Here is a 57,671-nt window from a genome sequence, read left to right as displayed (position 1 = left end):
TGCGCCTGCAACAGTAATTCGGCCAGCAACGCGTCTAGCGGTTCATCTTGCGGGCCACGAACGTCGAGGGATAGCCTGACCTGCCCAGGGATCACATTAACTGCCCCCGGAAAGCTTTCTATCTGACCGACCGTGGCGACCACATGCGGATCGTATTCCATGGTGAGCCGCTCAACCGTGAGCATCCATTCAGCAGCGGCAGCCAGCGCATCCCGGCGCTGCCCCATCGGCACGGTCCCTGCATGGCCAGCATGTCCGGTAAAGGTACCGTTGAGGCGGCGGGCACCGTTAATCGCCGTGACCACTCCCAGCGCCAGATCGGCGGCTTCAAGACAAGGCCCCTGCTCAATATGCAGTTCGAGATAGGCGCAGATCGAGCCTTGTGCACGCTCGGCAGAACTCACCGCCGCAGGATCAAGCCCCGCGTCACGCATAGCCTCAGCCACGCTGATGCCCTCAGCATCGGTACATGTCAGCCAATCCTCTGCCCACTGCCCAGTGATCCCTTTGCTGCCGAGTAAGGTAATGCCAAAACGCGTGCCCTCCTCGTCGGCAAAACCGATCACCTCGATCGCCTGCGGCAGACGCCGATTGTGGCTATGCAACAAGGCGACAACCTCGAGCGCGGTCAAGACCCCCAGCATGCCATCGTAGCGCCCCGCGTTGCGCACCGTATCAAGATGAGAGCCAAGCAGCAGTGCCGGTGCGGCCGGTTGCTGCCCTTCGTAACGTCCGCAGATATTGCCCACGCCGTCTTGCCAGACCTCCATCCCAAGCTCGTGCATCCAATTCCCTACCAGTTGGTTGGCACGTAAATGTTCTGGGGAGAGATAAACCCGCGTCAGTTGGCCTGGCGTGCTGCTGATTGCCGCCAGTTCGTCGCAGCGAGCCATCACTCTGGCCGCGGCTCGTTCCGCTTCCAGAGGGGTCAGCAGCATTGCCATCAGTTCTGCTCGGCGTCGTAAATGTTCCATGCTGCCTGCATAGCTTCCCCGTGCGGGCTAACAAAACCGAGACGGTTGAGTACCGCTTCCAACGCGGCCAACGTTTGCAGCACGCAGTCTTTCCGCGCGTTATACCCCATGGTACCAATCCGCCAGATCTTGCCCTGCAACGGGCCAAACGAGGTGCCGATTTCGATGGCGAAGTCATTGAGCATCATCTGGCGTACCTGCTCGCCATGGATGCCCTGCGGGATCACCACGCCCAGCACGTTGTTCATCTTGTTGGCGATATCGCCAAAGACCTCCAGCCCCATCCCCTGGATCCCGGCCAACATCGCCGCGCCATTCAGTTTATGGCGAGCAATAGCGTTATCCAGCCCTTCCTCCAGGATCACCCGGGCGCATTCACGCGCGGCAAACAGCATGCTGGTGGCTTCCGTATGGTGGTTCAAGCGCTCCGGCCCCCAGTAATCCATGATCATGCCGAGGTCGAAATAGTTGGAGTAGATCATCTCGTCGTCACCGTCTGTGTGATCGACGGTACGGATCCCCTCCTCAACGCACTTACGACGGCGCACGATCTCTTCAAACTGCGGGCTAAGGGTGATTGGAGAACTGCCAGAAGGGCCACCGAGGCATTTTTGCAGCCCTGCGGATACCGCATCCAAACCCCAGGCATCGGTTTCCAGCTCGTTACCGGCGAACGAGGCGGTAGCATCGGTATAGAACAAGACGCCGTGGCGGCGACAGATATCCCCTAATTCCGCCAGCGGTTGCAGCATGGTGGTGGAGGTATCCCCTTGCACCGTCAGCAATAGGCGTGGCCGTACTTTCTTGATCGCATCCTCGATCCGATCGGCACTGAATACTTCACCCCAAGGCGCTTCGATGGTGTGCACATCGGCACGGCAACGGCGGGCGATTTCACACAACAGATGGCCAAAACGGCCAAATACCGGCACCAGCACTTTATCGCCAGGGCGAATGGCAGAAACCAGCATTGCCTCGATACCGGCACGCGAAGTCCCGTCTATCAGCATCGTCCAGCGGTTCTGCGTGCGAAACAGGCCGCGATACAGCTCCATCACCTGATTCATATAGCCGGTCATGGCCGGATCGTATTGGCCAATCAACTGGCTGGACATGGCACGCAGCACGCGCGGATCGGCATTGATCGGCCCTGGGCCCATCAGTAGGCGGTGCGGAGGATTGATTTGATCGAATTGGTTGATAGCTAGCATGTTCATTCCTTGTCAACTTAATAACTTAGCCCGGAGATTGCTACGTCTGCGACCGGCCGGTTTTTTGTTATTGCTAGATTATCGCCAAGCGAGAAAGGATGAAACAAAAGATTCTTAAATTATTTATCTGCAACTAAAGAATCAACGGACGCAGAAAATAGCGCCCGTTTAGCCGCGTGATAACCAATGCCTCAGCGCTGCTCCAACTCCTCCAGATCGCTGAACAGATTGGCCACCTGATGAATACGCTGCCGCCCTTGCGACAATCTGTCATGCAGCAACGCATTGCTCAGCAGGCTCGCCAGGCTCATGGCGCTGGAGTAGCTGTCAAACGCCGAGACGCTATCGAGCGGCGTCATCAAATGCCAGCTAGCCAGCGGGATCAGCGCCTGGGCCTGCGGTTCGCAGATCAATAACGTTGGCACCTGCTTGATCTGCAACTGTTGCAATACCTCTCGCGCCAGGCGTGGACGGCGGCGAAATGCGACCACTACCACCATGTCCTGCGGCCCCAGATCCACCAGGTCTTCGGCCAAGGTTTGGCCCGGCTGCGGTATTAACAAAACCTGTTCACGCACCTGCATCAGTTGCTGGCGCAAATGCATCGCGACGGGATAGCTATTGCGCATCCCCAACAGTAGCAGCCGCCGGGATTTCCCCATGGCCGCGATCACCGCACCAAACTGTTCCGCATCAATCTGCTTTACCCAATGCGTCAGATTGGCCATTTCCTGCTGGTAATGGCGAGCTAGTAAGGTGTTGCCCTGCACCGCGTCACGGCTGTCGGTCAATGGCATACCGCTTTGGCGTAGGGTACGCAGCTCGTCACGCATTGCGCGATAGCTGGCATAGCCCAGCCGCTTGAACAGACGGCTGACCGTGGCCTTGGACACTCCACTCAGGCGCGCCAACTCGGTGCTGTTATAGCTAATCAGGTCGTCAAAGTGATCGAAGATAAAGTCGGCTACCCGCTGCTCTTGAGGGGCCAATTGCGGGTATTCGCTGCGCAGGCGTTCATCAATCTGTTTCATCGCTACTCCCGCTGTAACTTTTGTTTCAGCGGAACATAGCACAGCAGCCAAAGCGGCCGCCAGAGTTGAAATTGATCTGCATGACTTCCACCTGAAGCGCTATTAGACACAGCAATTTAGTAGGCCCAGAAACTTAACACCAGTACGCCATAAAGTTCACCGTGGAACGGTCCAGATCGCGTTCGCCAATCAGGTAACGGCGCAACGTTTTCACCACCGAAGACTCCGCCGCCACCCAGGCGTAAAAGGTCTTAGCCCCTTCGGCACGCTCCCACAGCAAATCCCCACCCAGGCTGTTTTCAGCCAGAGACTGCGCTTCGGCCCGTGCCGAGGCAGGGATATTCACTCGCTGACGTACCGCCTCCACCAGCAGCGTGCCATGCAGTTGCTGATGCCCAACGTCACGTGGCAGCCAGTAAACCTCGGCAAATGGGAAGTGCGCCATATCGAGGCAGTCCCCCGCTACCGGTACTTCAAAGAAAGCCTGCACACTCGGCGGGTTAACCTGCTGCGCCAACTGTTCGAGGATACCCATCGCCGCTGGCAGTGCCGTTTCATCGGCGATCAGCAGCGCCTGCCGAGTTTGCGCCGGAGGAGCCCACTCATAGCCGCCGCTATCCTCAGCAAAATCGGCATTTGGCGCTACAGCCTGGAGTTTATCTCCCGCAACGGCATGCGTTGCCCAGGCAGAGGCCGGGCCATTAATGCCATGGAGCACAAACTCCACGTCCATTTCATTCTCAGCAGCGCGCAGCGCCCGCAACGTGTAGGTACGCATCACGGGCCGTTGCTCTTTCGGTATCGCCATGTAGTTGCGGTACCAATCGTCGCTATTCGCCAACTGCGAGCTTTGCCCTTCCGCTACCGGGAACAACAGCTTGATCCGTTGATCCGGGGCTTCCAGCTTCATGCGCTGTACCTCTGGGCCGGTAAACACGCAGCGCAGCAGCGAGGGGGAAACATTTTCCTTGTGCTTCAAGGTAAGATCAAAGATGCGATAGCTTGCGGACATATCACTGACTCTCCCGCGCAATGTCTGCCATTCGATGCTGGCACCATAGCCAGCTGCTAATGCCGCCCAACAGGACGGCGGCTACCAGTGCCGCCGCCACCAACTGCGACTCACCGTAAAATTTACTCACCACCGGCACCATCAGCGCGCTCGCGCCGTAGCCCAGTGTATGGCTAGTGGCGATCGCTCCCGCCCCTTTGCCGGTAGATAACTTATCGTTCAGCATCAGTTGATAGCCCGGCGTCGCCATCGCGGCCCCAAACGAAGCCAGCGCACAGCCGAGATAAAACAGCACCAGCGGAGCGGTACACATCAGCCCCAAGCCAGCGATCATCAACAAAGCGGCAACCATCAGCAGTTGCGGCGGAGTAAGACGCTGTGGCCGCACCACCAGAAACTGTGCCAACAGCGTGCAACCTGCCGCTACGCTGAGCAATACCGCCACATGGTGGCTAACGGTCGTCGCCGAATGGCTGAACAACTGCTGCAAATGCGGAGCCAAGCCCAACTGCATCAGGCTGACGCAGCCCGCCAGCAGCAACGCACACAATAAATAGGGCATCATCGTCAGCCGCAGGCGGTTTTGTTGATGCGCCACCGCGGGCAGCGGAGGATCGTTATGCTGGCGGCAGATCACCAGTAACGCGATCAGCGGCGCAATCGCCATCAGCCATAGCGGAGCCATCGGATGCAAAGACAGCGCCACGGCTGCGCACAGCGGGCCAAGCAACCGGCCACAGCTCAGGCCAGAGCTGATAGTGGCCAACGCCGCCATACGTTGTTCATACCCAGCACGTTGCAGCGCCCAAGTCTGGCTGGCGGGCACCATGCCTGATACTGTCAGGCCATAGATAATGCGCGCCACAATCAATCCGCCCAACCCAGCCATTTCAGGCAGCCAGCCAGCAGCCAGCCCCCACACGGCCAAGGCCAATAACGCAAAGCTGAGCAGGTAACCCGCCAGGGCCATAACCACCACGTATTTACAGCCGCGAATTTCTGCCTGCCGCCCCCACCAGGGAGAACCGACAAGAAACAGCATCGATCCCAGCGTTAGCAACCCCGCCCACACCGACAACGAAAGTTGAGTCAGGCTGACCAACACGGGTAATGCAACCAGCAAGCCATTTTGCCCAATGCCCAATAGCCCGGCACAAAACGCCAGCGGCCAGTTTGAAGGAGAATCATTACCAATTGCAACGATTTTTGAACCCGAAAATAAGCGCATCAAGTGAAATAACCGTTAAGAAAATGATGTTTTTGTGTGTAATTAATCAAAAAATTGTATCATGCGGTGATTGATAATAATAAGAACTATTGATATAAGAATCATTCTCAATCGCTCCAGAGTGACAAGGGTCATGACCATCCAGTTAGCAAGCGCAGCAACCGATGTGGCTGCGCAATGTTTCCTCAACGCGCTAATGCGTGAAACTCGGGACTGGCACATCGTGCCGGCAACCAATAGCCAACCTCCTCAGCTACATCTCCCACTTTCGGATAGCCAGTTTATACGCATTCCATTACGGCATATCTCGCCAACCCAACATCATCAATATCAGTTCCCCGCCTGCCTGAATGGCAACGGTGAAGCGCTGAGTTTTGAGCGTTTGGTTACGCTGTTGCTGGCCAAACCGGCGATAAAAGGCCAACTGAGTGAGGAGGTTTTGGCACGCTTTCGCCAGCGAGTGCTGGAAAGTCATGACAATACCCAACAGGCGATCGCCATCCGGCTGGACTGGCCAAAGCTACGTGACCAGCCGCTGAATTTTGCCCAGGCGGAACAGGGGTTATTAGCTGGCCATGCCTTCCACCCGGCTCCGAAATCCCATGAGCCCTTTGATCATCAGCAGGCACAGCGCTATCTGCCAGATTTTGCTGGCAGCTTCCCCCTGCGCTGGTTTGCGGTAGAAAAGCGCCACCTGTGTGGCGACAGCCTGGATCTGACGTTACAGCAGCGCCTGCAACGCTTCGCCGCAGAAAGCGCACCACAGTTGCTAGGCCATTTTACCGATGACGTCTGGCTGCTGCCGATGCATCCATGGCAGGCCGATTATCTGCTGACACAAAGCTGGTGCCGCGAGTTGGTCGAGCAGCACAAGCTGTGCGATCTGGGTGAGGCCGGTGAGCGTTGGTTGCCAACCAGCTCTTCACGTTCGCTATATCACGCGGGCAGCCGCGACATGATCAAGTTTTCCCTCAGCGTACGGCTAACCAACTCGGTGCGTACCCTGTCGGTCAAAGAAGTGAAACGCGGCATGCGTCTCGCACGTCTGGCAAAGACCCCCCGCTGGCAGGAGCTGCAAGCTCGTTATCCAACGATGCGCGTGATGCAGGAAGATGGCTGGGCCGGGTTACGCTCCGCAGACGGCACAATCCAGGAAGAGAGCCTGATGGCGCTGCGCGATAACCTGCTGTTCGGCCAGGCACAGAATCAAACCAACGTGTTGGTCACCTTGACGCAAGCAGCGCCAGACGGTGGCGATAGCCTGTTAGCTGCGGCAGTGCGCCGCCTGGCTGCCCGCCTGCACTTGCCATTGCAGCAGGCCGCCCATTGCTGGCTGGACGCTTACTGCCAGCAGGTGCTGCTACCGCTGTTCAGCGCCGAAGCCGACTACGGCCTGGTACTGCTGGCCCATCAGCAAAACATTCTGGTGGAAATGCAGCAGGACTTGCCGGTGGGCATGCTGTACCGCGATTGCCAGGGCAGCGGCTTTACCCGCGATGCCACGCCTTGGCTGGATGAAATCGGCGAAGCCGAAGCGGAGAACCGCTTTAGCGAGCAGCAGTTGTTACGCTACTTCCCCTACTACCTGCTGGTGAATTCGACGTTGGCCGTTACCGCCGCTATGGCAGCAGCAGGGTTCGACAGTGAAGAGAGCCTGATGAGACGAGTACGGGATGCGTTAACCACGCTGCGTAACACGGCGAAAAATACCCGTTGCCTGGACTATGTCCTCGACAGCCAACATTGGAACTGCAAGGGCAACTTCTTCTGCTATTTGCACGATCACAATGAGAACACCATTGTCGATCCGGCGGTGATCTACTTTGACTTCACCAATCCGCTGCGCGTGGAGGCCGCTCAATGATGCCCGTTGCCAAGATTGTCCACGCCACCAGCGGATTCCGCTGCGAACTGCTGGGGAAAAACCTGTCCCTTAGCCTGGGATTGGACGGCAGCGCTACGTTGCATTACCCAGGCTCACTGCCAGCAGGCTGGCTGATTCAGGCGTTGGATCAGTTGCTGATCGCGGCTCCACAGCTGAGCGGCATTGCCCTGCCCTATGCCGAATGGCGTGAGGAGCCACAGGCTCTGGCACTGTTCTCCCAGGCCTGTGGTGATTACCTGGCCCGTGAAACCTTCTACCAACTGCCGCTGTGGCTGATCGCCGAACGCCATACCGCTGGCGGCCAAATGCATTACGATGCCGAGCGCGAGCTGTGGTTTCCGCAGCGCCCTGCACGGCCCAGCGGTGAGGTGTATCGCCGCTACGATCCGCAAATCAAACGTAGCTTGAGCTTCCGTTTGCCCGAAGTGGAGCGCGACGCCGAGCAGTTCACCCGTTGGATGAACTCCCCCCGCGTTGACGCCTTCTGGGAAATGAGCGGCCCACTCGAGGTCCAGGCCGCCTATTTACAGCGCCAGCTGGATTCCAGCTATTGCTACCCGTTGCTGGGCTGCTTTGACGACCAGCCGTTTGGCTATTTCGAAGTTTACTGGGCACCCGAAGATCGCATTGGCCGCCACTATCGCTGGCAGCCGTTCGATCGCGGCCTGCACATGCTGGTCGGTGAAGAAGACTGGCGTGGCGCACAGTACATCCGCAGTTGGCTACGTGGCCTGACCCACTATTTATACCTGGATGAACCTCGCACCACTCGCGTCGTGGCCGAGCCACGCGCAGACAATCAGCGGCTGTTCCGCCATCTGCCCACCGCTGGCTACCACACGCTGAAAGAGTTTGATTTCCCCCATAAGCGTTCACGGCTGATCATGAACCAGCGTGATGACTTCTTCCGCGAGGGACAGGTATGAGCCGCCACGATTACGCCGATTGGCAACGCGTTAACCTGCAGATGATCGCCAAGATCCTGGCGGAACTGGAGTATGAGCGCACTTTGCAGGCCGAGGAGCACGACGGGCAATGGCAGATTGCGCTAGGTGATGCGACCTACCGCTTCAGCGCCAAACGCGGGATCTGGGGTTGGTTGCACATCGACGCCAACAGCCTGAGCTGCGATGGCCTGCCGCTGGCCGCCGATCAAACGCTGCGGCAACTGGCGCAGGTGCTGAAGATGGACGATGCGCAGATCGCCGAACATTTGGAAGATCTGTATGCCACGTTACGCGGTGACATGCAGTTACTCACCGCTCGCCACGGGATGAGTGCCAACGATCTGATTGCGCTGGATGCCGACGCGCTGCAATGCCTGCTGGCAGGTCACCCGAAGTTCGTCTTCAACAAGGGGCGTCGTGGCTGGGGGCTGACGGCGTTGCAACAGTATGCGCCAGAATATCAGGGCCAGTTCCAGCTGCACTGGGTGGCCGCCAAACGCAGCAGCTTTGTCTGGTGCATTGACGAGGACTTCCCGCTAGAAAACTTGCTCAACAGCGCGATGGACAGCGGGGAGCGCCAGCGCTTTGACCGCCGCTGGCACGACCTGAAGTTGAATAACGATTGGCTGCCGGTGCCGTTGCATCCATGGCAATGGCAGCAAAAAATCGCTCTGCATTTCCTGCCACAGCTGGCCAGCGGTGAACTGGTCGAGCTGGGTGAGTTTGGCGATCGCTATCTGGCTCAGCAGTCCCTGCGCACTTTGACCAATACCAGCCGCCGGGTGCCCTTCGATATCAAGCTGCCGCTGACCATTTACAACACCTCCTGCTATCGCGGCATTCCGGGCAAGTACATCAGCGCCGGGCCTGCGGCTTCACGCTGGTTACAGCAGATTTTCGCCAGTGACAGCACCTTGCAGGCCAGCGGCGCCCAGATCCTGGGTGAACCGGCGGCGGGCTATCTGGCCCACCCAACCTACGGCGCACTGCCCAAGGCCCCCTATCGTTATCAGGAAATGCTCGGGGTGATCTGGCGTGAAAACCCGTCCTGTTATCTGCAACCGGGCGAGCAGGCGATCCTGATGGCTACGCTGATGGAAACCGACAATCAGGGTGAGCCGCTGATCGCTGCCTACATTGCCCGTTCCGGCCTGAGCGCAGAGGCGTGGCTGGCGCAGATGTTCCAGGCGGTGGTGCTGCCGATGTACCACCTGATGTGCTGCTACGGGGTGGCGCTGATCGCCCACGGCCAGAACATCACACTAGTGATGAAAGACCATGTACCGCAGCGGGTACTGCTAAAAGATTTCCAGGGCGATATGCGCCTGGTAGATCAGGACTTCTCACAGGCCGCTTCACTGCCACAGGTGGTAAAAGACGTAACGGTGCGCCTGCCTGCCGACTATCTGATCCATGACCTGCAAACCGGGCATTTCGTCACCGTTTTGCGCTTTATTTCGCCGCTGATGAGCGGCTGCGGCATAAGCGAACCGCGTTTCTATCAAGTGCTGGCACAGGTGCTGGAGCGCTATATGGCGCAGCATCCGCAGTTGGCCGACCGCTTTGCCCTGTTCGACCTTTTCAAGCCGCAGATTATTCGCGTGGTACTCAACCCGGTGAAACTCACCTATTCAGAGCAGGATGGCGGCAGCCGCATGTTGCCGAACTATCTGCAAGATCTGGATAACCCTCTTTATTTGGTCTCCAAGGAGTTTGCCCAATGAATCAGCCTCTGGATTTCATCGGCATCGGCGTCGGCCCATTCAATCTGAGCATTGCCGCACTCGGCAGTGAGGTTACCGGCTTTAACAGCAAGTTCTTCGAACGTAAACCGCACTTCTCCTGGCACCCCGGCATGATGGTGCCGGACTGCCATATGCAAACCAGTTTCCTCAAGGATCTGGTCAGCGCGGTTTCACCGACCAACCCGTACAGCTTTCTCAACTACCTGGTGAAAAGGAAGAAGTTCTACCGCTTCCTGACCACCGAGCAGCGTACGGTCTCCCGCGAAGAGTTCGCCGACTATCTCGACTGGGCGGCTAACGGGCTGGAGACGCTCGAGTTCAGCCAAGACATCCGCAGCGTGGATTTTGACGACCAGCAACGCCAATTTGTTGTCACCACCCAGCGCGATATCTACCGTGCCCGCCATATCTGCCTAGGCATCGGTAAACGCCCCAAACTGCCAGACTGCGTCAGCGAGCAAAACGATCGCTGCTTCCATGCCAGCGAAATGAGCCTGCGTAACCCGGATCTTAGCGGCAAACGCGTCACCGTGATCGGCGGCGGCCAAAGCGGTGCCGATCTGTTTTTGAATATTTTCCGCGCCGAGTGGGGCCAGCCCAAGCAGTTGAACTGGATCTCACGCCGCAACAATTACAACGCGCTGGACGAAGCCGCCTTCGCTAATGAGTACTTCACGCCGGAATATGTAGAAAGCTTCTACACCCTGAGCGACAGCGCCAAGCAGCGCATGCTGACCGAGCAGAAAATGACGTCGGACGGTATCACTAGCGGATCGCTGCTGGCGATTTACCAGGCGATGTATCACCGCTTTGAAGTATTACGAGAAAAGCCTTGGGCCCACCTGCTGCCTAGCCGTTCATTGGCCGCGATGCACGCATCCGGCAATGGCTATCAGCTGGTCACCCATCACCATCTCGATCAGGGCAAGGAAACCTTCGACTGCGACGTGGTGATCTTCGCCACCGGCTATCAGCAAGACCGCCCGGCGTTTCTCGCACCGCTGGCCAATCGCCTGCTGACCACGGCGAACGATGAGTATCGCATCACGCCGGATTTCACCCTGGAATGGCAGGGGCCGAGCGAAAACTGTCTGTTTGCCGTTAATGCCGGCATGCACAGTCATGGCATTGCCGAACCCCAGCTCAGCCTGATGGCTTGGCGTTCGGCCCGTATTCTCAACCGGGCATTAGGACGCGATTGGTTCGACTTAACGTCCACCCCGGCTGTGATCCAATGGCGTAGCCAGCAGGCAGCGGTCACCGCCCAAACTGCACACGACGCCATCTTTAACTTTAACTAACCATGGAAACGTTTGAACAACAATGAAACGCAGACACCTCTGGGTACTAAACCCTTGCCTGTTGGCAATGCTCGCACCAACGGCCTGGGCAGAAGAACAAAAAAATGATGACCAACTGGTAGTTTCCGCCAGCCGTTCTCACCGCAGCGTAGCGGAAATGGCCCAGACCACCTGGGTGATCGAAGGCCAGGAAATTGAGCAACAGGTGCAGGGCGGTAAAGAGATCAAGGATGTGCTGTCGCAGCTGATCCCGGGCATGGACGTCAGCAGTCAGGGCCGTACCAACTACGGCATGAACCTGCGCGGCCGTTCGATGATGGTGATGATCGACGGTGTGCGCCTGAACTCATCGCGCAGTGACAGCCGCCAGCTCGATTCAATCGATCCGTTCAACATTGCCCATATTGAAGTGATTTCCGGGGCTACCTCGCTGTACGGCGGCGGCAGCACCGGTGGCCTGGTTAACATCGTGACCAAGAAGGGCCAGGAAGAAAAACAGGTTGAGCTCCAGCTTGGCGGTAAAACCGGCTTTAACAGCAGCAGCGATCACGATGAAAACGTGTCGGCAGCGGTCAGCGGTGGCACCGATAAGGCTTCCGGCCGCCTGTCGGTTTCCTATCAGCGTTACGGCGGCTGGTATGACGGCAAAGGCGACGAGGTGCTGATCGACAACACCCAAACCGGCCTGCAATACTCCGATCGTATCGACCTGATGGGCACCGGCACCATCAATATCGACGATCATCAGCAGTTGCAACTGACCACGCAATATTTCAACAGCGAGTCAGACGGTAAGCACGGCCTGTATCTGGGGCAAAACTTCTCGGCGGTGACCGGCAGCGGGCAGGCCTACAACAGCGGTAATCTGGATTCGGATCGTATTCCAGGCACCGAGCGCCATCTGATCAACCTGCAATACTCCAACACCGATTTCTGGGGCCAGGATCTGGTGGCGCAGGTGTATTATCGTGATGAGTCGCTGACCTTCTATCCGTTCCCTACCCTGAGCGGCGGCAAGGTAACCAGCATCGGCGCTTCGCAACAGAAAACCGATTTCTACGGCGGCAAGCTGACCCTGAACAGCAAGCCGATCGACAGCCTTACGTTGACCTACGGCTTCGATGCCGACCATGAAAGCTTCAATGCCAACCAGCAGTTCTTCAATCTGGCGAAGGCCCAGCAGTCTGGCGGGATGACGCTGCAAAATGCCTACAACGTCGGCCGCTACCCGAGCTATACCACCACTAACCTGGCACAGTTCATGCAGGCCAGCTACGACATCGATCCGATGTTTACCCTGAGCGGCGGCGTGCGCTACCAGTACACCGAAAACAAGGTGGATGATTTCGTTGGCTACGCACAGCAACAAGGGATCGCCAACGGCCTGGCGACCTCTGCCGATGCCGTGCCCGGTGGTAAAACCGACTACAACAACGCGTTGTTCAACGCCGGTTTGCTGGCCCATCTGACAGAACGCCAGCAGACCTGGTTCAACTTCTCACAAGGGTTTGAGATCCCGGATCTGGCCAAGTACTACGGCTCCGGCACCTATAAGCTGGTGAACGGCCACTATCAGCTGCAAAAAAGCGTCAACGTCAATGACTCCAAGCTGGACGGCATCAAGGTCGACTCCTACGAGCTGGGCTGGCGCTACAATGGCGACAATCTGCGTACCCAGGTTGCGGCCTACTATTCCCTGTCAGACAAGACCATCACCATCAACAAAACCGATATGACCATCAACATGAACGCTGACAAACGTCGGATTTATGGTATGGAAGGCGCGGTGGATTACTTCTTTGATGACAGCGAATGGAGCACCGGTGCCACCTTCAACCTGATCAAGTCGGAAACCAAGACCGATGGTAAATGGGAGAAGTTGACCGTCGACACCGCCAGCCCGTCGAAAGCCACCGCCTACGTCAACTGGGCACCGGGTGACTGGACGGTGCGCGTGCAGTCGCAGCAAACCTTCGACGTTTCCGACAGCCAGGGCCGCAAGCTCGACGGCTATAACACCATTGACGTCCTCAGCAGCTATGCCCTGCCGGTAGGCAAGGTCAGCTTCAGCGTAGAGAACCTGTTGGACAAAGACTACACCACCGTGTGGGGCCAACGTGCGCCAATCCTGTATAGCCCAACCTACGGCGCGCCGGAGTTGTACAGCTATAAAGGCCGTGGCCGCACCTTTGGTTTGAACTACTCAGTCCTGTTCTGAGACATCTCTGATATCACCAGGCCGAATTAATCTATTCGGCCTGCTTATCATCCGCACAAGGAATGCGTGCCCCACCAAGACTAAAATCATAAATAAAAAAGCATAGATATGTTTAACATCTATACATACCTGTTATTATTGCGATTCATCCCACTTGCGAATGGCGAAAATAAAATATAAGATAAAAAGTCATTAGGATTCCTCTGAATACAAATCTGTCAGATAACTGATTATTTCAACCTTAACTTCACTCACGCGTTTTTTTAAAAGAAAAAACAAAAACCATAGGCGATAAAGCCCCCAAAACAGCACATTATGCTTATGCATTAAATTTCCTACAGTAATGATATTAAACATCAAAAACCAGCCAATCATCCGATAAAAACAAACAAAAACACCAAAAATCAGGCAGCAATAAGACTTAAATTCTTTTTATTCTGGTTATTTTTTTATTTTTATGAATTGACATTAACTCTTCAGGCAATAATATATAAAGCCAATGTGTGGAAATGACAGTTCCAATTTATGAAGTCGGAGCCAGACAGTTTTAGCAGCGGATGCGGCGGAGTTGATAATGGATGATACGAGTCAATTTAAATATGTAGCAGCCCCCATCACCAAGGCGGGCGAGAGTGGGTTATTGCTTTTTGGCTATATTATCAATGATGAGTATCAGGTAGATATCAAATCGGGTTCGGTAATCAAACTCTATAATACGATAGAGTATCACTATCAGGGTGAGGAACGATTTACCAACTATCTAAAGCTGCGTGAAACGATGCTGCGGTTACTGACGTATCTATTGGCACACGCAAGCTGTGGCTATGTTTCCAACCAGGAATTACTGGTACAGGTTTGGGAGAATCATAACCTCTCCTCCTCAACCACCAGATTGACCCAAGTAATTTCCGAGCTAAAAGCAAGGCTAAGTAAAATTGGTATCGCTGATGATTTTATTAAAAGCTCGCGAGGAAAAGGATATACCTTACGTGGAGCCTCTGTAACGCCGCTGTATATAAAAAAAATATGATTTGATTGCTTATCGCCAAAAAAAGGGAACAGCATTTTCACTGCCATAGTGAAATGACGGCTCTGATGTCACTCCATGTCACACTCAGAGTATTTTAAGGATAATTAACAAGGATCATATGCAATGAAAAAAACCACATTAGTCATGGCTCTCTCACTGGCTATCGGCGGCTTTGCTGCGCTTCCGGCTTCCGCTGCCATCACCGTAGCGGGTGGTAACATTAATTTCACCGGCGAAGTCACTGACGCAACTTGCCTGATCAACGACCAGACGCCAAATGGTGCTGTTGATCTGAACGTGCCTTTAGAGACGGTCAGTGCCAGTGAGTTAAGCTTTGCCGGTGCCACGGCCAAGCCTGCGCCATTTACCATCAGACTGGGTGGCCCTTCTGATTTAAACTGCACCAACGGTAAGATTGCTTCAGTGTATTTTGAACCAACTAGCCCGGCTATCGATAATGCGACCGGTTGGTTGAAAAATACTTCAGCAACCAATCCTGCGTTAAATGTTCAGGTACAAATCCTGAATGGCGAAACCAACAGCCCGATCAACCTGGTATCCGGCAATAACAACCATGCGCCGAAAACCATCGTCAATCAAACTGCCGAATATACCTACTTTGGCCAGTATGTTGCTGTAGGTGGCGCGGCGGGCCCGGGCCAAGTTGCCTCAACGGTTAAATACAGCATCGTTTATCAATAAAACCTGACTGAATAGATTATGGCCCTGTTACCACAGGGCCATATTTGCCACGTCTATACTGACGAGATTGTTATGCGCTTGATTAAAAAATATTGGCCACTGCTATCGCTGCTGTTAAGCGGATTTTTTTCCTCCTCTTTGTATGCCGGTATTGTCATATCTGGTACGCGCGTGATCTACCCAAGTGATGCCAAAGAAGTCTCGCTGAAACTGGAAAATAAAAGCCGTTTTCCACTGTTGGTGCAATCCTGGATTGATGCAGGCGATGCGAATTCAGCGCCTGAGGACAGCAATGTCCCCTTTATAATCATGCCACCGGTTTCACGAGTTGAACCCGCCAAGGCGCAAACCTTACGTATTACCGCAACACCGTTGGTAAGCCACGCCACCGACCGCGAGACGCTATATTGGATCAACGTGCTTGAAGTCCCTCCCCAGTCGAAAGGAGATCAGAATTACCTCTCCATCGCCTATCGCAATCGCCTGAAGGTATTTTACCGCCCCTCAACGTTGCCAGGGCTATCACTGGAAACCATGGATAAGGTGAGTTGGCAACGGCAAGGGGAAAAACTGCTCGCTAAAAACCCCACGCCATACCATATCAGCTATGCCTCCGTGCAGGTATCTGGCTACGGCACCGCCTCGGTAGCTGGCACTGATGGCGGCATGATCGCACCCTTCTCTGAGCAAACCTTTCAACTAAAACGCGATAACAAGGTTATTGCGGTGCCGCCAAATAGCGTAATCACCAAGGCGATTAATGACTATGGGGCTTTTATTGAAAAAATATACCCGTTAGGCCGCTGACATAACCCTTTTTCAGAAGTATTGGCTTATCTGAGTCATCAAGGATGCTATGACTAGGTGTAAACCGACAATAAAAACCGCGCTGACGTGGTTTCTTTCATGTGCCATGGTTTCAGCGACTTCCAGCTATGCGGCAGACTCGCCCGAAGAAGTGACATTCGATCCCAGTTTTTTCCCTGGCGGTAAGGTCGGAACATTCGATCCGGCCCAATTCAGCCGCAGTAACGTCGTTGTTCCTGGTATCTACACCGTGGCGATCGAACTTAACGGCCAGCGGATCGGCAATGAAAAAATCCAGTTTAAGGCCCAGCCGGGCAATAACCTGCAAACCCTTCCCTGCTATCCGGGCAGTTTCTTCTCGTTGCTCAATTTGAGCGCAGAGAAACTGTTGGCTCAGATCCCTGCCGTGCAATTGGCGCCATTAGTGCAAGCGGGCTATTGCGGTTCACTCAGTGAACTCCTGCCCGGGGCCACCGTCAGCTTTGATGTCGGCGAGCAAAAGTTGACGCTGACGATACCGCAGTTGCTGCTCAACAGGACAACGCGTGGCTATGTCAATCCCGAGCTGTGGGAGGATGGCTTAACCGCCTTGATAGTGAACTACAACGCCAACGTTTATCAGTCAAGACAGCGGGAAAACAGCAACACCTACGGCTATCTCGGGCTGCGTAACGGCCTGAACTTCGGCCCTTGGCGCGTGCGAAATAACGGCAGCCTCAATTGGTCCTCGGGAGAGAGTGGCGGGGATTACAAAAGCACATCGTCTTATATCAGCCGCGATGTCACCGCGCTGCAATCTCAATTGATCCTGGGTGACGCCTTTACCAGTGGCGAACTGTTTGACGGCGTACGTTTCCGAGGGGCCAGACTTTATTCTGATGATCGCATGCTACCTGACGCCCTACGTGGCTACGCCCCCGTAGTACGGGGCATAGCCAATACCAATGCCAGAGTGATCATTACTCAGAATGGTTACACACTCTATACCACTACGGTATCTCCGGGACCTTTCGAGATCAACGATCTCTACCCCACCAGCTATGGAGGGGAGTTGACCGTACAAGTAGAAGAAGCTAATGGCCAAGTCAGATCCTTCACTGTTCCCTATGCTTCAGTGACTCAAATGTTGCGGCCAGGGATAAGCCGCTACGAAGTGGCTGCGGGTAAAGTGAATAATGATGGGTTGGCACACAAGCCTGAATTTGGCAGCCTGACCTACCAGTTGGGCCTGAGTAATTTCATTACCGGCTACACCGGTGCCACCGCCAGCAAAGGGTACCTTTCGGCCTTATTGGGTGGTGCCATGAATACGTTCATCGGCGCCCTCTCATTGGATGTCACCCAGGCGAAAACCCGTTTGCCCGACCAGCATCCGCGTTCAGGGCAAAGCTATCGAATCGGCTTCAGCCAGATGTATCCAGAAACACAAACCAGCTTCTCCGTGGCCGCTTATCGTTACTCAACCGACGGTTTCCTGAGCTTAAATGACGCCGTCCAACTGCGCGATCTGGCCCTGCGTAATGGAAATATCGATGCCTATGGCCGTCAACGTAGCCTGTTTACGCTTTCGGTCAACCAGCCGCTGGGAGAAGGTTGGGGAAACCTGTATGCCGTCGGCAATCATACCACTTATTGGAACCAGAGCAGTTCGCAACAGGGCCTGCAGCTAGGCTATAGCAACTTCTGGCGCAATCTTAGCTATACCCTTTCGGTCAACCGAACGCTGAGCGGTCAACTCACAGGAAATACAGAAGAGACAACGGCAAATCGGCGGGAAACCCAATATGCGTTGACGCTCTCGTTACCGCTAGGCTCGAGCCTCCATGCACCAACGCTCAATGCTACCGGTACTACCGACGACAAGGGGAGCACTGGCCTGATTGGCCTGTCGGGCAATGCGGGTGAACAGAATCAGTTTAACTATGTCATCAGCACCAGCCGTAATACTGAAGGCAATAGCAACTTTTTCAACGGTGGCGTTGGCTACCGCTCATCCCTTGCCCGTATGGGCGCAAACTATAGCTATGGGCAGGGAAACCGGCAGGTTTCAGCAAGCATGGATGGTGCTCTGGTGGCCCACCGTGGTGGTATCACTTTAGGGCAATCACTTGGCGAAACGGGTGGTCTGATAAGGGCACCTGGTGCTGAAGGCGCTCTCGTCACCAGCGCTCCCGGCGTTCAGATCGACCGTTTTGGCTATGCCATCGTCCCTTACCTGCGGCCCTACTATCTCAATCAGATCGATATCGACCCCAAGGGCAGTTCACAGGACGTGGAGTTGCTGTCTACCCGCAATACCACCGCTCCCCGCGCTGGTGCATTGGTCCTGCTTGATTATGAAACCAAACGCGGCAAGGTGACCTACATCAGAGCCAAGCGACCGGACGGTAGCCCACTGCCCTTCGCTGCCAACGTCTATGATGCGCGAAACAACGCCGTAGGGGTTGTAGGCCAAGCCAGCCTGGTGGTGGCACGCGATCTCGACCTGAAAGGCGTGTTGCAAGTGAGATGGGGGGATAGTCAGGCAGAGCATTGCAGTATCCATTATTCGCTACAGCCAGGCACCGCTGAAGAGGGCAGGCAGTTGATTCAAGGCGTCTGCCAATGACGAAGTGCCCACACGAAATGAGAAACAACATGAAAAGAATATTCGCCTCAGCAACGGCGATATCACTGATGCTCTGCGGCAGCCTGTATGCACAGAATGCGCTCGCAGCAAGTGCGGGTTGTGATTGGGATAGTTCCTCCGCAGTCAAAGCTCCGCTTGATACCCGATTGACCATCGGCGGCTATGTTACCGTGGGAGAGGATCTTCCCATCGGCAGTGTGATCTATTCCCAACGTATCCAGACCAATGGCAACGGCGCCAGTCTGCTGTGCCGCGCGGGGGTTTATGACCTGGTTAACACCGTCATCAGTGCTCCCCATGGCCAATCCAGCTACCGTGACGCAACGTTTCCCACCGTGTTCAATACCAATATTTCTGGCGTCGGGGTAGCCCTGTGGCAAGGTACCCCAGACGGTAACAGCGGCTCCCATCTTCAGCTCCCAGGTAGGCTTACTGCCTTCTTTTCACCCAGCCGCGACAGCGTTTTCAACTTTACCGGTCAGGACGATGCCGCAGTCAGTTTTAATATTGCAATGATTAAAATAGCCGCCAATATCGGCAGCGGAACGATTAGCAGCAGCGATCTCCCCAGGTTCAAAACCTCATTCGATGGCAATGGTGAAAGTTTTGTCTATCAACAAGCGAGGATAGTGGGCAACCTGACGGCGATCCCGGCGACCTGCAACGTTGGTAACAATTATTACCTGCCGCTCGGGGAGCACTATCCTGATGAGTTCAACGGTATCGGCAGCACGGCAGGCAGCGCCGAGACCCAGATTGTGCTGTCGGGTTGCCCTGCCTTCTATGGTTCAACCTCTTACGGCGTTTTCAAGCCCAACGTTATCAGCCTCAAGCTGACGCCGCGCAACGGATTTATTGATGCTGAACGCGGGATCTCGAAACTGAATACCACCGCCGGTGACGCAGCCTCAGGGATAGGTGTCCAACTGAGCTTCAGGCAGGAAAACGGCAACTACCAATGGGCCAAATTCAACCAGAACATCAATCTGGCAAATTACATCACCTTCCTTGAAGACCGCGGCAGCGATTACAGCCTGGGCGTCAAGGCGACTTATATACAAACCTCAACCCCTATCCGGGCGGGCAGGGCTGATGCCCAAATAGAATTTATGATCACCTATCAATGATCGGGAGTGGTGAATGAAGATAACAAATACGCAGAGAATACTGTCTCTGCTGGTGCTGATTTGCTGCGGCACCAGCGTTGAAGGCGCCTCTACTGGCATACTGAACGTCACTGGCTCCATTAAGCTCGCAACCTGTTATTTTGACAGCGTCGAGGGGCAAAAACGTAAGGACTACGACTGGATGATGCAGCAGGTCTCTGTGGGGAGCCTACGCGCAGCCGGTATGACTCATGGCCGTTCGCTAGGCAGTATCCATATCGGTGGGGTACATTGTACCAATGGTTACACGCCCTATATTACGCTGGGAAATGGGCCGACGGTCAGTCCGGATACCGGCAACCTGGTCAATACGCTGAACGGCGAGGCCGAAAACGTCGAAATCAGGCTTCTGATGAATGACAAGCCGCTGGATTTACGCACTGGCCCACGCGTTGGCTGTGCCGTTATTGCCGATCACCGGAGCCAGTGTGATATCGGCTATGAGTATTATGCAACCGGGCGCGCAACCCCCGGAAAAGTGAAGAGTGCGGTACTGTTTAATATCAGCTATGACTGATTTCTTCAGTGCACCAAGCAAATTGATGCCTGCGATTGTCCGGTAGCAGGCATCACCCCCACCCCGTCTATGGCATATTTCGTCCAGAGTAAATCTCCTGCATCTCTTTACATAACAGCTTGCCGATCTCCTGTTGCCTGGCCTCACTGAGGGTATGCAACCTGGTGCTGAACAGGTAATTATGCAAATCGAATGCTTTCAGCAACATCTTGGTATGGAAGATATTTTCCTGATAAACGTTCACATCCACCATCTGGTATAACGACTGTATCTCTGGCGAAATGAAGTTTTGGATCGACGTGATCTCATGATCGATGTAATGCTTCACCCCATGCACATCCCGGGTAAAACCTCTGACCAGATAATCAATCGTCACAATATCTGACTCCAACTGCTGGACCAGGTGGTTGAGGGCTTTCAGCGGCGAAATCACCCCGCAGGTCGAGACGTCGATATCGGCACGAAAGGTGCAAACCCCACACCCAGGGTGACTTTCCGGGTAGGTATGAACACAGATATGGCTTTTGTCCAAATGCGCCACAACGGACTCTGGCTGGAGAGGTTTGACGCCATTTGGGTTTACCGGCTCCTCACTGGCGAGAATAGTCACGCTAGCCCCCTGAGGCTCATAGTCCTGGCGGGCAACGCTCAACACGTTAGCCCCAATCAGCGAACAGGTTTCAACCAGGATCTCGGTCAGACGGTTAGCATTATATTGCTCGTCGATGTAGGCGATATAGCCGTCGCGCTCCTCTGCCGTCTCGGCGTAACAAATATCATAGATACAAAAACTCAGACTCTTGGTCAGATTATTGAATCCGTGCAGCTTGAGCCTTGGCAATTTACTTTGCCTCCCTTGTCCCTTCACCTAATTGCATACGGGCAACGCATTCCGGCAGCCCAGCCTTAATCATGGTTTCATCATTTTTGACGGTGATAAACAGGCACTGCTTATCCTCATCAAATGCCAGGCTATTGGGATGCGGAGCCATAGGTATGGTCTGTAGCAGGCAATAGCGGGCAGTATCAAATACCGTTAGCGTGCCCGCGCCAATATCCACGCGAATGCCTTTGCGATTGGCGACGTACAGCCTTTGCCGCTCGCCATCCCATGCCAGGCCGATCGGCACTTCATCCGTTGCCATACGTGCGATAACGTCGCCATTATCGGCGTTCAGAGCAAAGACCTGATGACCCGCGCTACGGGCAACATATTCACGTTCCAGATGATTGTTACGCCAATCGCTACGGTCAATGCCCTGATCGACACCGAAGATCCGGTTTTGCTGTGGGTCATAGACCATATTAAGCAGTTGATCGGCTTCGATCTCCCATCGGGAAACGATCGTCAAGCTATCTGGATCAACCACAAACAGCTGGCCCTGCATGTTAGATACAAAGACACGGCGCCCCGTTTCATCCAGCGTGATCCCCACTACGTTATAGCCGAAACCGTGAATAATCGTCTCCAGTTGACGCTTGCGGGTATCCACTACCAACAGCACGCTATCGATACCCAACCCCAGCCCTGGCAAGAACAGGCGCTCACTACGTGGATCGAAAACCAGCTCCCGCAGCTTCCATGGAAAACCTTCACTCACGCCAAAGCGCTCCAATTCCCGTAATAAAAAAGCCTGCCGCTCGCCGACAATCCCTTCTCGTTGATACAGTTGCTTGAAAGCAATCTCCTGCATCAGCGCAATGGTGGCGATCGGCCGATTGGCGGCGATATCCACCACGGCGACGGTGCCGTTAAACCCCTGGGAGAGGTAAAGATGCCCACGGCGATCGTCCAGCGCTACGCCAAACCCTTTGACTTGCAACGGGATCTCCTCCTCAACAGCCAGGGTTCGCGGATTTATCCGCAGTACACGGGATTGCCGCTCATCCTCCCAATCGGGAGAGCTGACAAACAGCGCCTGCTGTGAGGCGCTATAAACCAGCTCTACCAGGGTTTTAGCCGGGTAGATGCGCTGAATATCGGTCAACGGCTCCTGCTTCATAACACACTCCTGTTATGGCGTAATGCATCAAGCCGTAGCGCCGGTTGACCAACGGAATCGGCCATAACGGCAAACACCTGACGTGTCGTTTGGACGATCTGCTGCACCTGCTCGCATGAATAGCGATCGGTGCGATAGCTCAACATGACGCGAACCGAAGGCTCGCCGTCGATTTGCTCTTCCATCACCTCAAACTGCAACCCCAGCACCGATTCCGTTTTCTCGGGATCGATCTGGCGAAAGCGGATCTGCTGGCCGTCGGCCAAGCTAAATACCCCGTTAAGCTTATTTTTGGCATGGAGCTGAATGAAGACCTCAAACATATGGCTGTCGCGCGGTGCGCAATCACCAAACAGCCTCTCTTCGACCAGATCGATCGGGATGTCGCTAAAAGGCAGCGAATCATTTATCTGCCGTTTCACGTCATCGATCAGCCCGTTCAGCGTGGTGCCATCGGCAAAACCGATCCGATGAGCGACAACGGTGGTGAAGTAACCGATGGTATCGAAAAATTGCGCGTCGTTACGCCCAGAGGCCGAAGTGCCAATGACCAGATCTTTCGCGCCACCAAGCAGATGGAGTGCCGCAGCAATTCCGCTGTATACCACGTTAAACAGTGAGGCACCCTGCTGCTTCGCCAGGCGGTAAAGCCCAGTGGTGACGGCGTGTTCCAGTTTGAACTCAACCCAGTTGCCGGAGTGAGAAGCCGCATCGGCCTGTTGCGCTTCGCTGGCAAAAATCGATGCCGAAGACGGTGCATGGTGCAAACGTTCCAGCCAGAACCGCAGATGTCGATCGTTGACCCCGGCCTGTTGCTGTTGGATTGCGAACGCGTGGAACGGCGCGGGTGTCTGCTGCCACTCCGGTGCCGATCCGGCGAAACGGCTTGCCATCGCCAAAGCCAATTCATCCATCAGGATATTCACCGACCACTCGTCCAATACAATATGGTGGAACAATAGCGACACCACCTGTTGGCCATTTTCCTCATCCTGCAGGAAGGTGATGCGTACCGGTAACTCATCATCGAGCTCAAAGTGGTGGCTGGCTGCGCGTTGTAGCGCCTGCTCCAGCGGCACATCCTGAGGCTGTGAATGCCAGAACCATTCGTATTGAGACAGCATCTCCGGCGGAACGATCTGCTGATAAACCTCGCCGGAAATGTCGACAAACAGGGTGCGCAGAGCTGGATGACGCAGCAAAATATCCTGGAAGGCCTGGAAGAAAAGCCCTTCATCAATCGGGTCGAGAAAGCGCAGCGCAAAGGGAATATTGAAGGCCTCACCGCAGCCTAGCGCCTGATAGATTTTCCACAATGACCGTTGCGCCAGCGATAAAGGAGCCTGCGGACTTAGCAATGCCAAACTCTCCGCTTGCTTACCCGGCGAAGCGGGCACGTTATTAACTATGTAGGCATAGCGCGCCAGTTGAGCCGCGCTGGGATAGCTGAAGAGATCGTTGATATTGATCTCAATATGCTGCTGGCTCTTCAAACGGCCAATAATGCGGGTGGCAATCAGCGAGTGCCCGCCGCAATCGAAGAAATCATCATCTTCTCCCATCGTGGGCACGGCGAGCGCCTCGCGGAAGGCTTGCAGGATATGTTGCCGTATTGCCGCATCAGATCCCGGCGTGACAGAGGAAGCCACTGCCCCCGGAAATACGGCCACCGAGGTCTGCCGAGCGGCACAATCTGGCAGGGGCAAGCGCTCCATAATGAACGGCTCAGAGGAGTGCGAGAGAACTTGTTGCTGATACAGTGCACTGACCTTTTGCGGTATATCTCGCCAATCCAGCGATGCCGACAGAATGCGATGCACCACCATCCCCAGAATGCCCCCCCTGTCGCCGGAAAACAGCATAAAGCGCAGTGGTGGAGCCTGTTCCAGGTCAAAAGGTATCGCTTTGGCGCTTAACAGGGTGTCAATAGCTTCCTGGGGATGGCGGATCGTCTGGATGGTCAACGCTGGCGGTGAACACGTATTGTCACTGCGCATCAGCCCGCGCTCACCATAAACGTAACGGGCGTTGATACCTGGCAATTGCCGCTGGGTTTGTTCCAGTACGTTGACCAAGCGGCCATAATCCACGGCACCGGTTAACTGCCAGGCCAACACCTGTTGGCCTTCCCCATGTAGCTGTTGCTGGTGTTCGAACCAGGCCTGCTGCTCAAACTCGCTAGCGGCTTCTTCTTCACCGCTGAATTCGCTAAAACTCGTGTTCACATTTCCCTCCCAGGCAAAAACCTGCTGCGCCTTTCATTGACGATAGATGGCCTTAGAAATCCAGTTGGACAACGGCGCCAACCAGCCGTGGCCGCTGAATAACCGCGGTAGAAACGTCGTTATTCATCACCATGACGCGTTTATCAGAATCAAACAGGTTTTGCGCAAACACGCTGACGCGCCCCTGCTTGAAGGTATAAGCCAGCTGCATATTGGCAATCACTCTGGAAGGGATTTTCCCGCGTGGATCGTTGTCGTACTGGGAATAATAGGTATCGGAAAGCGTTACATTACCGCTTAACTCCAACCCCGGCATAAGATTATATTTCGCCCCCATATTGGCGGTGACTGCCGGAGCGCGCGGTAATTCATGCCCATCGATTCTGCTGTCAGAGAATTTCTTGATTTTTGTTTTTAATAACCCTACTGAGCTATTCAACTCAAAATTCCCCGTCGGTTTCCAGATAGCCCCAAGTTCAGCACCATAGGTTTCGACTTTATCTGCATTGCGGATCATCATTGAGTTCATAGTGGAGTCCAGATAATACGGCAGCTGCATGTCTTTATAGTCGTTATAAAACAGGTTGGTGATCACCTCGAGATTAAGATCTTCAATGCCATGGCGGCTATACAACTCATAGTTCCAGACATATTCAGGATCGTAGGTATAGTTGATCAGGGGGGCTGAAAACGTCATCCCAGCGCCACCGCCGTTATAGCCGCGAGCCACCTTGGCACCAAAGGTTTGCCGCGATGAAGGCTTCCACGCAACATCCAGCTTGGGCAGGAACACATCCCAGGTTTGATCAAAATCGACCTTACGCGCCTTGCCGCCCTTACGTTGACGGTGCTCTCTCTCCACTCGGCTGGCGGCGGTAATATCGATATGTGGCAACACGGCCCAGGTCAATTCGCCAAAGGCGGCGTAGGTATCTGTTTTATCCTTGAACGGGCTACCGCCGGGGAACAGGTTAACAAACTCATCCTGCGACGCATGGAAGTAACGCGCACCAACCAGACCACGCCAACGATCGTTTGGTGTACCGAAAAGCACCAGCGGCTCCATTTGGAACTCTTTGCCTTCGATGTCGGCCCACGGCAGCGCTTCTGCGGTACGGCGATGGTTACTAAAATCGGTATAAACAAACTTGTTCTGGACGCTTAACTGCTCCGACGGCTCCCAGGCAATATCCCAAATACCACTGGTGGATTGGGTCTCAACGACTGGGCGACGCCGGTCAAAACGGGAGCTGGCATGGTTAGCCGGGCTTAGCGCTTCATTCTGCGGTGCCTGGCTTTCATAGTGATTTATCGAAAGTTTAGTGGTGAGATCACGTAGCCCAGCAGGGTTATACAGCAGCTTCCCACGGATGTTGGTCACTTCGATTTCGCGTGGATTACCCACAGGTTCGTAGGAGATCAGATCGACAAAACTCTCCCGCCGCTGACGATCGGCGCTCAGGCGAAACGCCAATTGGTCCTCAACAATCGGCCCCGATAGCATGGCAGAAGCCTGAGTAGAATCCTGATTTCCGCCCCCGGCTCTGACCGCCGAAGTCCAGTCAAACGTCGGATCCTTGCTGCTCATGACCACCGCACCGGCAATCGCATTACGACCCTGAATGTAGTTTTGCGGCCCTCGGTAGACTTCGACCCGTTGCATATCCCACAGGGATTGCGGCCCGACGGCTAATTCGTTATAGGTTAAGGAACGCCCATCGAGCGAGAGGTTCATACGTGGCCGCGTACCGCTGAGGAAGGCATTGGCGCCATTGGCTGGCCCTGAACCATCAATACCGCGAATGGTTGGAATATCGTTACCAATGCCCGTATCCAGGACGTTGGCCGTCATTTTTAATAAATCGGATACCTGTGTTGCACCGGGCAGTGAATCTATCCGCGCATCGTCAAACACCTCAATACTGGATCCGGTATCGTAAATAGTACGTCTTACTTTTTCCCCGGTAACAATAATGGTATCAGGCTCGTTATTCTCATTGCGTATTGGAGCATCATCGGCAGCAATCGCATCCGCTGCGGCGAAAACACATAACCCTAGCATGACGGAGGGCATATGATATTTTTTATAAATACGTTGGGGCCTGTTACATAATGAAACCGGGCATTTTTTATCACCCTTTAGTTCGCTCATTGATATCTCCTTTGCCAAATGCACACTAAATTTTTATTTTTCAACTGAGCGACAAAGAACACACTGCTTAATTGGCTGGTCTTTACGACCTTATTATTCGTCATCCACCAGGATTTCCCGAGGTACGTCGGCCAAGAAACAAGTAAGCCAACGCACGTAAACGATAATCATTTACAATATTGAATGCAAATCAATTTGACCATATTTGCGACACTCATCCCTTAGCCTTAGCGACAGCCGCCACGCAGTAGCAGAGCCAGCAAGTACCCGCCACCTATCATCCCCGTCATTAATCCTACCGGCATCATCAGCCCTGATGGCTGTATCTGGGCGACAATGTCGGCCCCTAACAACAGGCTGCCGCCCACCAGACCCGCACTGATCATCGGCAGGTTCGGACTGCGTGTCAGGCGGATTGCCAGCTGTGGGGCCATAAGCGCGATAAAGGCAATCGGCCCTGCCGCGCTGGTTGCCACCGCAGCCAGAATCACGCCGCAAAACGTCATAATCTTGCGGATGAGATCAACACGGACACCCAACTGGTGGGCTACCTCATCCCCCATTGTCATGATGTTCAACGCCCTGGCACACATCAGCACCACCGGCAATAACAACGCGATGCTGGTGGCCACAGGGATAACATGCAGCCAGTTTCTCCCCTGTGTGGTTCCCGCCAGCCACAAAGTGGCCATCACGGCGTTATCAATATCGCCTTTAACCAGCAGCAAACCATTGAGGGCACTGAGTACCGCACCAACACCAATGCCCATCAATATCAGACGGTATCCCTTCACCACACCGTGATGATGGGCTAGCCAGTAGACCAGCAGCGACGTCACCAGCCCCCCGGCCATGGCCGAAAGCACAATCGCCACGGTGTTACCGTTAAGCAGGACAATCTGCACAATCGCACCGGTTGCCGCACCGGTGGTAAAGCCAATGACGTCTGGCGATCCGAGCGCATTGCGCGATACGGACTGAAAAATCGCCCCGGAGATGCCCAAGGCGCCCCCAACGAAAACCGCCGTCAACACGCGCGGCAGACGGATCGCCCTGACAATTTGCTGCGCCATGGGATTTCCTTCCCCCGTGATGGCTTGCAGCACGCTCGATACCGGCAACGTAAAGCGCCCCACCGTCAGAGCGAAAGCGGCAGCAACCAACAGCAGAGAGGCCAAAGCCAGGCATACCAGCACCGTCCTGTTGACGCTCATACCCGTTCCCCCTGCCAACGCTTCACCAGCAACACAAAACAAGGACCACCGGTTAGTGCCACCATGACGCCAACGCTGACTTCACCGGGATAGCCAACGATGCGCCCCAGAATATCAGCCAACAACACCAGCATGGCGGAAAGCAGCATGGCCCAAGGCAATAGCGTTCGATGCTGCAATCCGGCAATGGCACGGGCAAAATGCGGCGCGGTCAGGCCAACAAAAACGATTGGCCCAGCCGCCGCCGTGGCCGCTCCGGCCAGTATCACGATAATCAGCGCGGACATGACCACCAGCCAGCGCGGATTAACGCCGAGTGCCTGGCCGGCATCCGAGCCGAGTGCCGCAATATCCAGCATTTTGCTGCTGGCCAGCGCCAGCAACAGCCCCACGCCCACCAGCATGGCAACCGGGAGCAGTACGTCGAACCCTCTTCCCTGTAACGATCCAATCACCCAGTGCCGGAAGCGATCGAACGCCTCTGGTTCACTGTTGATAATGACGAGCTGAGTCAGGCTAAGCAGCACAATAGTCAACGCGGCTCCGGCCAGCACAATCCTTACCGGGTTATTGCCATCAATGCCGCCCACCAGCAACACCGCAACGCTGACTATCGCCGCACCGGCCACGCCAAACCACATACTGCTAAAGACATTCGTCACATCAAACAGCGCGATTGACAAGACGATCGCCAACGTGGCACCGGCATTCACCCCGAGCAGGCCGGGATCCGCCAGTGGATTACGGGTGAGCGTCTGCATGATGACGCCAGCCGCGCCGAGTGCCGCTCCAACCACCACCGCCAATAAGGTGCGCGGCAGCCGTAGATAGCAGACCAGTAAATGCTCACTATTGTGCGGATCAAACTGCGTGATCGCCTGCCAAATCACCGCAGGCGGAATGGGGCGAGCACCGAAATAGAGGCTAAAGCAACCGAGAACCAGCAGTAAAACCAGCCCAGAGACCAGGCCAGCCTGTCGCCAAGCACACATTTCACCGCTCCTGCGTTGGGCTACCGGCAAAATGGCGGACAATGTCTGCCACCATCTCACTGGCGCTGTAGTAATCCACCCGGAATGCATGTGCACCGAGGCTGTAAACCCGGTGTTGTTGTACCGAAGGCAACCGCTGAAGCAGAGGGTCATGCAGAAACTCGTTAATCCTGACGTCGCCTGCGCTCAACAGAAACGTGGTGCCCGCCGTTAACTGCGTCAGATTCTCATATTCAGCCCAGATAAAGTCGCCGGAGCGGGTAAGATTGCTTTGCCAGGCCGGGTTTGGCGCTTCGATCGAAAACCCTAACGACTCGAGTAAACGGGCATGCACGCTGGCCGGTGTTGCCACGGGATTGACCGTTCCCGGGCCGTTAAAATTGATAATATTGGCTTGTCCATCAGGCAGATGGATTTGCTGGCGGGCGTTGGTAAGCAGCGAGTCAAAACCGCCGATCCGCCGTTCAACCTGCGCCTCAAGCCCCAGCGCGGCTCCCAGCTCACGGGCCAGAGCTTGCCAGGTCTGGTTGCCATAATTCACGATAATGACCGGCGCAATGGCCCTCAGTTCAGCCAAATGAGCGCGCGATGAGTCTGCGCCATTGATTGAGACGACGATCAAATCGGGGACGGTGGCATAGGCCAGTTCGAGATCAACACTGCCCGCAGGCCAGGCTTTAGCAATGTTGCGCTGCTCGGCCACCTTGACCCATTGCCCAAAGAACTGGCCGTTCACGGCCGTCGCGCTGGCGACAACCGGCGCATCAATCGCCAGTAACGTTCCGGTGACACTGACGGAAGTAGAAAGAATACGGCTCGGAGGGGACGGGATCTGAGTGAAGGAGCCATCCGCGTTGTGAAACGCCCTGGGCCAACCTTGTGCAAAGCCCTGGCCGCTGCCCATCAGCAAGGCCAGTAATAATAAAACCCCTAACATGGGATGACGACGTTTACCCGGTAACAACCTCATCTTCTGCTTGCTCCCTGTGCATAGCCCCGGGGTGCCATCTCAGTGACCACGGAGTGAATTTATGTGCCTCGTATAACCTTACCCTGCTCAATGTATCGCCAACAACATAAAAAAGAATAATTTTCATTCGCATTAAGATCTGTTATATATTTAGGCGGCTTCCGTTGGCCAATCAGGAACGATATGCAATGAAATCATTGACTCCAATGCAGGCGGCCTCATGGGTAGGCAGGCACTCTGAGCAGGCATTAGGCGGCGTTGCCGCACATTTGTACGCAGAATTCGATGGCACTATCACTGATATCCCCCGCTTTCGGCACGCTGTGGATGCACTCTACCGCACGCACCCAATGCTGCGTCTTCATGTCACCGCAGAAGGGCTACAGCATGTGGTTGCCAGTCATCCACCACTGGGCATCGATGATTTTTGTCATTACCCACCAGCCGAAGTACAACGATTGCTGGCTGACAAGCGGCGGCGCATGGAGAACCAGCAGTTGCTGCGTGATCAAGGCTACCCGTGCGAAATCAGCCTGACGATATTGCCAGGGCAGGCCAGCCGGCTGCATATCGATCTGGATATGATCGCCGCGGATGCCCTCTCTTTTCGGATCGTGGTGGAAGATCTCGCCCGCTTCTTCCAACAACCACCGCCACAGTGCGCCCCAGTGATGGAGGTCGCCTGGTTTCGCTATCTGGCACAGCGTACTCACGATCCGCTGCTGCTTAGCGCCAGAGAACGAGACCGCGCCTGGTGGCGGCAGCGTTTAGCGGATATTCCCCCTGCTCCCGCCATTCCCTATACGGACAGGCAGTGTCAAACCCGCAGAATGGCAATCCAGCTTAATCCCCAAATCAGCCATGCCTTGCAGCGCTGCGCGCGTCACCACCATCTGACGTTAAGCTCGCTTTTCCTTGCTTTGTTCAGCCTGACGATAATGGAAGGTTTCAGGCAACCCGCGTTGCGCATCAACGTACCGACCTTTTTCCGCGCTCCCAAGATTGCGGGCGGTGACGAGATCGTCGGTGATTTTTCCGATCTGCTGTTGTTCAGCGCCGAGCTGCGACCCGATGAAACGCTGCTGCATTATTGCCAGCGCACCATGACGCAGTTGCACGAAATCCTGGGTCACGGCGGCTATTCAGGGGTGAGCGTGATGCGCGACCTTTCGCGCCAGCAGGGCCAACTGCAATACTCCCCCATCGTCTTTACCGCCGGGTTCGGTATCTCCGGTGGCGTGCTGTTCTCTGAGCGGGTCGACAGGCAATTGGGTGAACTGGCGTGGGTCATCTCTCAGGGGCCGCAAGTCGCGTTGGACGCGCAGGTAGCCTGGATTGGCGATGAAATTCTGATCAACTGGGATGTGCGTGAAGATGCGTTTCCCCCCGGCCAACTGCATCAACTCTTTACGCGTTTTCACAGGCTCGCCGAACGCCTGGCCGCGACACCGCAGCATATTGATGACAGCGTTTCCCGCTGGTTGGCACCTCCAGCGGCAGTACGGCAAAAGGAGAAGCGAATGGGGAAACCATTAACGGCGCTCCAGCAGGCTTATCTGCTGGGAAGCAGCGAGCAATGGCCGCTCGGTGGCGTTGCCATGCACGATTTCAGGACCTTTAGGGGGCTCATCGATCCTGCGCACTTCCGCCGTCGGCTGGCAGAGTTGGTTAATCACTTCGCCGCATTACGCACCTGGATCGAGGAGGAAACACAGCAGCAGCACATTCTGCCTGAGCTGGAGCCTCATCTGGAAGAGATCGATCTACGCGATGCCAGTGCAGAAGACGCAGCTAAAAAAGTGCAACAGCTACGACAGCATTACCAACAGAGCCGCCACGATCCGTCGTCGCCCCCTTGGCGGATCATTCTGATTACCTTGCCTGGCGCAACGGAGTACCAGATTTTCACCAGCTTTGATGCGCTGATCCTCGACGGCCAAGGGATCTCGCATATCATCGCCCGGCTATTTGATGAACAACCGCTTGCGGCACTTGAGCATGACACTGCACCGAGCGAAGCAGATGAAGAAGAGCGGGAGCGGGCAAAAGCCTGGTGGCAAGACAAGCTGGCGCAGGTCGTTACTCCTTCCCGGCTTCCCTGGCAGCAACCTTTGGGCGAGATCGTGCAACCCTGCTGGCGGCGTGAACAACAAATTCTGGATGCCAGCCACCTGAAGCTGCTCACTCGCCTTGGTGCATCCCGGGGGCTATTTGCCAACACTACTCTGTCGGCTATCGTACTCGATACGTTGGCGCTCTGGTCGGAAGATGAAGCGCTCACGGTCGGCATCCCCGTTGCCTTCCCGGCCAAAGAGGGGCAAGCCACCAATCGATCGACGTTTATTGCCATTCACTACGTCCGTCATAACAAGCCGTTAGTCGACAATGCCCAATGTTTGCAAGAAGACATTCTTGGCGGATTGCAAAACCTTGCCTGGTCAGGTGTGGATCTGGCTCGCCAATTGTCACCGCAAACCGGACATGCTCCCGCGCTGCCGGTGATCCTGACCAACTGCCTGAGCTGGGAAACGCTTCCGGCCAACACGTCAATCCGTACCGAAAGCGGTCTGACCCAAACGCCGCAGGTCGCACTGGATATTCGCCTAATGTACGATGAGCAGCGCAATTTACTGATAATTGCCGACTATGTTGAGCAGGCTCTCGCGCCCGAACAGGTGAGCGCTATGCTGAATGCAATCCACCAGCGTATGTTGCATATAGTCTCTCAGGGTTCGCTGAATATCCCCGTCCACGAAACGATGAATTACCCGCATTACCGGGCTAACACTCCCGCCAGCACAGCCGTAAGCGACGATTTTCTGGGCCGCATCGCAGAAAATCTGTTTTCCGGCACTCGTGATGGGGTAGCCGTGATCTGTGGCAAACAACAATTGCGCTGGCAGGCGCTGGGTGAGCTCGTCGCCAGCATGGCCAACGGACTGCTCGCGCGTCAGTTGAGGGCGGGGAGCGTGGTGGCAATTTATCTTCCACGCGACCTGGAGCATATCGGTATCTCGCTAGCCTGCTCCCTGTTAGGGATTATCCGGGTGCCGATAGATATTAGTTCGCCTACAGAACGGACGGCATTTTTACTGGAAAATTGCCAACCCGAGCTGGTGATATGCGATGAAGACGCCGCAATCCCAGGCTCAGTCACGCCTGATGAGCTCAAATCCGCCAACGTCAGCCCACCTCGGTTTGGCGCTCAAAGCGACAGCAGCCAGCCCGCCTATTATCTCTATACCTCTGGCACCACGGGCAAGCCGAAATGCGTCGTGCTGAATAACCGGGCAACGGCCAACGTGCTTGGGCAAACCCTCGCCCACTGGCAGATCACCGAGCGAGATGTCTTTATCTCGGTAACGCCGCTGCACCACGATATGTCGGTGTTTGACGTGTTTGCCTCACTCAGCGTGGGCGCAACGCTGGTGCTGCCAGCCAGGCATGAGGAAAAAGACGCCATCAGTTGGGGCCGCCTGGTGGCACAACATCGGATCACGCTGTGGTGTTCTGTGCCAGCGATCCTGGAAATGCTGCTGGACTGCGCAACGCCAGAGCAGCTCTCCTCCCTGCGGCTAGTAGCCCAGGGCGGCGATTACATTAAACCCGCCACCATCCGGCTATTGCGTTCAAGGCATCCTCATCTGCGGCTGATGTCACTCGGCGGCCCGACGGAAACGACTATCTGGAGCATCTGGCACGAGATCACCGCTAGCGACACGGAACAAATTCCCTATGGCAAGCCGCTGGCGGGTACTCAGTATTTTATCTGTCATGACAGCGGTGAACATTGCCCTTGCGGCGTGGCTGGGCGCATCCACACAGCCGGGGCCAATCTGGCCTGTGGCTATCTGGAGAATGGAGCGTTAGTGCAGCACGACTTTGTTGACGTGATGACTCCAGATGGCATTAGCGAGCGAACGTTCCGTACCGGAGACATTGGCTATTACCGGCCTGACGGCGTCATCATGTTTGCCAACCGTATTAATGGCTACGTTAAAATTCGCGGCGTACGGATTTCACTGCCGGAAATCGAAGAAGCGCTGCGCCAGCATCCAGCCATCGAGGATATTGTGGTGCTCGATTACGCGGTGGACGATACACCAGAAAAGTCGTTGGGTGCGGTCTATCTATCAGCACATAAGGTCCTGCCGAGCATGTCGGAGCTGCGCATCTTCGCACAGCGCTATTTGCCCGCAACTCACATCCCTGGCCGCTTCATTGTGCAAACCCGCTTTCCCCTCTCGGCAAATGGCAAAGTCGATCGCCATGCGCTACGTACCGAACTGGAACTATCTCATTCGGCAACGCTCGCCGCCCCGGCGACACCTCAGCAAGCGGTACTGGCAATCTATTGCGCCGTGATGGGCCAGCCGCTGCGGCCTGAATGGCATCATCAGACCCCGTTTCTTGCCATGGGGCTGAAACTCAGCCATATGCCCACGCTTAGAGAGAGGATCAACGTGGAACTCGGCGTTTCACTGCCAGTTGCGACCTTGATTAAGTGCAAAAACGCCGATGAGGTTTGCTCGCTGCTGCATTAAAAAGCCAATCTCCGCCAGCGAACCAGCCCGCTGGCGGAAGATCTTATTGGTTTAGCAGTTGGTAAACCGGCTGCTGTCCCGCTTCGGGCATCATCGCCCTGCTCAGGAAGCTGCGCAGGTGTGTGAACATCTCCTCGACATTCAGCGAAGCATACATCGCAGGATCGGCATCGATGTCGATATGCAGTTCGCTCGCATCCGTACGGCCACGCCAGGTAATGTTAAAACCATCCCCTGGGCCGCTCGCCATGACTTCCCGCTCTGCTTCACAGCCTGCAAACAGCGGAGGATCGAAAGGAAGCACGTTGATCAACGGTGAGAAAAAGTAACGCGTTCCTTTTCCCAATCCCTGATCGGCGGCCAGTGTCTCAATACGATAACGCCCGTGAGCACGCAGGTCTCGCAACGATTTCGCGGTGCGTTTGACGTAGTCCACAACCTTCTCCAGTGGCTCGACCTGAACAAACAGCGGCAGAATATTCACCGCCAACGCTGGGACGCTGGCGGCCACCATCCCACGGCGATTCATAACGGGCACCCAGATTGGCTGTACCTCAGCCTTGTTTTCCCCATAAAGCCGAAACGTCAACCAGGCAGCGGAAAGTGCCAGTAGCAAATCCGGCCAGCCTGTACCGCAGCGCTCGGAAAAGGTGCTCAACTGCTGGCTAAAACGCTCAGGTAGCACCGCTTCGCTGTGCAGACACTCCGCACCGTAGTCCTCCCCTCCCTTTTGCAGAACCGGGAGCGAAGGCGCGTTGGTAACATATCGCCGCCAATACTCGGCGTCCTGCCGCGACTTTTCGCTACTGGCGTACCGCTGCTCTTCAGCCAGAAAATCATAAAACGCGTGGAAAGGTTGGCTAGCGGTGGATTTTTGCAGGCGGGCGCGGTAAAGCTCAGCGAGACGATGTTCGATCAGCGCCATGCCGAAACCATCAATAATAATGTGATGTGCCCGGATATATACGGTGTAATGCGTAGGTGAAAAGCGGATCAACCAAACGACCGCCAGCGGCTGACTCAGCAAATTGAGCTGACGCTCGATGTCGGCCTGCATCATCGACTCGGCAACATCGGTCTGTTGTAACTCAAGCAGACGTACCTGAGGACGCAGTTGGGGATTACAGCGCTGTAGCGGTAGTTCGTCATTGTCAGGCAGTTGAAACTGGATGGTAAAAACATCGGTTTCAGCAACAACCTGCTCCAACGCCGCTAACAGCCCCGGCTCATCAAGCTCGCCGCGTAGCGTAATGCGGTGGGCAACGGTAGAGACGGGCTGATGCGGGTGAAAGCTAAACTCCTCCCAAAAATCAAACTGTGCCGGTGTCAGCGGCAACCAACGGACTGACTGAACAGTTTCCAACATGTTCCATCCCTTTTCAGTTTTTCAGTGTTGTGAAACAGCGGCGTTTTATTCACCACCCGGTGAACGCCCAGCTTCACCTCAGAGAACGATATATGGCTCACGACATGCTCAGCACTGAAAATAAAAAGAATAGGTTGCACGATCTGACAGGATGAGTGGCCCACCCATTGATGGAAATAGTAATCATTATCAATAAAAAATGAAATATCTTTGCTGCATTTTCAGCTAAAACCAACGAAGGGAAGAAAGATGAAGACGGTACAATAGAAAAACAAAGCCGCATGCTTTGTGAATCTGCCACTGGATAGCATCTCTTTGAACCTGATTATAAGCCTGGGCTGGCGCTCCCCCTGCTTGCAGAATGCCAGCCCTTTGCCGACCCACTCTTTTTTGCCCTGGCTCGCAATTTTTCGAATGTGACGTTCCCCTCATTCTGCCACTATGCTTTAATGTGCTAAACCGGTTTAATTAAGTTTAGCTAAAGAGAAATATCAGCATGAATACAAAAGTTTGGGTTCTAGGTGACGCAGTCGTCGACCTGCTACCGGAAAGTGAGGGCCGCCTGCTGCAATGCCCTGGCGGCGCACCGGCTAACGTGGCGGTAGGCGTCGCCCGCCTTGGCGGCAACAGCGGCTTTATCGGGCGCGTCGGCGACGATCCGTTTGGCCGCTTTATGCGCCATACTCTGCAACAGGAGCTTGTCGACGTCAGCAATATGCGGCTCGACAGTCAGCACCGCACCTCCACCGTAGTAGTCGACCTTGACGATCAGGGCGAGCGGACGTTTACCTTTATGGTGCGTCCCAGTGCAGACCTGTTTCTGACAGAGGAAGATCTACCGGAATTTGCCGCCAATCAATGGTTACACGTGTGTTCCATCGCGCTCAGCGCCGAACCCAGCCGCAGCACTACCTTCAAGGCGATGGAGCAGATCAAACGAGCCGGAGGCCGGGTCAGCTTTGACCCCAATATTCGCCAGGACCTCTGGCAAGAGCAGGACCTGTTGCACGCCTGCCTCGATCGCGCCCTGCGCCTGGCAAACGTGGTAAAGCTCTCGGAAGAGGAGCTGGTATTGATCAGCGGCAGTGATGATCTAACACAGGGAATCGCCAAGGTAACTGAACGTTATCAGCCTGAATTGTTGCTGGTCACTCAAGGTAAAGCGGGGGTACTCGCCGCATTTCAGCAGCAGTTCACCCATTTCCGCACTAAACCCGTTGCCAGCGTGGATACCACCGGCGCGGGGGACGCTTTTGTCGCTGGCCTGCTCGTCAGCCTTTCTACGCAAGGGATGCCGACGGACATCGCCTCACTGGAATCCACGCTCACTCTGGCACAAGCCTGTGGTGCATTGGCCACAACGGCCAAAGGTGCGATGACCGCCCTCCCCTACCAGCGCGATCTTAATCGCCAGTTTTGATCCTTCAGGCCGCCCTGCGCGGCCCACTTTGTTGCATCTATCACACTTATTAAACCGGTTTAGCAAATTATATTCCCAGATCTTGCAGGTCATGTTTAACATAACAATAAAACCGGTTTAGCAAAAACACACACCTTTCAATTTTACTTTTGGGATGCGACCAGCATGTATAAAAAAAGCACACTCGCGGTTCTTATCGCTTTGCTAACCGGCACCGGCTCAGCCCACGCGCAAACGGATCTCAGTACCATAGAAGCCCGTCTGATAGCGCTGGAAAAACGCCTGCAGGATGCTGAAAACAGAGCGCAAACGGCGGAAAACCGCGCCGAGTCGGCGGAGAAAAAAGTCCAGCAGCTCACGACGCAGCAGCAAAAAAACCAGGACACCACGCGGGAAGTCGCTCAGCGGACCGCAAAGCTTGAGAAGAAGGCCGATGAGAAAAGCGGCTTTGAGTTCCACGGCTATGCCCGCTCCGGTCTGTTAATGAACGACGCAGCCTCCAGCAGCAAAAGCGGCCCTTACCTGACGCCAGCCGGAGAAACCGGCGGCGCTATCGGCCGTTTGGGCAACGAAGCCGATACCTACGTCGAACTGAATCTCGAGCATAAACAGACGCTGGATAATGGCACGACCACCCGCTTCAAAGCGATGCTGGCCGATGGACAAAAAACCTATAACGACTGGTCGGCAGACTCCAGCGACCTGAATATCCGCCAGGCGTTTGCCGAACTCGGCAGTTTACCGAGCTTTGAGGGACCGTTTAAAGGCTCCACGCTGTGGGCCGGTAAACGTTTCGACCGCGACAACTTTGATATCCACTGGCTCGATTCCGACGTGGTGTTCCTCGCGGGAACCGGTGGCGGTATTTACGACGTGAAGTGGAACGATAGCGTTCGCAGCAATTTCTCTATTTATGGGCGTAACTTCGGCGATCTGGAGAATGTCGATAACAATGTGCAGAACTACATTCTGAGCATGAACCACTTTATCGGTCCGGTGCAGGTAATGGTGAGCGGCCTGCGAGCTAAAGATAACGACGACCGTAAAGATGACAACGGCAATGCCATCCAGACCGACGCTGCCAATAACGGCGTGCATGCACTGGTTGGCTTGCATAACGACAGTTTCTACGGTCTGCGTGAAGGCAGCAGCAAAACCGCGCTGCTCTATGGTCACGGTCTGGGAGCGGAAGTCAAAGGCATCGGCTCCGACGGTGCGCTCCTCTCTGATGCCAATACCTGGCGTTTTGCCAGCTACGGCACCACGCCGCTTAGCGAACGCTGGCATATCGCCCCGGCGGTACTGGTACAGAGCAGCAAAGACCGTTACGTCAAAGGGGATAGCTACGAATGGCTCACCTTTAACATGCGTCTGATCCAGGAGATCACCCAGAACTTCGCACTCGCCTACGAAGGCAGCTATCAATACATGGATCTGCATCCCGAAGGCTACAAAGATCGCAACGCTGTTAACGGCAGTTTCTATAAACTCACCTTCGCCCCGACGTTTAAAGCAGGCAACATCGGTGATTTCTTCAACCGTCCCGAGCTGCGCCTGTTCGCCACCTGGATGGATTGGAGCAAAAAGCTGGATAACTACGCCAGCGATGACTCCTTCGGCAGCAGCGGTTTCACCGCTGGCGGTGAGTGGAATTTCGGTATTCAGATGGAAACCTGGTTCTGACGGTTAAAAACCTGACGACAGAAACAACCGGGGCGACAAAGCGCATTTTGTCGCCCCGAACACAATAATGACGCAGAAACTGCGCACCCGTCGCCACGGGCACAAAACACGTAAATCATACGCATTCAGAGGGTACTATGGATTTTAAACAGATCTCCCACTCGCTGCTTCCGCTTTTGGGAGGTAAAGAAAATATCGCCAGTGCCGCGCACTGCGCCACGCGCCTGCGTCTGGTGCTGGTAGATGATTCACTGGCCGACCAGCAGGCCATCAGTAAAATCGAAGGGGTTAAGGGCTGCTTCCGTAACGCTGGACAGATGCAGATTATTTTCGGCACCGGGGTGGTGAATAAAGTCTACGCCGCCTTTATCCAAGCAGCAGGTATTAGTGAGTCCAGCAAATCGGAAACCGCCGACATCGCGGCAAAAAAGCTGAACCCTTTCCAGCGTATCGCCCGCCTGCTGTCGAATATCTTCGTACCGATTATCCCGGCAATCGTCGCCTCCGGCCTGCTGATGGGCCTGCTGGGAATGGTCAAAACCTACGGCTGGGTTGACCCAAACAACGCCATCTACATCATACTGGATATGTGCAGCTCGGCGGCGTTTATTATTCTGCCGATCCTGATTGGCTTTACCGCTGCCCGCGAGTTTGGCGGTAACCCTTATCTTGGCGCGACGCTCGGCGGCATTCTGACCCACCCGGCGCTGACCAATGCCTGGGGCGTAGCTGCCGGTTTCCACACCATGAACTTCTTCGGTCTTGAAATTGCCATGATCGGCTACCAAGGCACGGTGTTCCCGGTGCTGCTGGCGGTGTGGTTTATGAGCATCGTTGAGAAACAGCTTCGTCGCGTCATTCCCGATGCGCTGGATCTGATCCTGACGCCGTTCCTGACGGTGATCATTTCCGGTTTTATCGCCCTGTTGATTATCGGCCCGGCCGGTCGCGCGCTCGGCGACGGCATCTCGTTTGTCCTCAGCACACTGATTAGCCATGCCGGTTGGCTGGCCGGGCTGCTGTTTGGCGGCCTCTATTCGGTGATTGTGATTACCGGTATTCACCACAGTTTCCACGCCATCGAAGCCGGGCTGCTGGGCAACCCGTCCATCGGCGTCAACTTCTTGCTGCCGATTTGGGCCATGGCCAACGTCGCCCAGGGCGGCGCCTGTCTGGCGGTATGGTTTAAAACCAAAGATGCGAAAATCAAAGCCATTACCCTGCCCTCGGCATTTTCTGCCATGCTGGGGATCACCGAAGCGGCGATTTTTGGTATCAATTTACGCTTTGTGAAGCCGTTTATCGCCGCGCTGATCGGCGGCGCGGCGGGCGGCGCTTGGGTGGTGTCAATGCACGTCTACATGACCGCGGTTGGCCTTACGGCAATCCCTGGCATGGCCATCGTGCAGGCCAGCTCGCTGCTGAACTACATTATCGGGATGGCCATCGCCTTTGGCGTCGCTTTTGTGGTCTCTCTGGTACTGAAATACAAAACGGACGCCGAATAATGTCACTTCCATCACGCTTGCCTGCAATTTTGCAGGCAGTTATGCAGGGCCAGCCGCGCGCGCTGGCCGATAGCCACTACCCCCGTTGGCACCCTGCGCCCGTGACAGGGCTCATGAACGATCCCAACGGTTTTGTCGAATTTGCCGGACGCTATCACCTGTTCTATCAGTGGAATCCGCTCGCCTGCGATCACAAGTTCAAATGTTGGGCGCACTGGAGTTCAGCCGATCTACTGCACTGGCAGCATGAACCGATCGCGCTGATGCCTGACGAAGAGTATGACCGCAACGGCTGCTACTCCGGCAGCGCGGTGGATAACGACGGCACGCTAACCCTGTGTTATACCGGCAACGTCAAATTTGCCGATGGTAGCCGAACCGCATGGCAATGCCTGGCGACGGAAAACGCCGATGGTACCTTCAGCAAACTCGGCCCGGTGTTGCCGCTGCCGGAAGGCTATACCGGTCACGTGCGCGACCCAAAAGTCTGGCAGCATGAAGGCCGCTGGTACATGGTGCTGGGAGCACAGGATCTGCAAAAACGCGGCAAGGTGCTACTGTTCAGCTCCACAGACCTCCATCAGTGGATGGCCAAAGGTGAAATCGCCGGATGCGGCATCAATGGCCTGCGTAACGCGGGCTATATGTGGGAGTGTCCGGACCTGTTTCCACTCGGCGACCAGCATGTCCTGATTTGCTGCCCGCAGGGGATCGCTCAAGAGAAAGAGCGCTATCTCAATACCTACCCGGCTGTGTGGATGGCCGGTGCTTTCGACTACGCCAGCGGCACCTTCAAACACCATGAGCTGCACGAACTGGACGCCGGATTCGAGTTTTACGCCCCGCAAACTACGCAGACTAGCGACGGCCGCCGCCTGCTGGTCGGCTGGATGGGCGTGCCGGACGGCGAAGAGGTGCTCCAGCCGACGCGTGCCAACGGCTGGATCCATCAGATGACCTGCCTGCGCGAGCTGGAGTTTATCGACGGTAGGCTCTATCAGCGCCCACTGCGTGAACTGACCGCTCTGCGCGGCAAAGCGCACGGCTGGCAGGAAGCCGCCCTGCCGTTGGTTCCGATGGAAATCACCCTGGAAACTACCTGCCACGACGCGTTAAACATCGATTTCGGCGGCGCGTTAACCCTGGAGTGCGATGCCAACGGCATCCGCCTGGCGCGACGCAGCCTCGCCAGCGACGAAACGCACTATCGCTACTGGCGCGGCACGATCCGCTCGCTGCGTATTTTCATCGACCAGTCGAGCGTGGAAATTTTCATCAACGAAGGTGAAGGGGTGATGAGCAGCCGCTACTTCCCGAACTATCCGGCACAGCTGGTTTTCACGGGCAAAATGCCCGGCGCATTCTGTTACTGGCCGCTGCGGACATGCATGGTAGAATAAGCGTTTTGCTTTCAGGCTCATGGCGTCGTAATGAAAACCAAACGCGTTACCATTAAAGATATCGCCGAACTGGCTGGCGTTTCCAAAGCGACCGCCAGCCTGGTGCTTAACGGGCGTGGCAAAGAGCTACGCGTGGCGCAGGAAACGCGCGAGCGCGTGCAGGCAATTGCCCGCGAGCAGCACTATCAGCCGAGCATTCACGCCCGCTCGCTGCGCGATAACCGCAGCCACACCATCGGGCTGGTAGTACCGGAGATCACCAACTACGGCTTTGCGGTCTTTTCCCACGAGCTTGAGATGCTGTGCCGCGAGGCGGGCATCCAGCTGCTTATCTCCTGTACCGACGAAAACCCCGGTCAGGAGAGTATGGTGGTCAATAATATGATTGCTCGTCAGGTCGATGGACTGATCGTCGCGTCCTGTATGCATAACGACGCCGACTACCTGAAACTTAGCGAGCAGTTGCCGGTGGTGCTGTTTGACCGTTGCCCGAATGAAAGTGGCCTGCCGCTGGTGATGACCGATTCTATTACCCCGACGGCAGAGCTGATTTCTCGCATCGCACCTCAGCATAGCGATGAGTTCTGGTTTTTAGGCGGTCAGCCACGGCTCTCACCATCACGCGACCGTCTGGCGGGCTTTACTCAGGGTTTGGCACAGGCAGGCATTCAACTGCGTCCGGAATGGGTGATCAACGGCAACTATCATCCCAGTTCCGGCTATGAGATGTTCGCCGCACTCTGCGCCCGTCTCGGCCGTCCGCCAAAGGCGCTGTTTACCGCCGCCTGCGGACTGCTGGAAGGGGTGCTGCGCTATATGAGCCAACATCATTTGCTCGATTGCGACATCCATCTGGCGAGCTTTGACGATCACTATCTGTATGATTCGCTGTCGCTGCGTATCGACACCGTGCAGCAGGACAACCGCCAGTTGGCCTGGCACTGCTACGATCTGATCAGCCAGCTTATCGACGACAACACGCCTGAGCCGCTACAGCGCTACCTGCCCGCAGCCCTGCAAATTCGCCATCGTTAATTTACGCATCAAGGCCAGTATGCCTCACTAGATGGAAAGCGATGTTGCTGGCTTCGTCTTCCGCCAGCAGGCGGTTTTGAATGGCGATCCCTTGCAGTGACGTTCGATGGCGGACGTCAGAGGGGCGACGAGGGTATCCTGCGATGCTGTCAGCACGCCAAGCGGCAAAATGAAAATCTGAAGGAATCCAAATAAAAAGGATACAAGCGAATGCGAGCCAGACGGCAATGGCATAGTGGAAATTTTAGCAAAGAAAAAGGGCCACGTTAGTTAATAACATGGCCCTGAATGTTGGCGGAACGGACGGGGCTCGAACCCGCGACCCCCTGCGTGACAGGCAGGTATTCTAACCAACTGAACTACCGCTCCGCAACGTTCCCTCTTGTGTGGGAACGAGGCGAATATTACGGTTGCCTCGCCATTCCGTCAACGTCTTTTCTTATAAAAAGAGTCGTTTGCACAGTTTTTCAACGAACACGCGTTAATTATGCCGCTTAGGCGTCATTTCTATCCCGAGAGGCTGTTATTCGGCTGCTGCGCCACCACGCCACAGGCAACTACCGCCCTTCTTTTGCACCAGATCCAGACGTGATTCGTGAGCCTGCAATTCTGCGTCACTGGCATAGATCACTTTCATCGCCGTAGCCGGGCGTTGGATGCGTTGGATATCCTGGGCTGAATCCGTCTGCTGGGTATCCCCCTCCATCTGGAAAGCCATCGAGGTCTGGCCACCGGTCATCGCCAGATAGACTTCCGCCAGGATCTCGGCATCGAGCAAAGCGCCGTGCAGCGTTCGCTTGGTGTTGTCTATCTCATAACGGTTGCACAGCGCATCGAGGTTGTTACGCTTGCCTGGAAACAGGCGGCGCGCCATCAACAGGCTGTCGGTAATGGTGCAGAAGGTCTCCGTCTTCGGGATATCTCGCTGCAACATACGGAACTCGTGATCCATAAAGCCGATATCGAACGCTGCGTTATGAATGACTAATTCGCCACCACGGATAAAGTCGATAAATTCAGCGGCGATCTGATCGAAAGTAGGCTTATCCGCCAGGAACTCATCGCTGATACCGTGTACGCCATAGGCTTCCGGATCCACCAGCCGATCCGGCTTGACGTAAACGTGGAAATGGCGCCCGGTCAGGCGACGGTTGATCACCTCAACGGCCCCGATCTCAATGATGCGGTGGCCTTCGTAGTGAACCCCTAGCTTGTTCATACCGGTGGTTTCGGTATCGAGAACGATCTGTCTGGTTGGTGTAGAGATCATAATGCTGTGCTCATGGCGCTGGTTTATGTCAGACTTGGTTTTTATAAAACTGATAGGAAGAGTCTACCAGAGATGCTTAAACAGGTAGAAATTTTCACCGACGGCTCTTGCCTTGGTAATCCAGGCCCCGGCGGTTACGGCGCAATTTTGCGTTATAAACAGCACGAGAAACTGTTCAGCGCGGGTTATTACCTGACGACCAATAACCGCATGGAGCTGATGGCCGCCATTGTGGCGCTCGAAGCCTTGACCACCCCCTGCGAAGTGGTGCTGAGCACCGATAGCCAATACGTCCGCCAGGGGATCACCAGTTGGATCCACAACTGGAAAAAGCGCGGCTGGAAAACCGCCGACAAAAAACCGGTGAAAAACGTCGATCTCTGGCAGCGCCTGGATCTGGCGATTGCCCGCCATACCATCCGTTGGGAATGGGTCAAAGGCCATGCCGGCCACCCGGAAAACGAACGTTGTGACGTGTTGGCACGTGATGCGGCAGGCAGCCCAACGCAGGACGACGTTGGCTACAAGCCCGAAGCTTAAGGCAGTTTGCGATAACTCTTGGTCGCGCCCACTGCGCGGCTGAGAGAGTGTTTCCTCGCCCCCACTTTCATCGGCGTTGGCGTCAGCGGCAAGGTTCGCTTGCGGGCTACAATCACGCTCATACAGCCAAGCGCCGGTAAATGCGTACTCAAGAAAGTCCCTCCCTTGCGCTGCCAAGGCAATACATGGAAGCGCGTCTGATCCAACACCTCATAATTAAGCAGGCTGAGCCAGTCCAACAGGCGCATCTGGGTAAACATCCGGCTGACGTAAGGCTGGTGTTTGCGCAACCGGGGGATCAGCTTCCCCAGACCTAGCAGGCTAAAAGGATTGAAACCGCTGATCACCAGCCAGCCATCGTCAATCATGACGCGATCGACCTCACGCAACATACGGTGTGGGTCATCGGCATAAGAGAGCGTATGGGCCAACAGGCAGGCATCGACGGACTTGGCTGCAAAGGGCAGTTGATAAGGATCGGCCTGAACATGCAGGTTATCCCCGGCCAATCCCACGTTAACCTGATGCGAGATGGCGCACTTTTCGCTATCCAACTCGGCGCTGAGATTGCCGATCTTCAACAGATGGAAACCAAACATCTTGGGCCACCAGGGCTGCAACTGCTGCTCCAACCCCTCACGATAGTATTCGCCCCACGGCAACCCGGCCCAGGAGTAAGGGCTAGTGAGCTTTTCTAGAGTCTGGGCTGGTTTCATGGTTTAGTATCTCTTTCAAGCCATTGCCAACGAGAGGTGTTCCATGAATCTTATCAGCATTCCCGCTTTTCAGGACAATTACATTTGGTTATTGGCTAACCAGCAAGGGCGATGTGTGATCGTCGATCCCGGCGAAGCTGGCCCGGTATTGGCGGCGTTGTCCCAACGGCAACTGACCCCCGACGCCATATTATTGACCCACCACCACCACGACCATGTCGGCGGCGTAGCGGAAATCGTTGCGCAATATCCGGATCTGCCGGTGTATGGCCCCCAGGAAACCGCCAATAAGGGAGCAAATCGGTTGGTTCAGGATGGCGATATCCTGGAAATTGGTGGGCGTAGCTACACCACCATCGCGGTTCCAGGGCATACCCTGGGACACGTGGCATTCTACAGTGCACCTTATCTTTTCTGTGGAGATACGCTTTTTTCAGCGGGCTGCGGACGGCTTTTTGAAGGGACGGCAGAACAAATGTACCACTCATTTCAACGGCTCGCGCAACTTCCCGACGAAACCCTAATTTGTTGCGCACATGAGTACACGCTCTCAAACCTTAAGTTTGCCAGGACAATTTTGCCGCAAGACCGCCAAATTGAAACATATCAGCAACAAATTGAGCAATCAAGGGCAAAAGGCGTACCCAGCGTGCCCACAACGTTGCAATTAGAGCGTAAAATTAATCTATTTTTACGCTGCCATGACACTGATTTACAAAAGGAAATAGGCTTTAATTCGCCACCGAGCCAGCTTCATTCGGTTTTTTCCGAATTACGCCTGCGCAAGGATGCCTTCTAAGCTTTTAGTTGTGTTTTTTGGCGAAGCAAAGTATCCTTGCTCGTCTTTTAAGCAACTATATTGACACACACATGAAGGCTAAAGCGATACTTCTCGCCTCGGTCTTGTTGGTTGGTTGCCAGTCATCCTGGCAGGATGTACCGGCACCAAAGCAACATGCACAGAGTCTGTCTTCGGCAGGTCAAGAAAGTGAAGCAGGAGAGTACACAGCGAGTTCGGCACGGTGGCTAGACAGTAACAGTAGCGCCGCTCAGCAGAACCTGTGGAACTTCATTAGCGACGAGCTGAAGATGGAGGTTCCGGAAAACGACCGGATCCGTGAACAGAAAAGAAAATATTTAAAAAGTAAGAGCTATCTCCACGATGTAACATTACGGGCAGAGCCGTACATGTACTGGATAGTCGGGCAGATTAAGAAACGCAATATGCCGATGGAACTGGTACTGCTACCCATAGTGGAGAGCGCTTTTGACCCTCACGCCACGTCAAGTGCCAATGCCGCAGGGCTATGGCAGATCGTGCCGCAAACGGGTCGCAATTATGGTTTGAAAAACAATCAGTGGTATGACGGGCGCCGTGATGTTGTGGCCTCGACGACCGCTGCGCTTAACATGATGGAGCGTTTGAACCGCATGTTTGACGGTGACTGGTTATTGACCGTCGCTGCTTATAACAGTGGTGAAGGCCGAGTCATGCAGGCGGTTAAGGCGAATAAACGTCAGGGTAAGTCCACCGAGTTCTGGGCATTGTCGCTTCCGCGTGAAACGTCAATCTATGTCCCGAAAATGCTGGCACTGAGCGATATCATCAAGCACAGCAAAAAGTACGGCGTCAAGTTGCCAAAAACTGACGAAACCCGTGCACTGGCGCGTATTGATGTCGGGCAGCAGATCCAGCTGACTCAGGCGGCAGAGATGTCTGGGCTTTCTCTCACCAAGATGAAGGCTTATAACCCTGGCTACAAGAAAGGCGTTACGGCACCTAATGGGCCCCATTACATCATGGTTCCCAAAAAGAATGCCGCACAGTTGAAAGACTCGTTGGCCGACGGACAGATAGCTGCGACATTACCAACCACCCAGTTGGCGAAGAACAGCGGCCTGTCAGGCGGAAGTGCGTATAAGGTTCGCTCCGGCGATACGTTATCCACCATAGCCAAACGGTTGAACGTTAAGACCAGCGATTTGCAGAGTTGGAACAATTTGCGTGGCAAGAGCACGCTGAAAGTTGGGCAAACCCTGCAAGTGGCCAGCAATGCCAGAGATAACAGCAGCATCACCTACCAAGTACGTAAAGGTGATTCGCTATCCAGCATTGCACGTCGTCACGGCGTCGAAATTAACGACGTGATGCGTTGGAACTCAACGCTCGGCAAAGGCAGCAGTCTGCAACCCGGTGTGAAGCTGACGCTGTTTGTCAGCAACAAATCGTCGCCGGAAACCTAAGTTTTCGCTACAAAAAAAGCATCCCTCGGGATGCTTTTTTATTGGCCAAATTTCGCTACCAGACCGGTTTATCGGTTTGCGAATGGAACTCCACCAGCAGCGGATTGTGGTCTGAGGCCTGAGTCACCAGCACCGAGGCCTCTGTAACGCCCAGGTTGCGGTAAAAGATAAAATCCAACGGACGGCCAAAGGCTTTGCGGCGATGATCGTCGGCGAAGTTGACCTCGTGCAACGCCATATCGCTGGCAAATTGATACAGGGCGTTGATGCGCTTGCGACTCCAGGCATTAAAATCCCCCGCCATGATCACCGGCCCCCGATGGAGGGCGATCTGCTCACCAATCGGGCCAAGCTGCTTGCTGTAAACATCCACTCCCAGACTAAAGTTCACCGCGTGGATATTCACGACCATCAACAGTTGACCATCTAATAAAGGATAGACGGTGATCAACGCCGACTTGGCCAAACGCAGCAGCGGCTCCCGTTCGCGCAACGGGCAACAATACACCGGATGTGCAGCCGCCAGCGTCATCACACCAGAAGGGTGTTGCGGCAACACAAAGGCGGGCACCTGATCGGCCGCCAGATAGTTAGAGGTGGCAAAGCTGACCAATTCCGGCGTGGTCTGCGCCTCCTGCAATAGCACCAGCTGCGCATCTTTACCGAAGTCTTTCAACACCGAAAGCCAATCGGCACGCTGCTGTTTGAAAATATTCCATACCATCACCCGCAGCGCTCCAGACGTAGGCAACGCGGCCCCCGGCGGTAGCGGCTGATTGATGGCACCAGGGAAAATCCGTTCAACTGGCTGGCCCGCAACATACCTCATTGCATAAGTTCGTTTCGGCACGTTATTCGCCTATTTCCCGTTCGGATGAAAATCACGTTGATAGCAACATGGCTACCAAGACTAAATTGAGTATACGCCTGAGCGGCTCTGCCAACATGGCTTTTAGAGATCCAGTTATAGGGGCAAGGCGGGCCGATTTCAATCAATGCTGTGTATGTGTCTGTAAAGGTTCGCGCTGAATGCGAAAAGGCCCACTAATGCGGGCCAAGAAGAAAGGGGCTAGATGGGATCAGGCGAACTGCTGTTGGTAGCGTTTATCCAAACGGCCACTAAGGCCGATCAACAACAACGCCCCCACCACAATCAGCGCGCCGATCCAAGGCGTTTGCGCCAACCCTAGTGAGGCTACGGTCTGTCCACCAATCACTGATCCCAGTGCGATCCCCACGTTGAAAGCCGCAATATTCAGGCCAGAAGCAACGTCTACCGCGTTCGGCGTGTACTGCTCAGCCTTCTGCACCACATAAACCTGCAAGCCTGGCACATTGCCAAAGGCAAATACCCCCATTACCACCACCGTCAGCAGCGCAGCGACGCTGTGGCTGGCGGTAAACTGAAACACCAACAGCAAGGCGGCTAACGCGGCAAAGATAAAGCTCAATGCACGTACCGCGCCATGACGGTCGGCCAGCTTGCCCCCCCAGATGTTACCGATGGCTACCGCAATGCCATAGGCCAGCAAAATCCAACTGACGGCCGGAGCCGAAAAACCAGCCAGCTCCTGCATCATCGGTGCCAGGAAGGTAAAGGTCGTAAATACCCCGCCGTAGCCCAATGCGGTCACGGCGTAAATCAGCAGCAAGCGCGGGTGAGTCAGCACTTGCAGCTGATCGCGGATACTGGCACTGGCCTGGTTCTTGATGTTGTTCGGGATCAGGATCAGGCTGGCAATAATCGCCACCATTCCAATCAACGACACCGCCAGGAAGGTCTCACGCCAGCCGAAGTGCTGGCCGATAAATGTGCCTAGCGGCACGCCGGTCACCAGAGCAACGGTCAAGCCACCAAACATGATGGCGATGGCCGTTGCCGCCTTCTCTTTGGCTACCAGGCTAGTCGCAATGGTTGAACCCACTGAGAAAAACACCCCGTGTGCCAGGCCAGTCAGTAAACGAGCAACCACCAGTGACTCATAGCTCGGTGACTGCCAGGCCAGCAGATTGCCAAGGGTGAACAGCACCATTAAGCCCACCAGCAGCATCTTGCGCGGCACTCGGCCGGTTAATGCAGTCAGTACCGGAGCACCGATCGCCACCCCAATGGCATAAAGGGTCACCAGCAACCCTACAGAGGGCACAGTGACGTTCAACTGCTCGGCGATGGTCGGGATCAATCCGACAATCACAAACTCCGTGGTGCCGATGGCATAGGCACTGATGGTCAAGGCAAGTAAAGCGAGAGGCATTGCTAACTCCAAAATAGCGTTCGGGTTGATAGCGGTGATTATCTGCCTGTGCTTAAATGATAAAAATGCTCAAAATTTCAAATAAATTTTGCTGATGGAGCAACAATGAAGGCAAATTCGGATGAACTGATCACCTTTGTCACCGTGGTGGAATGCGGTAGCTTCAGCCGCGCGGCGGAGCACTTGGAACAGGCAAACTCGGTGGTCAGCCGTACGGTAAAAAAGCTGGAGAGCAAGCTGGGGGTCACGCTGCTCAATCGCACCACCCGCCAGATAAGCCTGACGCAGGAGGGAGAAAACTATTTCCGCCAGGTGCAGAAAGTCCTGAGCGATATGGCCGCGGCGGAAAATGCGCTGATGGAGAGCCGCCAGCGGCCCCAGGGCCTGTTGCGCGTGGATGCCGCAACGCCGGTCGTGTTGCACGTACTGACCCCATTGGTTGGCGAGTTTCGTGCCCGCTACCCGGAAATGTCGCTCTCGCTAGTCTCGTCAGAAACCTTTATCAACCTGATTGAGCGCAAGGTCGACATTGCCATCCGCGTGGGGGAACTGACAGACTCAAGTTTGAAGGCCCGCAAACTGATGACCAGCTATCGAAAAATTGTGACGTCACCAGCCTATCTGCAGCAGTTCGGTACCCCGCAAAGCGTGGAGGATCTGGCGCAACACTGCTGCATCGGCTTCAACGATCTGCCCAACCTGAACCGTTGGCCATTAGCCTGCGCCGATGGCCGGCAGTTGGAGATCACTCCAGGGTTGACCACCAACAGCGGAGAAACACAGCGCCACCTTTGCCTACATGGCAACGGTATCGCCTGCCTGTCGAACTTTATGATCGATGAGGATATCCAGCGTGGGGATTTAGTGCAGATCCTGGTCAAGGAGACACTGCCGGTTGCCGTGCCGGTCAATGCGGTTTATTACAGCGACAGCGCCGTAAGCAACCGCCTGCGCAGCTTTATCGACTTTCTTAGTGAAAGCCTCACACCTCGCTAACCTGTCCGATGTTGTAACCAGAATGTGGTGGGAGTCAGGCCACCCAGCTTCTTCTGCGGCCAGTGTTGGTTATAGCTGGCACAGAGCGCCTGCAGCACAACATCCAGCGAAGAGTTCTCCGCTACTGGTAACAGGTCCGCCAGTTGGCTTTCGAGCCGCAGCACAATCTCCATTTGCGGTAGCGCGGGTTGTTGCAACCTTATCCCCTGCTCCCGACACCATAGCTGTAAGGGATGGGCCTGAGACTCGCGATTGCCGAACAGCTTTTTATTTTCAGTCTCAATAGATTGTATATCACCTGGGCAGTGCGGTAACAGTTCCTTCAGCCAGTTGACCACCAGCATCGGCGAGGCTCCCGCAAAGGCTCGTGCACTCAGCCAGCCGCTGACCTTCTCTTCGGCCCACAAGAGGTGTTGCTCGCCGCCATCTTCGGCCGATAGGCTAATTCGTTGATAAAAAAGAGCGAGAGTTCCCGGCAGTTCGCCCGCTTTTACCGCCTTTTTACCTCGTAGCTCCCTATTTTCTGCCTCACTACGCTGGCCCACACCGCGCAGATAGCGATCCAAGCCCGCACGGGAGATCGACTGTTGCATACCCTGAACCACCACCACCAGCAGCTCATCCAGCGGCAGCTGTAATTTTTGTCTCAGCCAGTTGATAAGCAAACTCTGTTCGTCTGTCAGTGCCTTGCGAAGGCTCTTGGGCACCGTATGGCGATCGGCGACATCCTGGCGCTGCCGCCAACGGCGTACCGTCGCCACGGAAATACCCAGCTCCTGCGCCAATACGCGATCGCTTTTATCCGATTGCTGGATATAACGCCGTACTCGTGGGGTAGTGGTCGCATTGGCATGTAGCTTGATTTCCATCGTAGACTCCACACTAAAATTGATGCCTCATCATAACTAATCTTGTGAGATATTTTATAAATTCACCTCACACTGTGAACTGATTCACCTTTCTTTAAAATCCATTCACTGATAATCCCAGCCAATAAGTCGCCACCCTTACCTGTTTCCTCCAATACGCATACCTATGGGGTTTACCATGAACAACGCTCTGGGATTTCTTGAAGCCAAGCTGATGCCTCTGGCGGCCAAGGCCGCACAGCAGAGGCATTTGTGTGCCATTCGCGGTGCCTATGTTTCCTTTATGCCGTTCATTATCGTCGGCTCGATCCTGCTGGTGATCTCATCGTTCCCCAATCAGGGTTACCAGCAGTTTATGGCGGGCCTGTTTGGTGCCAGCTGGAGCAATATCATCGAGATCCCGTTCAACGCGGTGTTCTCCACCATGTCGCTGTTCGTCAGTTTCCTTACCGCTTACCGCCTGGCGGAACATTATGATGAGGATCGCGTCTCCAGCGGTATTCTGTCGCTGGTATGCTTCCTGATCCTCACGCCGTTTATCAAGGTAGAAGCCTTGGGCAATATCAATGTGATCCCGACCGAGTGGATCGGCAGCAAGGGGCTGTTTGTGGCGATGATCGGCTCACTGCTGTGGACCGAACTGTTCTGCTACCTCAAGCGCCGCAAGCTAATCATCAAAATGCCCGAAGGCGTGCCACCTGCGGTACAGGAATCCTTCGCCGCTCTGCTGCCTGCACTGTTCGTGATCATTCTGGTGCTGGCGATCCGTATTCTGTTCGAACACACCAGCTACCAAACCATTCATCAGTTTATTTATAACGTAGTCGCCACGCCGGTACGTCACTTTGGCACTTCCTACATTGGCGCTCTGCTGACGGTGTTGAGTATCACCATCCTATGGTCGGTGGGGATCAACTCTGGTTCGATGGTCAACGGCATCATCCGCCCGCTGTGGATGGAAAACCAGACCGACAACATCGCCGCTATCCAGGCCGGGGTCACGCCACCGCACATCGTCACCGAACAGTTCTTCGATATGGTCTGGATGGGCGGTGCTGGTGCCACCCTGTCGCTGGTGATCGCCATTCTGTTCTTTGCCCGTAGCAATAGTATTCGCGAAGTAGGCCGCATGGGGGCCGCAGCTTCAATCTTCAACATTAATGAACCGATCCTGTTTGGCCTGCCAGTGATCATGAACCCCATCATGCTGATCCCCTTCAACCTGGTGCCGGTGGTGTTGGTTACCGTGCAATACGTGGCGATGAAGGTGGGGGCCGTCGCCGTCACTACCGGGGTATTTATCCCCTGGACGCTACCGCCGGTGATCAGTGGCTTTATCGTGACCGGCCATTTGAGTGGCAGCCTGATGCAGATCGTTAACCTGCTGATCGGTGCCATGCTTTATCTGCCTTTCCTGCGCATTCTGGACAAACAGTATCGCGCAGCCGAAACATCAGGAGTTTGATATGTGGGGAATGATTGCAACCTGGCGTATGGCACTGGAAGGCGTCACCCAGGCCAGTGAAGCGCTGAAAGCCGGGGCAAGCGCCACACAAAGCGTGGTTAGCGCGGTGGCGGAAGTGGAGGATTTTCCGTTTTATAAATCTGTCGGTTACGGTGGTCTACCTACCGAAAATGGTGAGGTAGAACTGGATGCGGCCTTTATGGATGGCGATACGCTGGCCTTTGGTGCCGTTGGCAACCTGGTGGATATCGCTAACCCGGTGAAGGTTGCCCAGGCGCTGAGCCGCGAACGCTTCAACAGCGTCCTGGTGGGAGCTGGCGCACGTGAGTGGGCCCTTAGCCAGGGTTTTGCCGACAAGACCATGCTCACCGAGCGTGCAACCCAGCACTATCGTAAGCGCTGCCGCGAAACCATCGATAAGGGCCTTAGCCCCTACGATGGCCACGATACCGTCGGCATTATCGGCCTCGATCTGCATGGTTCAATGAGCGTGGCCACGTCTACCAGCGGGTTGTTTATGAAACGTCGTGGCCGCCTGGGTGATTCACCGGTGATTGGTTCCGGTTTCTACTGTGACAGCCAGATCGGTGCCGCAACCGCCACGGGCGTGGGTGAAGACCTGATGAAAGGCTGCACCAGCTATGAGATCGTGCGTCGTATGCAGCAAGGTATGACGCCACAACAGGCGGCCGATTCGGTCGTCTTCGAGTTGGAAGATCGGCTGATAGCCCGCTTTGGCCGGGTGGGCGATCTCTCCGTAGTCTGTATGAATCGGCAAGGGGAGTTCGGTATTTCTACCAATATCAAAACTTTCTCGTTTGTTGTCGCCAGCGCCATCCAGCCACCAACGGTGTACCTGGCAGAACGCCGCGCCGAGCATACCCACTTCACCCCAGCCAGCGAGCAATGGCTAGCCGACTATGCCGAGCGCATTCGCGCGCCGATTGAGGAGATCCATTTTGATTAAATATCGGTTACAGAGTGAAATCCCCGCATGGGGAGTTAACAGCCATGTGATTAGCTACCCCGGCAGCCCACTGCAATTACCCTGCAATGCAGCCCTGTTACAGGAACTCCATGCCACCGCCCAGCAGCAAACCGCCGACTGCGCCTATGGCTGTGCTCCGGCAGGCCGCGTCACGCTGTTGCCAAAAACGTTCTGGTTCGATGGGCAAACCAGCAAGCTGGTCACCGCACTGCGTCCTCTACTACGCAGTGGTACTAGTACGCAGTTGATTGTCGACTGCACGGCGTTTGATCACCGCAGCCTGCCGGCACTGAACCCTCTGCTGCATTTCCTGTTCAACCTGGATTACCAACTGAGCGATCTCGGGCTGAAAAAGGCAGAAGCGTCACCCACACCGCGTATCCAGGAGTTGGTGTTCTATTGCCAGCCGGAGCAGCGAGCCACTCTCGAGCCACGCCTGTCTCAAGCAACTGCCACCGCCATAGGGATGAAGGCAGCACGACGCATTGCCGACACGCCAAGCGATCGCTGCACCCCGGCATTCTTTGCCAGCGAGATCGCCCGCCAGATTGCCCCCTATCCTAGCCTGAGCTGCGAAGTGTTGGATGAACAGCAGATCGCTGAACAAGGTCTGGGCTTGCTACAGGCCGTAGGTAAAGGTGCCGATAATCCTCCGCGTCTGGTGGTGATACGTTACCAGGGGAGCGTCACTGGCCCCTTCAGCGCCTACGTGGGCAAAGGTATCACTTTCGATACCGGTGGCCTGTGGCTAAAGGGCGGCGATGGCATGTACACCATGAAATATGACATGTGCGGCGCAGCTAACGTCTTTGGCCTGATGCTGGCCGTGGCAGAACTCAAGCTGCCGGTCAGTCTGGTTGGCGTACTGGCGCTGGCCGAAAATATGATTGGCCCGGCAGCGATGCGCCCTGGAGATGTCGCAACCAGCTACAGCGGCTTAACCGTGGAAATCAACAACACCGATGCCGAGGGGCGACTGGTGCTGGCCGATGGCATCGCCTACGCCAGCAGGTTGACCAATAATCAGCAGCCGCCAGAATACGTGATCGATCTGGCTACGCTCACCGGCGCGGTGGTCAAGGCCTTGGGTTACGATCTTAGCGGCCTGATGACCGAGGATGAAAACCTGCGTCACGATCTCACTCAGGCAGGCTTGCGCAGTGGCGATCCTCTGTGGTCGTTGCCGTTGGACGATCGCTTCAGCAAACAGGTGGAGAGTCATATTGCCGACCTGTGTAACACGCCGACCAACAATGCGGCGATCAGTACCTCCGCCGCCTACTTCCTGAGTCGTTTCAGCCCGGCGAATATTCCCTGGGCACACCTTGATATCAGCGGCACTGCGTTGTGGCGCGAAAATGGCCGTAGCGTGGCCTCTGGCCGACCGATCCCACTTTTAATCCAGCATTTGCTGGAACGCCTGGAGAAATAACATGAAAAAGATCCTGTTAGTGTGTGACTTGGGTATGTCCACCAGTCTGCTGGTGAAAAAGATGCAAGAAGCAGCCAAAGCGCGCGGCATTGACGCCGAGATCTGCGCCAAGTCGATCCGTGAATACAAAACGGCGGTAACCGAATTTGACGTCGCACTGCTGGGGCCGCAGATCCGCTATAAGCTGGCAGAGTGCGAGAAGATTGCCCACGAGCACCATAAAAAAGTCGCCTGCATCGATATGATGGCCTACGGCACCATGAAGGGTGACAAGGTATTGGATCAAGCCCTGGCGCTGATTGAGGAAGCCTAATATGGATTTGGAAAACGAAGTGATGGAGCTGATTGCCAATGCGGGTTACGCCCGCAGTCTGGTGTTTCAAGCCATGCGCTGTGCGCGCGAAGAAGAAGATTTCGTTCAGGCCGAACAGTATATGCAACAAGCGCAGGAGGCACTCTCTGGCGCTCATCAGGTGCAAACCAAACTGATCGAAATGGACGAAGGCAGCGGTAAAATCCCGGTTCATCTGGTGATGGTCCATGCACAGGACCATCTGATGAACGCGATTATGCTGATGGAAATGGGCCGAGAGATTATCGCCCTGCACCAAAAGATCGCTCGTTAAAATCAGCTAAGCCGTCTGTGGCCTCAAAACCACAGATGGCCAACCTATCAATCCCAGTTTGGTGCCAGACCTTCCGGACTAACCAGGCGACCATTGCATTCCAATGCTGCAATCGCCGCCATTTCATCATCAGACAGCGTCAATTGCTGAGCCAACAGGTTGCTTGCCAGATTTTCACGCTTGGTCGAAGACGGGATCACCGCATATCCCAGTTGCATAGCCCAAGCCAGGATCACCTGAGCGGCGGTCACGTCACGGCGCTTGGCGATATTATTGATGACTTCATCCTGCAACGCCTTGCCATAAGCCAACGTCATATAGGAGGTGATGGCAATGCCATGTTGTTTTGCAAATTCAACCACCTGACGGTTTTGCAGATACGGTGAGAGCTCGATTTGGTTGGTGGCAATCGCATCAGCCCCCACCGCATCAATAGCGCGCTGCATCAGTTCAACGGTGAAGTTGGAAATACCAATCTGACGCGTCAGTCCGAGTTCCTTAGCCTTCACCAACTCCGCCATAGACTCGGCAACCGAGACTTCATCGTTCGGTGACGGCCAGTGGATCAAGGTCAGATCCACATAGGAGGTTTGCAGCTTTTTCAGGCTTTCTTGCAGGCTAGGGACCAGTTGGTCTTTGCCCAGGTTGGCGATCCAGATTTTGGTGGTGATAAATAGCTCTTCACGTTTCACGCAACTGGCCGCGATAGCTTGGCCGACGGCCGCTTCGTTCTCATAGATTTGTGCGGTGTCGATGGCACGGTAGCCCAGTTCCAGAGCGGTGCTAACGGAATCGATCACCACTTGATCTTGTAGACGGAAGGTACCTAAGCCAAATGCAGGGATGCTCATAATTGTGTTCTCTCGGTTTGTTTATCAAAACAGCTTGAGAGGATTATGGCAGCAGTTTTGTTGATCAAAAACGCCCTATTGTGCATAAGACTTTTGATTAGCAGGCAACAATAATCAGAAATTGACGCTAATTGAGGCAGGAATTAGTCGTTGATGAGTTTAATTTAAGCAAATGAAAAAGCCCTGAGTCAGAGACTCAGGGCTTATCAATTAAGTGGCGGAACGGACGGGGCTCGAACCCGCGACCCCCTGCGTGACAGGCAGGTATTCTAACCAACTGAACTACCGCTCCACCGATTCTTTTACGTCGCATCTTTCGATGCTGGCAAAACCACCTTGGTGATTTCGCGCATTACCAGGTGTCATACTGATAACGTTTAATTGATGCCTGGCAGTGTCCTACTCTCGCATGGGGAGACCCCACACTACCATCGGCGCTACGGCGTTTCACTTCTGAGTTCGGCATGGGGTCAGGTGGGACCACCGCGCTATTGCCGCCAGGCA

Annotated in this window: 44 protein-coding genes, 2 tRNA genes, 1 rRNA gene and 1 pseudogene (1 of these 48 running past the window's edge); 26 read left to right on the top strand and 22 right to left on the bottom strand. The window is 55.0% G+C overall.

Going from position 1 to position 57,671, the window contains the following annotated elements; translation table 11 throughout:
- The 5 genes from hpxK to JHD74_RS14705 all read right to left on the bottom strand — a co-directional run.
- Window positions 1-944, bottom strand: the 5' portion of a protein-coding gene (hpxK, locus tag JHD74_RS14725; RefSeq protein WP_199062983.1) for an allantoate amidohydrolase. The gene continues 343 nt to the left of window position 1, outside the view; the window shows 944 of its 1,287 coding nt (coding positions 1-944); the start codon lies at window positions 942-944; the stop codon falls past the left edge of the window.
- Window positions 944-2,185, bottom strand: a complete 1,242-nt coding sequence (locus JHD74_RS14720) for an alanine--glyoxylate aminotransferase family protein (protein WP_024528996.1) — start codon at window positions 2,183-2,185, stop codon at window positions 944-946. The genes hpxK and JHD74_RS14720 overlap by 1 nt, the downstream gene beginning before the upstream one ends.
- A gap of 191 nt (window positions 2,186-2,376) precedes the next feature.
- Window positions 2,377-3,216: a MurR/RpiR family transcriptional regulator gene (locus JHD74_RS14715; protein ID WP_024528997.1), complete on the bottom strand. Its 840-nt coding sequence runs from the start codon at window positions 3,214-3,216 to the stop codon at window positions 2,377-2,379.
- A 133-nt stretch (window positions 3,217-3,349) separates the two neighbouring features.
- Entirely contained in the window at window positions 3,350-4,228 is an 879-nt protein-coding gene (locus JHD74_RS14710) for a siderophore-interacting protein (protein WP_024528998.1), read from the bottom strand.
- Between the two features lies 1 nt (window position 4,229).
- Window positions 4,230-5,456: an MFS transporter gene (locus tag JHD74_RS14705; protein WP_199062979.1), complete on the bottom strand. Its 1,227-nt coding sequence runs from the start codon at window positions 5,454-5,456 to the stop codon at window positions 4,230-4,232.
- A gap of 133 nt (window positions 5,457-5,589) precedes the next feature.
- On the opposite strand from JHD74_RS14705, the gene JHD74_RS14700 reads away from it, so the two are divergent.
- The 11 genes from JHD74_RS14700 (at window position 5,590) to JHD74_RS14650 (ending at window position 20,403) form a co-directional block, all read left to right on the top strand.
- Window positions 5,590-7,320 (top strand): IucA/IucC family siderophore biosynthesis protein, encoded by a 1,731-nt coding sequence (locus JHD74_RS14700; protein ID WP_199062978.1) that lies wholly within the window; start codon window positions 5,590-5,592, stop codon window positions 7,318-7,320.
- Window positions 7,317-8,267 (top strand): GNAT family N-acetyltransferase, encoded by a 951-nt coding sequence (locus tag JHD74_RS14695; protein ID WP_199062977.1) that lies wholly within the window; start codon window positions 7,317-7,319, stop codon window positions 8,265-8,267. Before JHD74_RS14700 ends, JHD74_RS14695 begins: the two co-directional genes overlap by 4 nt.
- A complete protein-coding gene (gene iucC, locus JHD74_RS14690) occupies window positions 8,264-10,012 on the top strand; it encodes an aerobactin synthase IucC (protein WP_199062976.1) in 1,749 nt (582 codons plus the stop codon). The genes JHD74_RS14695 and iucC overlap by 4 nt, the downstream gene beginning before the upstream one ends.
- Window positions 10,009-11,334 (top strand): lysine N(6)-hydroxylase/L-ornithine N(5)-oxygenase family protein, encoded by a 1,326-nt coding sequence (locus JHD74_RS14685; RefSeq protein WP_199062975.1) that lies wholly within the window; start codon window positions 10,009-10,011, stop codon window positions 11,332-11,334. The genes iucC and JHD74_RS14685 overlap by 4 nt, the downstream gene beginning before the upstream one ends.
- Before the next feature lie 22 nt (window positions 11,335-11,356).
- Window positions 11,357-13,552, top strand: a complete 2,196-nt coding sequence (locus JHD74_RS14680; protein WP_199062974.1) for a TonB-dependent siderophore receptor — start codon at window positions 11,357-11,359, stop codon at window positions 13,550-13,552.
- A gap of 574 nt (window positions 13,553-14,126) precedes the next feature.
- Window positions 14,127-14,582, top strand: coding sequence for a helix-turn-helix domain-containing protein (locus tag JHD74_RS14675; RefSeq protein WP_024529005.1), 456 nt, complete (start codon window positions 14,127-14,129; stop codon window positions 14,580-14,582).
- Window positions 14,583-14,705: 123 nt separating this feature from the next.
- Entirely contained in the window at window positions 14,706-15,284 is a 579-nt protein-coding gene (locus JHD74_RS14670; RefSeq protein WP_051372359.1) for a fimbrial protein, read from the top strand.
- Between the two features lie 72 nt (window positions 15,285-15,356).
- Window positions 15,357-16,091 (top strand): molecular chaperone, encoded by a 735-nt coding sequence (locus JHD74_RS14665; protein WP_024529007.1) that lies wholly within the window; start codon window positions 15,357-15,359, stop codon window positions 16,089-16,091.
- Between the two features lie 49 nt (window positions 16,092-16,140).
- Window positions 16,141-18,699 (top strand): fimbria/pilus outer membrane usher protein, encoded by a 2,559-nt coding sequence (locus tag JHD74_RS14660; protein WP_199062973.1) that lies wholly within the window; start codon window positions 16,141-16,143, stop codon window positions 18,697-18,699.
- A gap of 29 nt (window positions 18,700-18,728) precedes the next feature.
- The gene (locus tag JHD74_RS14655) at window positions 18,729-19,847 is read left to right on the top strand and encodes a fimbrial protein (RefSeq protein WP_199062972.1); all 1,119 of its coding nucleotides are present in this window, start codon (window positions 18,729-18,731) and stop codon (window positions 19,845-19,847) included.
- A gap of 13 nt (window positions 19,848-19,860) precedes the next feature.
- Window positions 19,861-20,403: a fimbrial protein gene (locus JHD74_RS14650; RefSeq protein WP_199062971.1), complete on the top strand. Its 543-nt coding sequence runs from the start codon at window positions 19,861-19,863 to the stop codon at window positions 20,401-20,403.
- A 67-nt stretch (window positions 20,404-20,470) separates the two neighbouring features.
- On the opposite strand, the gene speD is transcribed toward JHD74_RS14650, so the two are convergent.
- The 7 genes from speD to fepB all read right to left on the bottom strand — a co-directional run bounded on the left by speD (window position 20,471) and on the right by fepB (window position 29,959).
- Window positions 20,471-21,244: an adenosylmethionine decarboxylase gene (gene speD / locus JHD74_RS14645; RefSeq protein ID WP_024529011.1), complete on the bottom strand. Its 774-nt coding sequence runs from the start codon at window positions 21,242-21,244 to the stop codon at window positions 20,471-20,473.
- A 1-nt stretch (window position 21,245) separates the two neighbouring features.
- Window positions 21,246-22,406 (bottom strand): YncE family protein, encoded by a 1,161-nt coding sequence (locus JHD74_RS14640; RefSeq protein WP_199062970.1) that lies wholly within the window; start codon window positions 22,404-22,406, stop codon window positions 21,246-21,248.
- Window positions 22,403-24,631, bottom strand: coding sequence for a condensation domain-containing protein (locus tag JHD74_RS14635; RefSeq protein WP_199062969.1), 2,229 nt, complete (start codon window positions 24,629-24,631; stop codon window positions 22,403-22,405). The genes JHD74_RS14640 and JHD74_RS14635 overlap by 4 nt, the downstream gene beginning before the upstream one ends.
- A gap of 52 nt (window positions 24,632-24,683) precedes the next feature.
- Entirely contained in the window at window positions 24,684-26,705 is a 2,022-nt protein-coding gene (locus JHD74_RS14630; RefSeq protein WP_370592651.1) for a TonB-dependent receptor, read from the bottom strand.
- A gap of 305 nt (window positions 26,706-27,010) precedes the next feature.
- Complete coding sequence (locus tag JHD74_RS14625; RefSeq protein ID WP_199062968.1) at window positions 27,011-27,997, bottom strand: iron chelate uptake ABC transporter family permease subunit; 987 nt, start codon at window positions 27,995-27,997, stop codon at window positions 27,011-27,013.
- Window positions 27,994-28,989, bottom strand: a complete 996-nt coding sequence (locus JHD74_RS14620; RefSeq protein ID WP_199062967.1) for an iron ABC transporter permease — start codon at window positions 28,987-28,989, stop codon at window positions 27,994-27,996. Before JHD74_RS14620 ends, JHD74_RS14625 begins: the two co-directional genes overlap by 4 nt.
- A gap of 1 nt (window position 28,990) precedes the next feature.
- The gene (gene fepB / locus JHD74_RS14615) at window positions 28,991-29,959 is read right to left on the bottom strand and encodes a Fe2+-enterobactin ABC transporter substrate-binding protein (RefSeq protein ID WP_199062966.1); all 969 of its coding nucleotides are present in this window, start codon (window positions 29,957-29,959) and stop codon (window positions 28,991-28,993) included.
- 188 nt (window positions 29,960-30,147) lie between these two features.
- Here fepB and JHD74_RS14610 point away from each other — a divergent pair, with 188 nt between their 5' ends.
- The gene (locus JHD74_RS14610; RefSeq protein ID WP_199062965.1) at window positions 30,148-34,503 is read left to right on the top strand and encodes an amino acid adenylation domain-containing protein; all 4,356 of its coding nucleotides are present in this window, start codon (window positions 30,148-30,150) and stop codon (window positions 34,501-34,503) included.
- Between the two features lie 43 nt (window positions 34,504-34,546).
- Here JHD74_RS14610 and JHD74_RS14605 read toward each other — a convergent pair whose 3' ends face one another.
- Window positions 34,547-35,869 (bottom strand): condensation domain-containing protein, encoded by a 1,323-nt coding sequence (locus tag JHD74_RS14605; protein WP_199062964.1) that lies wholly within the window; start codon window positions 35,867-35,869, stop codon window positions 34,547-34,549.
- 496 nt (window positions 35,870-36,365) lie between these two features.
- Between JHD74_RS14605 and JHD74_RS14600 the strand changes: the two genes are divergently transcribed.
- The 5 genes from JHD74_RS14600 (at window position 36,366) to JHD74_RS14580 (ending at window position 42,915) form a co-directional block, all read left to right on the top strand.
- Entirely contained in the window at window positions 36,366-37,289 is a 924-nt protein-coding gene (locus JHD74_RS14600) for an aminoimidazole riboside kinase (protein WP_074031750.1), read from the top strand.
- 165 nt (window positions 37,290-37,454) lie between these two features.
- Complete coding sequence (locus JHD74_RS14595; RefSeq protein ID WP_199062963.1) at window positions 37,455-38,972, top strand: carbohydrate porin; 1,518 nt, start codon at window positions 37,455-37,457, stop codon at window positions 38,970-38,972.
- Between the two features lie 137 nt (window positions 38,973-39,109).
- Entirely contained in the window at window positions 39,110-40,480 is a 1,371-nt protein-coding gene (locus tag JHD74_RS14590) for a sucrose-specific PTS transporter subunit IIBC (RefSeq protein WP_074031748.1), read from the top strand.
- Entirely contained in the window at window positions 40,480-41,880 is a 1,401-nt protein-coding gene (locus JHD74_RS14585) for a sucrose-6-phosphate hydrolase (RefSeq protein ID WP_199062962.1), read from the top strand. The genes JHD74_RS14590 and JHD74_RS14585 overlap by 1 nt, the downstream gene beginning before the upstream one ends.
- 30 nt (window positions 41,881-41,910) lie before the next feature.
- A complete protein-coding gene (locus JHD74_RS14580; RefSeq protein WP_074031746.1) occupies window positions 41,911-42,915 on the top strand; it encodes a LacI family DNA-binding transcriptional regulator in 1,005 nt (334 codons plus the stop codon).
- 292 nt (window positions 42,916-43,207) lie between these two features.
- On the opposite strand, the gene JHD74_RS14575 is transcribed toward JHD74_RS14580, so the two are convergent.
- Both JHD74_RS14575 and dnaQ read right to left on the bottom strand, forming a co-directional pair.
- Window positions 43,208-43,284, bottom strand: a tRNA-Asp gene (locus JHD74_RS14575).
- 154 nt (window positions 43,285-43,438) lie between these two features.
- Window positions 43,439-44,185 carry a DNA polymerase III subunit epsilon gene (gene dnaQ / locus JHD74_RS14570; RefSeq protein ID WP_021181966.1) on the bottom strand — a complete coding sequence of 249 codons (747 nt, stop codon included), beginning with the start codon at window positions 44,183-44,185 and terminating at the stop codon, window positions 43,439-43,441.
- On the opposite strand from dnaQ, the pseudogene rnhA reads away from it, so the two are divergent.
- Window positions 44,139-44,725 (top strand): annotated as a pseudogene (gene rnhA, locus JHD74_RS14565) (ribonuclease HI). The gene dnaQ and the pseudogene rnhA overlap by 47 nt on opposite strands.
- On the opposite strand, the gene JHD74_RS14560 reads toward rnhA, so the two are convergent.
- A complete protein-coding gene (locus JHD74_RS14560; protein ID WP_024529025.1) occupies window positions 44,722-45,441 on the bottom strand; it encodes a class I SAM-dependent methyltransferase in 720 nt (239 codons plus the stop codon). The pseudogene rnhA and the gene JHD74_RS14560 overlap by 4 nt on opposite strands.
- A gap of 43 nt (window positions 45,442-45,484) precedes the next feature.
- On the opposite strand from JHD74_RS14560, the gene gloB reads away from it, so the two are divergent.
- Both gloB and mltD read left to right on the top strand, forming a co-directional pair.
- Window positions 45,485-46,240, top strand: a complete 756-nt coding sequence (gene gloB / locus JHD74_RS14555; protein ID WP_074031745.1) for a hydroxyacylglutathione hydrolase — start codon at window positions 45,485-45,487, stop codon at window positions 46,238-46,240.
- Between the two features lie 71 nt (window positions 46,241-46,311).
- Entirely contained in the window at window positions 46,312-47,685 is a 1,374-nt protein-coding gene (mltD, locus tag JHD74_RS14550) for a murein transglycosylase D (protein ID WP_037434951.1), read from the top strand.
- A gap of 55 nt (window positions 47,686-47,740) precedes the next feature.
- On the opposite strand, the gene JHD74_RS14545 is transcribed toward mltD, so the two are convergent.
- The gene (locus tag JHD74_RS14545) at window positions 47,741-48,535 is read right to left on the bottom strand and encodes an endonuclease/exonuclease/phosphatase family protein (RefSeq protein WP_024483606.1); all 795 of its coding nucleotides are present in this window, start codon (window positions 48,533-48,535) and stop codon (window positions 47,741-47,743) included.
- A gap of 229 nt (window positions 48,536-48,764) precedes the next feature.
- On the bottom strand, window positions 48,765-49,940 hold the full coding sequence (locus JHD74_RS14540; RefSeq protein ID WP_199062961.1) for an MFS transporter: 1,176 nt from the start codon (window positions 49,938-49,940) through the stop codon (window positions 48,765-48,767).
- Window positions 49,941-50,045: 105 nt separating this feature from the next.
- Between JHD74_RS14540 and yafC the strand changes: the two genes are divergently transcribed.
- Entirely contained in the window at window positions 50,046-50,936 is an 891-nt protein-coding gene (gene yafC / locus JHD74_RS14535; protein ID WP_074031743.1) for a DNA-binding transcriptional regulator YafC, read from the top strand.
- Here yafC and JHD74_RS14530 read toward each other — a convergent pair.
- Window positions 50,933-51,805, bottom strand: coding sequence for a hypothetical protein (locus JHD74_RS14530; RefSeq protein WP_199062960.1), 873 nt, complete (start codon window positions 51,803-51,805; stop codon window positions 50,933-50,935). The two genes, yafC and JHD74_RS14530, sit on opposite strands and share 4 nt — an antisense overlap.
- A gap of 178 nt (window positions 51,806-51,983) precedes the next feature.
- Between JHD74_RS14530 and JHD74_RS14525 the strand changes: the two genes are divergently transcribed.
- Genes JHD74_RS14525 through JHD74_RS14505 form a run of 5 tightly spaced genes read left to right on the top strand, consistent with a single transcriptional unit; the run spans window position 51,984 to window position 56,316 of the window.
- Window positions 51,984-53,270: a PTS sugar transporter subunit IIC gene (locus JHD74_RS14525; RefSeq protein WP_024529031.1), complete on the top strand. Its 1,287-nt coding sequence runs from the start codon at window positions 51,984-51,986 to the stop codon at window positions 53,268-53,270.
- A 1-nt stretch (window position 53,271) separates the two neighbouring features.
- Window positions 53,272-54,237, top strand: a complete 966-nt coding sequence (locus JHD74_RS14520) for a N(4)-(beta-N-acetylglucosaminyl)-L-asparaginase (protein WP_199062959.1) — start codon at window positions 53,272-53,274, stop codon at window positions 54,235-54,237.
- Entirely contained in the window at window positions 54,230-55,690 is a 1,461-nt protein-coding gene (locus JHD74_RS14515) for a M17 family metallopeptidase (RefSeq protein ID WP_233169546.1), read from the top strand. Before JHD74_RS14520 ends, JHD74_RS14515 begins: the two co-directional genes overlap by 8 nt.
- A 1-nt stretch (window position 55,691) precedes the next feature.
- Entirely contained in the window at window positions 55,692-56,003 is a 312-nt protein-coding gene (locus tag JHD74_RS14510) for a PTS sugar transporter subunit IIB (RefSeq protein ID WP_024483599.1), read from the top strand.
- 1 nt (window position 56,004) lies between these two features.
- Entirely contained in the window at window positions 56,005-56,316 is a 312-nt protein-coding gene (locus JHD74_RS14505; protein ID WP_024529034.1) for a PTS lactose/cellobiose transporter subunit IIA, read from the top strand.
- 47 nt (window positions 56,317-56,363) lie between these two features.
- Here JHD74_RS14505 and dkgB read toward each other — a convergent pair whose 3' ends face one another.
- The 3 genes from dkgB to rrf form a co-directional block, all read right to left on the bottom strand.
- Entirely contained in the window at window positions 56,364-57,167 is an 804-nt protein-coding gene (gene dkgB / locus JHD74_RS14500) for a 2,5-didehydrogluconate reductase DkgB (protein WP_199062957.1), read from the bottom strand.
- Between the two features lie 215 nt (window positions 57,168-57,382).
- Window positions 57,383-57,459 (bottom strand) — tRNA-Asp (locus JHD74_RS14495).
- Between the two features lie 94 nt (window positions 57,460-57,553).
- A 5S ribosomal RNA gene (rrf, locus tag JHD74_RS14490) occupies window positions 57,554-57,669 on the bottom strand.
- Window positions 57,670-57,671 lie beyond the last annotated feature (2 nt).

Source organism: Serratia sp. ASV30 (assembly GCF_016428815.1).
Classification (GTDB): domain Bacteria; phylum Pseudomonadota; class Gammaproteobacteria; order Enterobacterales; family Enterobacteriaceae; genus Chania; species Chania fonticola_C.
The sequence above is the reverse complement of the archived record's forward strand: the minus strand, read 5'-3'. Positions and strand labels throughout refer to the sequence as shown.

Coding starts and splice junctions, on each gene's coding strand:
- JHD74_RS14720 (WP_024528996.1), bottom strand. CDS start 2,185: ATGCTAGCTATCAACCAATTCGATCAAATCAATCCTCCGCACCGCCTA.
- JHD74_RS14715 (WP_024528997.1), bottom strand. CDS start 3,216: ATGAAACAGATTGATGAACGCCTGCGCAGCGAATACCCGCAATTGGCC.
- JHD74_RS14710 (WP_024528998.1), bottom strand. CDS start 4,228: ATGTCCGCAAGCTATCGCATCTTTGATCTTACCTTGAAGCACAAGGAA.
- JHD74_RS14705 (WP_199062979.1), bottom strand. CDS start 5,456: ATGCGCTTATTTTCGGGTTCAAAAATCGTTGCAATTGGTAATGATTCT.
- JHD74_RS14700 (WP_199062978.1), top strand. CDS start 5,590: ATGACCATCCAGTTAGCAAGCGCAGCAACCGATGTGGCTGCGCAATGT.
- JHD74_RS14695 (WP_199062977.1), top strand. CDS start 7,317: ATGATGCCCGTTGCCAAGATTGTCCACGCCACCAGCGGATTCCGCTGC.
- iucC (WP_199062976.1), top strand. CDS start 8,264: ATGAGCCGCCACGATTACGCCGATTGGCAACGCGTTAACCTGCAGATG.
- JHD74_RS14685 (WP_199062975.1), top strand. CDS start 10,009: ATGAATCAGCCTCTGGATTTCATCGGCATCGGCGTCGGCCCATTCAAT.
- JHD74_RS14680 (WP_199062974.1), top strand. CDS start 11,357: ATGAAACGCAGACACCTCTGGGTACTAAACCCTTGCCTGTTGGCAATG.
- JHD74_RS14675 (WP_024529005.1), top strand. CDS start 14,127: ATGGATGATACGAGTCAATTTAAATATGTAGCAGCCCCCATCACCAAG.
- JHD74_RS14670 (WP_051372359.1), top strand. CDS start 14,706: ATGAAAAAAACCACATTAGTCATGGCTCTCTCACTGGCTATCGGCGGC.
- JHD74_RS14665 (WP_024529007.1), top strand. CDS start 15,357: ATGCGCTTGATTAAAAAATATTGGCCACTGCTATCGCTGCTGTTAAGC.
- JHD74_RS14660 (WP_199062973.1), top strand. CDS start 16,141: ATGACTAGGTGTAAACCGACAATAAAAACCGCGCTGACGTGGTTTCTT.
- JHD74_RS14655 (WP_199062972.1), top strand. CDS start 18,729: ATGAAAAGAATATTCGCCTCAGCAACGGCGATATCACTGATGCTCTGC.
- JHD74_RS14650 (WP_199062971.1), top strand. CDS start 19,861: ATGAAGATAACAAATACGCAGAGAATACTGTCTCTGCTGGTGCTGATT.
- JHD74_RS14640 (WP_199062970.1), bottom strand. CDS start 22,406: ATGAAGCAGGAGCCGTTGACCGATATTCAGCGCATCTACCCGGCTAAA.
- JHD74_RS14630 (WP_370592651.1), bottom strand. CDS start 26,705: ATGCCCTCCGTCATGCTAGGGTTATGTGTTTTCGCCGCAGCGGATGCG.
- JHD74_RS14625 (WP_199062968.1), bottom strand. CDS start 27,997: ATGAGCGTCAACAGGACGGTGCTGGTATGCCTGGCTTTGGCCTCTCTG.
- JHD74_RS14620 (WP_199062967.1), bottom strand. CDS start 28,989: ATGTGTGCTTGGCGACAGGCTGGCCTGGTCTCTGGGCTGGTTTTACTG.
- fepB (WP_199062966.1), bottom strand. CDS start 29,959: ATGAGGTTGTTACCGGGTAAACGTCGTCATCCCATGTTAGGGGTTTTA.
- JHD74_RS14610 (WP_199062965.1), top strand. CDS start 30,148: ATGAAATCATTGACTCCAATGCAGGCGGCCTCATGGGTAGGCAGGCAC.
- JHD74_RS14605 (WP_199062964.1), bottom strand. CDS start 35,869: ATGTTGGAAACTGTTCAGTCAGTCCGTTGGTTGCCGCTGACACCGGCA.
- JHD74_RS14600 (WP_074031750.1), top strand. CDS start 36,366: ATGAATACAAAAGTTTGGGTTCTAGGTGACGCAGTCGTCGACCTGCTA.
- JHD74_RS14595 (WP_199062963.1), top strand. CDS start 37,455: ATGTATAAAAAAAGCACACTCGCGGTTCTTATCGCTTTGCTAACCGGC.
- JHD74_RS14590 (WP_074031748.1), top strand. CDS start 39,110: ATGGATTTTAAACAGATCTCCCACTCGCTGCTTCCGCTTTTGGGAGGT.
- JHD74_RS14585 (WP_199062962.1), top strand. CDS start 40,480: ATGTCACTTCCATCACGCTTGCCTGCAATTTTGCAGGCAGTTATGCAG.
- JHD74_RS14580 (WP_074031746.1), top strand. CDS start 41,911: ATGAAAACCAAACGCGTTACCATTAAAGATATCGCCGAACTGGCTGGC.
- dnaQ (WP_021181966.1), bottom strand. CDS start 44,185: ATGATCTCTACACCAACCAGACAGATCGTTCTCGATACCGAAACCACC.
- JHD74_RS14560 (WP_024529025.1), bottom strand. CDS start 45,441: ATGAAACCAGCCCAGACTCTAGAAAAGCTCACTAGCCCTTACTCCTGG.
- gloB (WP_074031745.1), top strand. CDS start 45,485: ATGAATCTTATCAGCATTCCCGCTTTTCAGGACAATTACATTTGGTTA.
- mltD (WP_037434951.1), top strand. CDS start 46,312: ATGAAGGCTAAAGCGATACTTCTCGCCTCGGTCTTGTTGGTTGGTTGC.
- JHD74_RS14540 (WP_199062961.1), bottom strand. CDS start 49,940: ATGCCTCTCGCTTTACTTGCCTTGACCATCAGTGCCTATGCCATCGGC.
- yafC (WP_074031743.1), top strand. CDS start 50,046: ATGAAGGCAAATTCGGATGAACTGATCACCTTTGTCACCGTGGTGGAA.
- JHD74_RS14530 (WP_199062960.1), bottom strand. CDS start 51,805: ATGGAAATCAAGCTACATGCCAATGCGACCACTACCCCACGAGTACGG.
- JHD74_RS14525 (WP_024529031.1), top strand. CDS start 51,984: ATGAACAACGCTCTGGGATTTCTTGAAGCCAAGCTGATGCCTCTGGCG.
- JHD74_RS14520 (WP_199062959.1), top strand. CDS start 53,272: ATGTGGGGAATGATTGCAACCTGGCGTATGGCACTGGAAGGCGTCACC.
- JHD74_RS14510 (WP_024483599.1), top strand. CDS start 55,692: ATGAAAAAGATCCTGTTAGTGTGTGACTTGGGTATGTCCACCAGTCTG.
- JHD74_RS14505 (WP_024529034.1), top strand. CDS start 56,005: ATGGATTTGGAAAACGAAGTGATGGAGCTGATTGCCAATGCGGGTTAC.
- dkgB (WP_199062957.1), bottom strand. CDS start 57,167: ATGAGCATCCCTGCATTTGGCTTAGGTACCTTCCGTCTACAAGATCAA.